The sequence below is a fragment of the uncultured Halomonas sp. genome (genome assembly GCF_947501415.1).
Lineage (GTDB): Bacteria > Pseudomonadota > Gammaproteobacteria > Pseudomonadales > Halomonadaceae > Halomonas.
This window is the reverse complement of sequence record NZ_CANMVL010000028.1, coordinates 1-55,008: the sequence shown is the minus strand read 5'-3', so window position 1 is coordinate 55,008 and position 55,008 is coordinate 1. Positions and strand designations below refer to the sequence as shown.

Genomic DNA, 55,008 nt, shown 5'->3' with positions numbered 1-55,008 from the left:
GCTCTACCGCCAGGGCCACGTGCTCGAAACCGTCACCGTTCCCCATCGCGGCCTCGACCCCACTGCGCTGGAAACGCTGAAGAGCGATAGCCGCGAATGGTCGGCCTGTCAGCGCATCCTCGAATCAAGCGAGGCCGCCACCTGGAACGACCAGCGCCGCTTCGTGCTGACCGGCATGGGGCGCGAACTGCTCTTCGACATGTTCGGAGAGGGCGCCGCCGACTGCGCCTGAATCCCGCCTGCCCCAGAAGGCCCGCCGACGCTCGATTGCGTCGGCGGGCCTTCTTGGTTATGTTGGCAGCTCTTGTCGGGGCGCCCCTCTCACCGTCATGCGGTATCAAGGGGCTGAGATCGGTATGGCCGAACCCGTTGAACCTGATCAGGTTGATGCCTGCGGAGGGAACAAGTTCGTGCCCCCAGCCCGTCCCTACCCTGCATCCAGCCTGATCTCCACACTGCCAACTGCCGGATGCACGCCTCATGAACGCCACCCCACAACGCCGCTTCGCCATCGCCGGCGCCGGCCTGCTCGGCCGCCTGACAGCCTGGCACCTGCTGCGCGACGGCCATGCCGTCAGCCTCTACGATGCAGGTGACCTTGACACGCCGCCCGCCGCAGCCTGGACCGCCGCCGGCATGGTCGCTCCCCTGGCCGAAACGGTTGTCAGCGAGCGCAGTGTCTATGAGATGGGGCAGATGGCTCTCGATCGCTGGCCCGGATGGCTGGCCGAACTCCAGGCGTCGGAGCTATGGCACCAGCACGGCAGCCTGGTGGTTGCCCACCCCCAGGATGGCAACGAGCTGATCCAGTTCCGCCGTGACCTTGCCGACACCCTGGGAGAAGGCGCCCTCTATCAGGAGCTGGATGGCAGCGGCATACATCATCTGGAACCCGATCTGACTCGCTTCCGCCACGGCCTGTTTCTTGCCGACGAAGCACACCTGGATAACCGCGAGCTGCTCACACGGCTGCTGGGGGCGATACGCGAGCTTGGCGGTGAGTGCCATGCCCATACCCCGGTGAAAGTGCATCCCGGCGAAGTGACCACCCCAACGGGAACGCACCACTTCGACCTGGTGATCGACTGCCGTGGCCATGGCGCCAAGACCAATCACCCCACCCTGCGCGGCGTGCGCGGCGAAACACTGCATGTAACGACCAACGAGATCACACTGACGCGGCCGGTGCGCCTGATGCATCCGCGCTACCAGCTCTATGTGGTCCCCAAGCCCAATGGACGCTTCGTCATCGGCGCCACCTCCATCGAGAGCGAAGATCGCTCACCGATATCGCTGCAATCCTCCCTGGAGCTTTCCAGCGCCCTCTATACTCTGTCACCGGCCTTCGCCGAGGCACGCATCCTTGAGCAGGGTGTCAACCTGCGCCCCGCCTTTCGCAACAACCTGCCCCAGGTTACCCTAAGCGATGGATTGATTAGCGCTAATGGACTGTTTCGCCACGGTTATCTGCTTGCCCCAGCCGTGGTTGAGCATCTATTGAGCGAGATTCGTGGCCACGGTGACAACCCCTTCGCCGACCTACTGGACGGCTCCGCCCCCAGGAGACCCTGTCGTGAAAGCGAGTGACCCCATGCATGAGATCACCCTGAGCCTCAACGGCGAGCCCGCCCGGCTTCCCGAAGGCACCCCCCTGACCCAGGCCCTGGAAGCGTGGGGGTATGGAGAGCGTCGCGTGGCCGTAGCCATCAACGATGCCTTCGCACCGCGCTCCACCTGGCCCGAGCGCACCCTCGGCGAGGGTGACCGTATCGATATCGTGGCCCCGGTAGGAGGCGGCTAATGCACACCCAATCACCCCATGACGATGCGCTGGTGCTCTATGAAGAGCGCTTCAACAGCCGTTTCCTGCTTGGCACCGCCCTCTACCCGTCGCCCCAGGTGATGCAGGACGCCATCGAGGCCGCCGACTGCGCGATGCTGACCCTGGGGCTGCGTCGCCAGAATCCCGGCGGCGGTAACGCCGATGGCGACGGCGATGCCTTCTGGCAGATTCTGCGTGAAAGCGGCTGCCACCTGCTGCCCAACACTGCCGGCTGTCGCTCTGCCCGGGAAGCCATCACGCTCGCCGAGATGTCCCGGGAACTGTTCGACACACCCTGGATCAAGGTCGAGGTCATCGGCGACGACTACAACCTTCAGCCCGACCCCTTCGGTCTGCTGGAAGCCGCTCGGGAGCTGGTCGAGCAGGGCTTCAAGGTGCTGCCCTACTGCACCGACGATCTGGTGCTATGCCAGCGCCTCCAGGAGGCAGGCTGCCAGGCCCTGATGCCCTGGGGCGCACCGATCGGGACCGGGCGTGGCCTGATGAACCGTTACGCCCTGCGCACCCTGCGCGAGCGCATCGACGTGCCACTGATCATCGATGCCGGCCTCGGGGCTCCTTCCCAGGCCGCCGAAGCCATGGAAATGGGCTTTGATGGTGTGCTGCTCAACACCGCCGTGGCCAAGGCACGCCGCCCGGCACAGATGTCGGCCGCCTTCGCCCGCGCCATCGAGGCGGGTCGCGAGGCCTATCTCGCCGGCCTGATGGAGCGTCGCCAGACCGCCAGCCCCAGCACGCCGACCCTGGGCCAGCCCTTCTGGCACGCCACACCCTGATACGGCCGCCGGCGAGCGTCATCACGCTCGTCGGTTTGACAGCAGCAGACTATCGAACCTAACTGAATGGGCGGCCCGGCGGGCCGCCGGTCGTTCCTGCCTTCGATCGCCACAGGCTGGCGATGAGGGCAGAACCCGACGGCATACCCCGCATACGAGGCTGCCACTCTGCTCACCAAAACAAGGGACACTACAATGAGCACTCGTTTTCTGACGCCCCCTGCGCCCAGAGCCCTGACCATCGCCCTCCTCTCGGCGAGCCTGCTGGCATCACCCGCCGCCTTCTCCCAACAAGCCATCCTCGAGGGTGAACGCTTCCATCCTCAGGAGAGTCGCGACGGCATGGTGGCCACCAGCCACTTTCTTGCCTCCGAGGTAGCCCGAGATGTGCTCGCGGATGGCGGCAACGCCGTGGACGCGGCGGTAGTCGCCGGCTTTGCCCTGGCGGTCACCCAGCCGCGCTCCGGCAATATCGGGGGAGGCGGCTTCATGCTGATCTCCGATGAGGAGAACGATGAGGTCATCGCCATCGACTATCGCGAGACCGCACCGTCGGCGGCCTTCGAGATCATGTTCCAGGACGAGAGTGGCGAGGCAGTCACCGAGCGTTCACGCTTCACACACCTGGCAGCAGGCGTGCCTGGCACCGTGGCCGGCCTGGCCCTGGCGCTGGAGAAGTACGGCACTCTGAGCCTTGCCGAGGCGCTGGAGCCGGCCATACGCCTGGCGGAGGATGGCTTTACCGTCCCCCCGCGCTTCGTCAAGGGGCTGCAGGATACCCGTGGCCGCTTCGAGGCCTGGGATGCCAGCATGGCCAAGTTCTTCAAGGAAGACGGCAGCGCCTATCAGGTCGGCGACCTATTCCAGCAGCCCGACCTCGCCGCCACCCTCAAACGTATCGCCGAGGAGGGGGCGCGGGAGTTCTATGAAGGCGAAACCGCTCGCCTGATCGTCGCCGAAATGGAACGCAACGACGGCCTGATCACGCAAGAAGATCTGGCCGGGTACCAGCCGGTGATCCGCGAACCCAGTCACGGCACCTACCGAGGGCACGATATCTACGCCATGAGCCCGCCCTCCTCCGGCGGCGCCCATATCGTGCAGATGCTCAACATCCTGGAGGAGTACCCCATCGGTGAAATGGGCTTCGGCTCGGCCGAGAGCATGCACTTGATGGCCGAGGCCATGAAACGTGCCTATGCCGATCGGTCCGAGTTCCTCGGTGACACCGATTTCGTGGATGTACCACTGGCCGGGCTCACCTCCAAGGAGTACGCCGCCGAGCTGCGCGACCAGATCGGTGAACAGGCCACCCCGAGCGCCGAGATTGCCCCCGGCAATCCGGTCGACTACGAATCCAACGAGACCACCCACTTCTCCATCGTGGATGACAATGGCCTGGCCGTTTCCAACACCTATACCATCAACTTCAGCTATGGCTCGGGCATCGTGGTCGACGGTGCCGGCTTTCTGCTCAATAACGAGATGGATGACTTCTCGGCCAAGCCCGGCGTCCCCAATGCGTACGGTCTGATCGGCGGTGAGGCCAACAAGGTGGAGCCCGGCAAGCGCATGCTCTCCTCGATGACCCCGACCATCGTCAAGCGTGATGGCAAGAACTACCTGGTCACCGGCAGCCCCGGGGGCTCGCGAATCATCACCACCACCCTGCAGGTGCTGATGAACGTGATCGACCACGGCATGAACATCCAGTCGGCGGTCAGCGCCCCGCGCATGCACCATCAGTGGCTGCCCGACGAAATCCGTACCGAGGCCGGCTTCAGTCCCGATACGCTGGAACTGCTCAGGGAGCGCGGTCACACCATCAGCCAGCAATCGGCCATGGGTGCCGCCCAGTCGATCCTGATCGAGGACGAGATGTATTACGGTGGGGCCGACCCTCGCCGCTCCACCTCTTCTGCCATCGGACTATAAGCCACACCACCCCCGGCCGTCGTGCCGGGGGTAACAACCTCTGTTGGCGTATCCCCATGCCAGGGGTCGTGCCTCACCCACGCACGACTGTGTGCGACCGACCACGAAAAAGCCGCCTGGCGCAGTGCGCCAGGCGGCTAATTCATTGAATCTTGTTGGTGGAGCCTAGCGGGATCGAACCGCTGACCTCAACACTGCCAGTGTTGCGCTCTCCCAGCTGAGCTAAGGCCCCACACCGTCTCGCCGTTGCGAGAACGGGGCATATAATACGGTGACATGAGGTTACCGTCAACTCTTTTTTCTGTTTGCCCACCATTTTGTATAGCAACCTAAGTAGTCTTTTCTCGCCGCCACCCTGTGTGGCAGGCTTGTCACCAACAGTTACCCTTACATCATGCGATGAGCCAGTTTGCTGCCGTCGAGTCGTTCAGGAGCGAATCAAATTGATCAAGGTACTCATTGCCGATGACCACCATCTGATAAGAACCAGCCTTGCCCATCTGCTGAATGCCGAAAAGGATCTGCGGGTCACCGGCGAGGCGGCCAGCGGCGAAGAAGCCATCGCCCAGGCCCGGCGCCTCAAGCCTGACGTGGTGCTGATGGATATTCGCATGCCAGGTATCGGGGGCCTCGAGGCCACGCGCAAGATCACCCGCGCCCTCCCGGACACTCGCGTACTGGTGCTCACCGCCTGGCTGGAGGACAGCTTCGCTCAACGGCTGCTGGACGCCGGGGCTCGAGGCCTTGTCAGCAAGGGCTCCCAACACGAGGAGATGGTCGGTGCCATCCGCGAGGTATTCCAGGGGCACCGTTATGTCAGCCCCGACGTGGCCCAGCGCCTGGTGCTGTCGCGGATTGACTCACCCGAGAATCCATTCGATGAGCTCTCCTCCCGAGAGATGCAGGTGGCGATGATGATCATCAATTGCCAGAAGGTCGCCGACATCTCGGACCGACTCTTTCTCAGCACCAAGACGGTAAACACCTACCGCTACCGCATCTTCGAGAAGTTGGGCGTCAAGTCTGACGTCGAGCTTACCCATCTGGGCCTGCGCCATGGATTGGTGGAAGGCTTCTCCACCATGCAGTAACCTCGCCAGATGACCTTTGACCATCGCCGCTTTCTGGCCAGCGTCAGCGAGGCCCCCGGCGTCTATCGCATGTTCGACCAGGGCGGCGAGACGCTCTATATTGGCAAGGCGCGCCGCCTCAAGGCTCGTCTCGCCAGCTATTTCCGTGGTGCACTGAACGCCAAGACCCAGGCACTGGTAGCGCGTATCGCCGATATCCAGGTCACGGTGACCAACAGCGAGACAGAGGCCCTGCTGCTCGAGCAGACACTTATCAAGGAGCTGCGGCCGCCCTATAACATCCTGCTGCGCGACGACAAGTCCTACCCCTTCATCTTTGTCACAGACCGCCACCCCTTTCCGGCGCTGGAGTACAAGCGGGTTCGCCAGCGCCGAGATGACGGGCGCTACCTCGGCCCCTACCCCAGCAGCCACGCGGTGCGCGACAGCCTCTCTCTGATGCAGAAGATATTCCGCATCCGCAACTGCGAGGACAGCGTCTTCGCCCACCGCTCGCGACCCTGCCTGCAGTACCAGATCGATCGCTGCAGCGCTCCCTGCGTGGGATACATCTCCGAGGCCGACTATCGCCGCGATCTGGAGCACGCCGTGCAGTGCCTGGAAGGCAAGAGCGAACAGGTTACCCGGGAGCTCACTACCGCGATGGAAGCCGCCAGCCGTGAGCTGGCCTTCGAGGAGGCGGCCCGCCTGCGCGACCAGATCCAGCAGCTGCGGCAACTGCAGCAACGCCAGTTTGTGGATACCGGTGATGGCGACGCCGACGCCTTCGCGCTGGCCAGCCGCCCCGGAGCGTTATGCATCTCGGTACTGGCCATCCGCCAGGGGAGGCTGCTGGGAGCGCGCCATCACGCTCCCGCCAATGGCCTCGACCTGTCGGAAGAGGCGCTGCTGGGCGACTTCATCAGCCAGTATTATCTGGGCCAGGCCCGGGAGATCCCTCGGGAGGTGATCACCAGTCACGCCGTTCCGGACGCCGAGCTGATCGCCCAGGCACTGGCCGAAAAGGCCGGCCGCCGAGTGCGGCTGACCGATCAGGTGCGCGGTCATCGCGCCCAGTGGAAGGAGCTGGCTCTCACCAACGCAGAACAGCAGCTGGCCGCCCAGCTGGCCAATCACAACCAGCTTGCGCAACGTTTCGATGCACTGCGCGACGCCCTGGGCATGGCAGCAGCGCCGGCACGGCTCGAGTGCTTCGATATCAGTCACAGTCATGGCGAGGCCACGGTCGCTTCCTGCGTGGTGTTTGACGAAAACGGTCCACGCAAGTCGGACTATCGTCGCTTCAATATCGAAGGGGTGGCGGCGGGCGATGACTACGGGGCCATGCAGCAGGCGCTCACCCGTCGTTTTCGTCGCCTGAAAGAGGGCGAAGGGCAGACGCCGGACGTGCTCGTCGTGGATGGCGGCAAGGGGCAGCTCAACATGGCCCGCGAGGTACTGGCGTCCCTGGGAGTCACCGGCGTGGCGCTTCTCGGCGTGGCCAAGGGCACCACCCGCAAGGCGGGCCTGGAAACGTTATTCCTGGAAACCGTGGACAGGACGCTGAACCTGGAGCCCTCCTCCCCTGCCCTTCACCTGATTCAGCATATCCGCGATGAGTCGCACCGGTTCGCCATCACCGGTCACCGCACACGACGAGACAAGCAGCGCCGCACCTCGACCCTCGAAGGCATCCCCGGCGTGGGCCCCAAGCGCCGGCGCGAGCTGCTGCGCTTCTTCGGCGGACTGCAGGGGGTCAAGCAGGCGACTCGTGACGAGTTGGCCCGTGTGCCTGGCATCAGCGCCACCCTGGCCGAGACGATCCATCAAGCTCTGCATGGATGATGCTCGCCAAGGGGGATAGAATACGCCAACGCTTAACGCTCCTCTCACCGGCAAGGACAGCTTCGCGCGATGAACATTCCGAATATCCTTACCCTGGCCCGTATCGCTTTCATCCCGCTGCTGGTAGTGCTGTTCTATCTGCCACTCTCCTGGAGCATGCCCCTGGCGGCCGCGCTCTTCGCCCTGGCCTCGGTGACCGACTGGCTGGACGGCTATCTGGCCAGACGCTGGAACCAGGCCACACCGTTCGGCGCCTTCCTCGACCCGGTCGCCGACAAGCTGATGGTAGCGGTGGCACTGGCGCTGATGATCGAGCGCTATGACGCAGTCTGGCTTACCCTCCCTGCGCTGGTAATCATCGGACGCGAAATCGTGATCTCCGCGCTGCGAGAGTGGATGGCCGAGATGGGCAAGCGGGGCAGCGTGGCGGTGTCGTGGGTCGGCAAGCTGAAGACCACCCTGCAGATGGTGGCCATCTTTCTGCTGCTGGCCTTCGCCCCCGGCACGCCTGTTGCCATGCTCGCCGTGGCGACTCTCTATGCGGCGGCCGTGCTGACACTCTGGTCGATGGTTCTCTATCTGCGCGCGGCCTGGCCCCATCTCAGGCGTTCCATGTAAAAGAGGAAAGAGCAGAAAAGAGGGGAAGAGTAGAGGAGATAGGAAAAGGCTTGACTGTCACCGGCTTATCCGTATAATACGTTCTCGAGTCAGGCGGGAATAGCTCAGTGGTAGAGCATCGCCTTGCCAAGGCGAGGGTCGGGAGTTCGAATCTCCTTTCCCGCTCCATTCTTCGGAATGGCCCGACTCATGAGGCTGGATGGCAGAGTGGTCATGCAGCGGACTGCAACTCCGTGTACGCCGGTTCGATTCCGACTCCAGCCTCCACTCCCCTATTTCTTCTGTACTGCCCGACACCGTGCCGCCCGGATGGCGAAATTGGTAGACGCAAGGGACTTAAAATCCCTCGGTGGCGACACCGTGCCGGTTCGAGCCCGGCTCCGGGCACCAGGCAACCGCTGATGGGCTAGACAGATACCCTGCGGGGCAATCTTCGATGAACCTGCCGCCCCTGCGCGATCCCTTCTTTACCTATCGCTATCGTCGTCGGCTGCATGTCCTTCGTGTCGTGCTGGCGCTGACCGCATCCTTCTTGCTCACTCATTTTCTGACGATCCCTCACTCAGGATGGGCGCTGGTGAGCACCGTCATGGTAATGGGCAACCTGCCGCATATCGGTGGCGTACTCGACAAGGGCCGCCAACGGCTGCTCGGCACTCTTCTCGGCGCGGCCAGCGGACTGCTGTTGATTCTACTCCCCGGCGACCTGGCGCCGCTGATCCCTGCCGGTAGCGTGATCGCCATCGGTGTCGCCACCTGGTTCACCTTCGGCAACCGCCACGGCTACAGCGGCCTGATGTTCGCCATCAGTCTGCTGCTGGTGGCCGGTGACGGCAATCACGCACTCGATGTGGGCCTGTGGCGGGCCTTCAATGTGCTGCTTGGCACCCTGATCGGCATTACCACCACCATGCTGGTCCTGCCTCAGAAGGCCACCGACATGTTGCGCTTCATGCTGGCGGAGAACCTCGACCGCCTGGCGCGCCTGTTTCATGCCCACACCACCGCCACGGCCGCCCTGGATATCGACACCCATGCCCTGCTCAAGGCGACCAGTTCGGCACTGATCAAGCAGCGCGGCCTGGTCGATGCCATCCACCGTGAACGTCGACTGAGTCGAAACGAGCTGGATGACGTCATTTCCCTGCAGCGGCGCATGCTCTCGACCATCGAGCTGCTGCTCGAGACCCACTGGAATACGCGCGCCGGCCACGACCGCATCGAGGCGATGGAGGGGTTACGCGACGAACAGCACCGCCTCTCCAGGGAGCTCGGCACCCTGGCCTACCAGGTGCGTACCGGCCAGGCCATCGACGTCGAGATCAGCCAGTTCGACCTGCAGCGTCACGCCCCGCTGGCCACCACCGCGGTCAGCCCGGAGGGGCGCGCCCTGTTCAGTCCCAGTGGCTACCTTTGGTTAAATCGCGAGCTGGCCCGGCTGACCGAGGCGCTGGTCACACGCCTGGGCGGCCTGACCCGGCTGCCCAGCCGGCGCCTGCGCCGCGCCTCGGGTCGCAAGTGGGCTCGCCGCCATACCGCCACGTCCGACAAAGGAGCGCAAGATGCCCCACGGCAACCATGACGTGCTGATCATCGGCGGCGGTGTCGCCGGCCTGGTACTCGCCCTCGAGGTGGCCGACCGCCGCGCCGTCACACTGCTGCGCCCGGCCAGCGACGACCCGGGCGCCAGTCGCTGGGCCCAGGGCGGTATCGCGGCCGTACTCTCCCCCAGCGATGATATCGAGGCCCATGTTCAGGACACACTGGTGGCTGGGGATGGCCTGTGTGATGAGAGCGCAGTGCGTTTCACCGTGGAGCAGGGACCGGAGGCCATCGAGTGGCTGCTCAACCTCGGCGTGCCCTTTACACGCGACGCCAGCCCTGAGGCCGACTACCCCTACCACCTCACCCGCGAGGGCGGACACGGCGCGCGACGCATCATCCATGCGGCCGACGCCACCGGACGAGCGGTGATGGACACTCTCAAGGCTCATGTCGTGGCACATCCCCGGATCCAGATTCGCGATGACCTCACCGCCATCGGCCTGCTACAGGATGATGCCGGCCGGTGCCGTGGCGCACGCTGCCTGAACAGCGTCGGCCAGCGAATAGACCTGCCGGCCCACGACACCGTACTGGCCACCGGTGGCGCCAGCGGTCTCTATAGATACACCACCAGCCCCAAGCCCGCCAGCGGCGAGGGCATGCTGATGGCCGCCGAGCTCGGTGCCACGCTGATGAACCTGGAGTTCCAGCAATTCCACCCTACCTGTCTACATGACCCCGAAGGAGCGCCCTTCCTGATCAGCGAGGCGGTACGCGGCGAAGGCGGTAAGCTGCTCAATATTCACGGGGAGCGCTTCATGCCGGCGATCGACCCGCGCGCCGAGCTGGCTCCGAGAGACGTGGTGGCCCGCGCCATCGACAGCGAAATGCAGCGCACCGCCAGCGACCATGTCTTCCTGGATGTCCGCCACCTGGGTGAAGCGGCGATCCGCGAGCACTTCCCCACCATCCACCGCCACTGCGCCGAGCGTGGCATCGATATCGTGAACGCTCCGATCCCGGTGGTTCCGGCGGCCCACTACAGCTGTGGCGGTGTGGCAACCGACCGGCATGGTGCCAGCGATGTCGAGCACCTCCACGCGGTAGGCGAGGTCGCTTGCACAGGCCTGCACGGTGCCAACCGCATGGCCAGCAACTCACTGCTGGAGTGTCTGGTCTATGCACGCAGCTGCGCCGCCGCTCTACGTGATGCGCCGCGCGTTACACTCTCTCACTCCATCTGCAGCTCGGCCATCATCGAGGCCGCGCCACTCCCGGCACAGCTCGACGAATGGCGCGAAAGAATGCGCCTCCAGATGAGTGCCCGGGTGGCCATCGTGCGCCGCGACGCCGAGCTGCTCAAGGCAGCCGAAGCGCTGGCCGAGTTACAACAGGAGATCTCACCGGTCGTCCGGCAGGGCCAGCCAGGCATCGAGCTCTCGAGCCTGTGGCACGCACTACGCCTGGCACGCCTGACCGTGGCCAGCGCCCAGGGACGGCGTGAGTCCCGCGGCCTGCATTACAACCCGGACTGCCCACATCACGCCGACCACCATCCCCGCCCCTCTCGGCTACGGCTGGCCGAGCTCGACTGAACAGGCCTGTGGGGCAGAAGGACCGTTGGGCGCGAGTATATGGTGGCCCACACATTACTTCGAGAGTCGCCTCATCCATCTCACCATCGGGCCTGGGGTGGCCTAGTGACGGATCAGATAACGACGCAACTCTCGGTGATCAAACGACGAGCAGCTATCTGGCCATAGCCACAGCCGACGGCCATTCAGTCTAAGCCCGATCAGCCAGGGACCCAGATAGTCGCAATGCAGCCTGACCGGCTGCGGGACGGACGCCCCGGCTTCCTGCCATTGCCACTGCAGCTCCCCGCTGGGCAGCGCCTGTGCACTCAACTCCCCCTGGGGCTGGTGAAGCACGCACCCTACCGTGATGACGATCAGACAGAGGGCAACCGGCAACCACAACCACGGAGGCAGCACGCTGACGAGGAGGCCGACCACCCCGGCGGTCGGCAGAAGGTGCGCCAGAAGCGCCAGCCTAGACCGGCCGATGCGACACGCTGTCGGCGCTCTCGGCATGCTCGATGATCATCTGGACAATGCGCCGACGCACCGGCTCCTCAGGCAGTTCGCGACGCATCAACCACAGGAACAGGTCCTGATCCTCCTCGTCAATCAGGTCGCGGAATGCCGCCTGGTCGGCGGGCTCGAGGGCGTCATAGCGCTGTTCCAGGAAGGGTACCAGCAGCAGATCCAGCTCCCACATGCCGCGACGCGAGTGCCAATAGAGTCGCTTTCGCTGTGCCGCCTCGGGGCTTGATGGTTCGTTCAAGGTCGACCTCGACTTTGCCTTGGGGATGTCCTGACAGTATACCCGAGGCGATGCCTCGACACAGCTGACGTCGGTCATGGATCCCGGTCTCTACCCATGGTCGTAGTGCGTTGTTTTGTCTCGCTTTGCCGAGTATGCTTGAAAGAAAATAACAGCCGCGCCGCTAATGGAGATCCAAGATGACCAAGTCCGAGCTGATCGAACAGATCGCCATGCGTCAGCCCGAGCTGTCGCTCAAGGAAGTGGAATCGGCGGTTCGGCTGATTCTCGACGACATCACCGAGACGCTGGCATCCGGGGGCCGCGTCGAGATACGCGGCTTCGGCAGCTTCTCACTGCACTACCGCGAACCCCGGGTCGGGCGCAATCCCAAGACCGGCGAACCGGTCGCGCTGGACGGCAAGTTCGTGCCACACTTCAAACCCGGCAAGGAGCTACGCGAGCAGGTAGATGCCAGCCGCGAGCTGGGCTACTGAACTCGGCATTTCGCTCACCCGGCCCAACATTCCTACATCCATATGGGGACACTACGCATGCGTTGGCTCAAAGGCCTGATCCTGGCCATCATCCTGCTGGCGGTTCTACTGGTCGGCATCCTGTTCGCGGTCAACAACCGTGAGGCCCTGCCCCTCAACCTGATCTGGTTCGAGCTGCCTCCCGCCTCGCTGTCGGTATGGCTGCTGGCCTCACTGGCGGTGGGCGTGCTGCTCGGCATGCTGGCCATGAGCGGCGCCTACCTACGCCTGCGGGCCCTGCTGACTCGCGCCCAGCGCCATAACCAGCAGCAGCGCAAGGAGCTCGACAAGCTACGCGTCCAGGAGCTGAAGGAGAATCGGGGGCTGAAGGAAATCGCCTGAGATGCCCGATGCTCTGCTGCTGACCACCCTGTTGGCAGCCATCGCCATCGGCTGGTGGCTGGGACGCCGCGAACGCAGCAAGCCCATTGATCCCGCGCCTCCGCAAGGACTGGCACGGGATTATTTCGTCGGCCTCAACTACCTGCTCAACGACCAGCAGGACCGCGCCATCGAAACCTTCGTCGGGGCGCTGGAGGTCAACAGCGAGACCATCGACACCCATATCACCCTCGGCAACCTCTTTCGTAGCCGAGGTGAGGCCGATCGGGCGATGAAGATTCACCAGAATCTGCTTGCCCGCCCCAGCCTGACGGGCACCCAGAGTGAGCGTGTGCAGCTGGAACTGGCCCGTGACTTCCTCTCCCTCGGCCTGCTGGATCGCGCCGAGCGCCTCCTCAAGGGACTCCTGCGCGACTCTCAGGACGCCGAGCTGACACGCTCGGCACGCCGGCTGCTGGCCGACCTCTTCGAGCGCCAGGGCGAGTGGTCGGAAGCCTTCGCGGTCGTGACTCCCCAACTGCTCCGTGAGGACCAGGAGCTACGCCGCACCGCGGCGCACTGGCTCTGCCAGCAGGCCGAGGAGGAGCGCGGCAATGCCAGTCCGGTGCTGGCGCGTCGCCATCTCAAGCAGGCTCTGAGCATCGATTCTCAATGCGTCCGCGCCAACCTTCAGCTGGCCGCCCTGGAACACGATACGGGGCACTACCGCCAGGAAATCACCCTGCTGTCACGGATTCCCGAACAGGACCCTGCCTTTACTCCGTCTCTGCTGACACCCCTGGCCAACGCCTACCGCCTGCTAGATGACGAGGATGGACTGATCGAACATCTTCAACGGTTGCTCGAGAAGACCCCCTATACCAGCGTGATCATTCTGCTGGCCGAGACCATTCGCCATCGACGGGGTATCGAAGCTGCCATCGACCTTGTCAGCTTGCAGCTCAATCGTGAAACGAGCCTGGGTGCCCTCGATTACCTGATCGACCTCTATCGCCAGCACGGCCGTGGCACGGCACTGGAACAGCTGGCACTACTGCAACAGCACACCACGACCCTGCTCGCGAAGCTGCCCCGCCATCGCTGTCGACGCTGCGGCTTCAGCGGCGACCAGCTGCACTGGCAGTGCCCCCGCTGCCGCCACTGGGGGTCGATCCGGCCGATCACCGGAATCGAAGGTGAGTAGGAGCTCGCCTCAGGCGAGTTCGGCCTCGATGGCGGCGAGCGCCTCCATGGGCTCCGCCGCCAGGGTGACCGGACGTCCAACCACCAGGTGAGTGCTGCCCGCAGCCATGGCATCACGCGGCGTCATCACCCGCTTCTGGTCGCCGATCTGGGCGAAGCTTGGCCGAATCCCCGGCGTTACCTTGAGGAAGTCACCGCCGCACAGCGCGTTTAGACGGGCCGACTCCTGGGCCGAACAGACCACACCGTGCATTCCGCTCTCCTGGGCCAGCAGCGCCAGACGCTCGACCTGCTCGGCAGGGGGCACCGACACCCCCACCTCGACCAGATCCTCGGCCATCATGCTGGTCAGCACGGTCACCGCGATCAGCCGTGTGCTCAAGGCCTGGCGCTCCAGCCGCTCCCGAGCCGCCTCCATCATGCGGCGCCCGCCTGCGGCATGCACGTTGACCATCCACACCCCCTGCTCCGCCGCGGCCTCGACGGCACCGGCCACGGTGTTGGGAATATCGTGAAACTTGAGGTCGAGAAACACCTCGAAACCACGGCCATGCAGGGCCTCAAGCACGTCGGGACCGCTGCGCGTAAACAGCTCCTTGCCAACCTTGAGACGGCAGCGCGCCGGATCGAGGCGGTCCGCCATACAGAGGGCAGCATCCAGCGAGGGGTAATCGAGGGCGATGATCAGAGGGGAGTCGGTAGACACGTAACAGGCTCCTGGCAAGAGGAAATCGACGGCAGAGTATACCAGCCATATCGAACATGAATCGTGCGAGTTCACTGACGTGTATCCGACGATACTCTTCGGAAATGCAGGACAACACGTCAGGTTCAATGGCGCTCTGTACTACGTGCAACTGAGCAAAAGACCCCAGGGAATCCGTGCCTCCCACGGCTAGCCTTAAACAGGCATCGGCGGAGGTTGCGATGCCAACAAGGGAGAACTGCCATGAAATTCAGGTTTCACGCCCTGTTCGGGGCCTGTCTCGTCGCCCTCCTGCTGGGTCTCGCGCCGCTCGGCGCCGTGGCCCAGGAGGTAGAGCCGATCAATATCAACACGGCAAGCGCCGAGCTGTTGACCGAGCTACCGGGCATCGGGCCCAGCAAGGCCGCCGCCATCGTCGAGGATCGCGAAACCAACGGACCCTACGAGAGCGCCCAGGACCTGACACGAGTCAGCGGCATCGGTGATGGCACCGTAGCCAACCTGGAGGACCAGGTAACCTTCTGACCCCGCAACCCGAGCCCCATGGCTTCAGGGAACGATGGTCGGCCAACGGAAGGCCGCCCATCGCCTTCTTTGCCGACTCTACTTGCCGGCATCTTCCCGGCGTTTTACCGGCATCTTGTGGCCCCGCCATGTACCCCATAGTCGCTGTGGCCATTACCACCCAGGACTGCGTCAGAGACGCAGGCCCCCATCACATTCGATCACGCGGCCGCTAAAGTAGTCATTCTCGAAGATGAACAGCGCGCTCTGGGCAATATGATCCGGTTCACCGAGACGCTTGAGCGGGACGCCGGCAGTCAGCTTGTCAAGCATATCCTGGCGCATCGACGCGGTCATCTCGGTTTCGATGAAGCCCGGCGCCACGGCACCCACGCGGATACCATGACGCGCCAGTTCCTGGGCCCAGGTAGTGGTGAGCGCCACTACCCCTGCCTTGCACGCCGCATAGTTGCTCTGCCCCATGTTGCCGGCCCGGGAGATGCTTGAAATATTGACGATCACCCCCTCCTGACCGGCCTCGACCATCTGTGTCGCCGCCTCGCGTCCGCAGAGGAAGACGCCGGTCAGATTGACATCGACCACCGACTGCCACTGCTCCAGTGACATGCGCTTCTCGACTCTTCCCTCCCGAGCCTTGATCAGCAGAGCGTCACGCAGGATGCCCGCATTGTTGATCAGGCCGCTAACCGGACCCAGGGAGTCCGCGATATCGACAAAGGCCTGCTTGACCGAGGCTTCATCGGCCACATTGGTCACGAAGGCCCGCGCCTCGACACCGGACTGGTGAAGACTCGAGACGGCATCATCCAGGCTGGCGGCATCGGTATCCAGCAGGGCCAGGCGAGCACCACGGCTACCCAGTGTCGCTGCCATGGCGAGCCCCAGCCCACGGGCGCCACCGGTGATGGCGATCACGGCGTTCTCCAGTTGCATCATGCATCCTCTTCCAGTCAGTTGATCGAAGAGCACTGTACCAAAGCTGTGTGCAGTGCATCCCAGCTAATGTCATCTGTCCATTTCACCTGTCCGATGCATCCGTCCATTTCACCTATCCAGACTCTCGTCTCGAGCGGCCGATCGCCAGCGAGGGCGTTCAACGCTTGATTTCCAGGTTTGCGCCCCCATCTCTGCTTCATCTCCACCACGGGAGGCCACATGCCTTTTCTCCTCATCTTCACACTATTTGCCCTGCTCGACTTCGTGGTCCTGTTTTCGGTAGGCGGCCAGATCGGGCTGCTCGCCACTGTGCTGCTGGTCCTGGCAACCGGCTTTGTCGGCCTGCACCTCATTCGCCGCGAAGGTGCCGCCACCTTTGCCCGGGCTCGGGCTCGCCTCGAGCGCGGAGAGGTCCCCTCTGGCGAACTGCTGACGGGGGCCGCCCTGATCTTCGGTGGTGCCCTGCTGATGGCGCCGGGGTTCATTTCCGACGCCCTGGGCTTCATGTGCCTGATTCCCGATGCCCGCCGACTGATGGGCAAGCTGCTGGCGTGGCTGGGTATCCGCACCCAGGGATTTCATATGTACGGCGGGGGATTTTCCTCCTCGAGCAGCCACGCCTCGGCCGGTCATGCAGGTGGCCCTCGAGATGACTGGTCCCAGGCCGACGAGGGCCGCCACCGGCGCGGTGGCCAGGCCTCATCATCACAGGACGACGACGGTGCCATCGAGGGTGAATTCATCTCTCGTGATGAGCGCCGCCGCTGATCGGATAGGTGCGGCAAAAAAATTTATCGAAGGGCCTTGAAAGCCCAGTGACGAGCCCCACTTACTCGACAGCAACAGGTTTCGGCGCGGCATCCGCGCCATTTACACGGAAGGCGCCCGACGCCTCCCCTCGCTGCTCAGGTGGCGAGGTCACGATGCAAACCGCCGGGTTACCGGCATACAAACCATCAGGAGAACGTGAGCAATGAACATCCGTCCCTTGCACGATCGCGTCATCATTCGTCGCGTTGAGGAAGAACAGAAAACTGCTGGCGGCATCGTGCTCCCGGGCAGCGCCCAGGAAAAGCCGACTCGTGGCGAGGTACTCGCCGTCGGTAATGGCCGGATCCTCGACAACGGTGACGTCCGCGCACTCGACGTCAAGGTTGGCGACACCGTGATCTTCAAGGATGGCTTTGGCGTCGAGAAGCAGAAGATCGACGGCGAGGAAGTCCTGATCATGAGCGAGTCCGACATCCTGGCCGTGGTCGAAGGCTGAGTCTCGACCGCCACAACACTCGATACTGACTGACGTTCACGAACTCACAGGAAGCATACGAAAATGGCAGCGAAACAAGTCAAGTTCTCCAGCGATGCCCGCACCCGCATGGCCAAGGGTGTCGACACCCTGGCCAACGCCGTCAAGGCCACCCTCGGTCCGAAGGGCCGCAACGTGGTCCTCGAGAAGTCCTTCGGCGCGCCGACCGTCACCAAGGACGGTGTCTCCGTAGCCAAGGAGATCGAGCTCAAGGACAAGTTCGAGAACATGGGCGCACAGATGGTCAAGGAAGTCGCTTCCAAGACCTCCGATGTCGCCGGTGACGGCACCACCACCGCTACCGTTCTGGCCCAGTCCATCGTGACCGAGGGTCTGAAGGGCGTGATCGCCGGAATGAACCCGATGGATCTCAAGCGCGGCATCGACCAGGCCGTCGCCGCCGCCGTCAAGGAGATCGGTGAGCTGGCCGTGCCCTGCACCGACACCAACGCCATCGCTCAGGTTGGCACCATCTCCGCCAACGGCGACAAGCGCATCGGTGAGATCATCGCCGAGGCGATGGAGAAGGTCGGCAAGGAAGGCGTCATCACCGTCGACGAAGGCCGTGGCTTCGAGGACGAGCTGGATGTCGTGGAAGGCATGCAGTTCGACCGTGGCTACCTGTCGCCCTACTTCGTGACCAACCAGGACACCATGGCGGTCGAGCTGGAAGATCCGTTCATCCTGCTGGTGGACAAGAAGATCTCCAACATCCGCGAGCTGCTGCCGACTCTCGAGTCCGTGGCCAAGGCTGGCAAGCCGCTGGTGATCATCGCCGAGGACATCGAAGGCGAAGCGCTGGCTACCCTGGTGGTCAACACCATGCGTGGCATCGTCAAGGTCGCGGCCGCCAAGGCCCCGGGCTTCGGTGACCGTCGCAAGGCCATGCTGCAGGACATCGCCATCCTCACCGGTGGCACCGTGATCTCCGAGGAAGTGGGTCTGGACCTCGAGCAGGCTACCCTGGACCACCTGGGCACCGCCAAGCGCGTGACCATGTCCAAGGAGAACACCACCATCATCGATGGCGCCGGCCAGGATGGTGACATCGAGGCTCGCGTCAGCCAGATCCGCGCCCAGATCGAGGAGACCTCCTCCGACTACGATCGCGAGAAGCTCCAGGAGCGCGTCGCCAAGCTGGCCGGCGGTGTTGCCGTCATCCGCGTCGGTGCCGCCACCGAAGTGGAGATGAAGGAGAAGAAGGCACGCGTCGAAGACGCCCTGCACTCCACCCGCGCCGCCGTCGAGGAAGGCGTGGTGCCCGGGGGCGGTACCGCCCTGGTGCGCGTGCTGACCAAGGTCGCCGGCCTCAAGGGTGACAACGAGGACCAGACCCACGGTATCGCCATTGCCGTGCGTGCCATGGAGGCCCCGCTGCGCCAGATCGTCACCAACGCCGGCCAGGAGGCTTCCGTCATCCTGAACCGCGTCAAGGACGGCGAAGGCAATTTCGGCTACAACGCCCAGACCGGCGAGTTCGGCGACCTGTTCGAAATGGGCGTTCTGGACCCGGCCAAGGTCACCCGCTCTGCCCTGCAGTCCGCTGGCTCCGTGGCCGGCCTGATGATCACCACCGAGTGCATGATCGCCGACGATCCGGACGAGAAGGACGCTGCTCCGGACATGGGCGGCATGGGCGGCATGGGCGGCATGGGCGGCATGATGTAAGCCAGCCCTACCCTGCCCCAGGCACTGCCCTTCCGGGCAAGCCCTGAGACGGACCCCGCCGGTGAAAGCCGGCGGGGTCTTTTTGTTGTAAGCCGTGAGCAACAAGCTGCAAGAACCCCACGGGTTCGCGTCTTTCGCCCGAATCGTGCCCAGCTAGGAATGTTGATTTCCAGGGCTTACAGCTTTCCGCCCAATGCGTAAACTACGCGCTCCTCTCGCATCGAGCCGATTTATGCTGTCCAATATTCGTATCGTCCTCGTCCAGACCTTTCATCCCGGCAATATCGGCGCCGCCGCGCGAGCCATGAAGACCATGGGGCTGAGTGAGCTTGTGCTGGTCAACCCGCGCCGGTTTCCCGACCCCGAGGCTACCCGGCTCGCCGCCGGGGCCGAGGACCTGGTGGAGGATGCCAGGGTCGTCGGTTCACTGGCGGAGGCCGTCAGTGACTGCGTACAGGTGGTGGGAGCGAGTGCGCGACTGCGCAGCCTGCCGCTACCCCACTTCGACGAACCCGACGCCATGGCCTGCGAGCTGGTGGAGCATGCCGCCCACGACCCGGTGGCCCTGGTGTTTGGGCGCGAACGCTTCGGCCTCACCAACGACGAGATCGCCCTGTGCAGCCACCAGGTCAGCATCCCCGCCAATCCCGACTATGGCATCCTCAACCTCTCCCAAGCGGTACAGGTGCTCGCCTACGAGGCATTTACGGCCTGGCGGAGGCGCCCCGATAGCGGCTACCGTCCGACCCTGCCCGCCGAAGAGCGCCAGCCGAGTCGCGAACAGCTCGCGTATTTCCATGAACACCTGAGCCAGGTGATGCACCGCAGCGGTTTCATCACCCAGCCCCATGCCCATACCGAGGCTCACCTGCATACGCTGTTCGCCCGCGCCCAGCCCTCGCGACGCGAACTTTCACTGCTGCGTGGCCTGCTGGCTTCGTTCGAGCGCCACCTGCCCCAGAAATGATCACCATGAAGCACTGGCGCACAAGCAAAACGGCGACCCGAAGGTCGCCGTCGAAGATCACTCGCTACCAGTAAGATGCCTAGAGTGTAATGGCAGCCAGCCAGCCGAAGCCGATCAGCGGGATATTGTAGTGGACGAAGGTCGGCACCACGCTATCCCAGATATGGTCATGCTGGCGGTCCACATTAAGACCCGAGGTCGGCCCCAGCGTGGAGTCGGAAGCCGGTGAGCCGGCATCGCCCAGCGCCGCCGCTGTCCCCACCAGCGCCACGGTAGCCAGGGGCGAGAAGCCGAACTGCACCGCCAGCGGCACGAAGATGGCGGCGATGATCGGGATCGTGGAGAACGATGAGCCGATCCCCAGGGTGATAAACAGCCCCACCAGCAGCATCAGCAGCGCGGCCAGACCGCGATTGTCACCGATCACCTCGACGCTGGAGTGCACCAGGGTCTCGATATGCCCGGTAGCGGTCATGACCGAGGCAAATCCCGATGCCGAAATCATGATAAAGCCGATCAGCGCCATCATGCGCATGCCGCTGGTAAAGAGATCATCGGCCTCACGCCACTTGAAGATCCCGCCCACCGAGAGCAGCGCGAAACCCACCAGCCCGCCGAGGATCATCGAGCCGGTCCAGAGCTGGATGCCCAGGGCCGCCACGATGGCCACCACCGACATCACCAACCCCATGGCATGCGGCTCATGATGAGCCTCGGGATGATGATGCGGCACATTGGTGGTCGCCACGTCCGCATCGGCATAGTCACGTGGACGGCGATAGCTGAGGAATACCGCAACCAGCAGGCCCAGGGCCATGCCCCCCACCGGCACGCCCATGGCCAGAGGCACCATGCCGCGACTTATCTCGAGTCCCAACGCCTCACCGGCCTGGTTGATGTTGGCCAGCAGGATATCATTGAGGAAGATCGCCCCGAAGCCCACCGGCAGCAGCATATAGGGCGCCGTGAGTCCGAAGGTCAGCGCACAGGCCACGGCGCGGCGATCAAGACGAAGCTGGTTCATTACCTTGAGCAGCGGCGGAATCAGGATCGGAATAAAGGCGATATGCACCGGAATCAGGTTCTGGGAGGAGATGGCCACCAGCAGTACCGACCCGAGCAGCAGGTACTTGACCACCGCCTGGCGGTTTGCCGTGGCCTCCTGCCCGAGCAGGGAGATAAGCCGCCTGGCCAGCAGGTCGGGCAGGCCCGAGCGTGAGATCGCGACGGCAAAGGCACCCAGGGTGGCGTAGGCCAGGGCCACCTTGGCGCCTCCCCCTACACCATCGTTGAAGGCGCCCAGGGTTTCCTCGACGGAGAGCCCCCCGATCAGGCCGCCCACCAGCGCCCCGACCACCAGCGCAAAGACGACCGAGACGCGTGCCAGTGACAGTCCGACCATCACCAGCACCGCAATGATTACCGCATTCATGGCTGAGTTTCCCGAAGAAGGAGTTGGATTGAGACGAAACGGCGCAGAATTTTATCAGAAGCCGGTAGGCACTGCCGTTACTCGATCCGATCTTCTCCTCTATTTTTCAACGTCGGCTTGCAACCACTCGGCGACCACCCCGGCACGCCGGCGCGGATGCGTCGAGAGAAGTCATGATCATCATGGGCCGCCAGGGCCCGTTCGGAAATATCACCGCGACGCTCGAGCTCGATCAAGGAGTGGCCAGGCAACAGGCCACCATGATCGTGGACATAGCCGGGCAAACGACCAGTCAGCAGCAGCCGATGATCCAGCGGCAACGCCTCGACGATACGGCGTATCAAGGCATACACCAGGGTGCTGCAGTTGGCGGTAACGGTGTGATAGAAGCGCGGCTCGCGCGCCAGCTGGTTGGCCTGCTCCACCAGGGCAAGCAACAGCTCGCGGCGCTCGCGTCGCCCGAGCAGCACCCGATAGAGGGTCACCGTCTCCCCCCGCACATTGCTGCGCAGGCGTATCGCATCACGCTCATCGGCGGCGATGATCGCAAGCTCATACTGCTTGAAGAAGCCACCGACCTCCGAGAAGGCCTCATGGCGCTCGCGGCGCACCTCGACCGAGAAGGTCACGAAATCGTCGACAATGCCCCGGCCATTGTCGAAGCCGAAGGAGAGCAGCACATGGGCGATGCCCGGCCTCCCCCAGCTGGAAACGAACAGGTCCAGGGTCGCCAGGCGCTGAAGGTCATACTCCCGCTGCTGCCAGGCCAAAGATGCCGCGTCGTGGCGGTACCAATCGAAGCAACGCACATGATCAAGCACCAGCCGTTGGCCGAGCTGGCGGCCCGTGGCCAGGAAGCGTACATCATCCGCCCACTCCAGATCGCTCTCCGGCACCAGACGCCACCACCAGCACAGCAGGGCGAGCATGCTGAGCCCCATGCCCAGCACTGCCCCGAGGCGGCTCCCCTGCCATAGCCAACTCAACCACAATCCACCCAGCAGTAGCCACGCCAAGGCGGCAGTCCGTCGCCAGCGTGCGGCTGCCGGAAAGCGGTGCAGCAGCGCCAGACTGCCCCATGATGACAACACCAGCAGCACCAGACTCAATGCGAGATTGTTCAACAGCGACATGCGAGCTCCCTTCGACCTGCCGCCAGGCTACCACGCCCCATCTCCACCCAGCTCAACGCCCTATGCCTGCATCAAGCAGGCGTCAGCCACTCGCCGAAGGCCTCCGTGGCAGGCCCCGGCTCTCCCCGGGTAACATCGCGGTAAAGATGCTGGAGTCGTGCAGTCAGCGAGCCTTTCGCGATTGGCTTATCGACGGCCGGCGCCCCGGCTCGGGCACCGATATGGCGACCATCCAGTTCGCGCAGCGGCAGGATCTCCGCCGCGGTACCGGTCACGAAGGCTTCATCGGCGATATACAGCTCGTCGCGGGTGATTCGCCGCTCCTGAACCTCGATGCCCAGCACCTCTCGGGCCAGGCAAATCACGCTATCCCGGGTGATCCCCTGCAGACAGGAGGTCACCTCCGGGGTATGCAGCACACCATCTCGCAACAGAAAGACGTTGGCCGCCGAGGCCTCGGCGACATAGCCCTCGGGGTCGAGCATGATCGTCTCATCGAAGCCGGCCTTCACGGCGGTATTGAGTGCCAGCATCGAGTTGACGTAGTGGCCATTGGTCTTGGCCCGGCACATGCTGATATTGACGTGGTGGCGCGCCCAGGAGGAGGTCAATGCGCGCAGCCCGATTGAGGCCGCCTGAGGCGAGATATAGTCCCCCAGGTTCCAGACGGGAATCATCACATGGGTAGTGAGCCCCTGGGCCCGCAGCCCCAACCCCTCGGCCCCGAGGTAGACCGTTGGCTTGAGATAGGCATTGGCCAGCTCATTACGCTCCAGACACTGCCGCTGGGCCTCGATCAAGGTATCGGCATCATAAGATAACGGTATATCCAGGGCATGGGCACTATCCAGCAGCCGGCGGGTATGCTCCACCACACGAAACAGATGGGTCCCCCTGGGACCTGCATACGCGCGCACCCCCTCGAAGCACCCCATGCCGTAGTGCAGGCTATGGGTCAGCAGATGGGTGCGGGCGTCACGCCAGGCCAGCCATTCAGCGTCATGCCAGAGCCAGCCATCACGATCGTAGAGCGGTGTCATTGTCATGCCATTCCTTGTCGGTAGCGATCAAAGTCGGCGCTCTGCCATCCAGTCGGAGCGCCAGCCGTCAATCAGCTCACGCTGATGGGGTTGCAGCTCCTGATAGGCCCAGGCGGCAATCTCCTCGGCCTGGGGGTCAGGTACCGAGATGTGGCTATCGGCCAGGGCCTGGATGGCTGCATGGCCGCATAGCGGCACATAACCCTCGGAGTAGCCACCTTCATGGACTAGCACCAACCGCCCATGGCCGAGGCGCTCGGCCAGTTGCCTGAGTGAGGTCGTCATACGGGCAAAGGCAGTGCTGTTGAGCAGCATCTTGCCGAGGGGATCCTTGGCGCAGGCGTCGTAGCCACAGGCCACCACGATCAGTTCCGGCGCGAAGGCTTCGATGGCGGGTAGTACCAGCGACTCCATGGCATAGTCATAGGTACCGAGCCCCGAGCCGGGCGGCAACGGCAGATTGAGACAGGCCCCCAGGCCGGCTCCCTCCCCCTGCTCCTCGAAGGTGCCGGTATCAAGCGGGTAGTTGCCCGCCTGGTGAATGGAGACCGTCAACACTTCTGGGTCTGCGTAAAACGCCGCCTGCTGGCCATTGCCATGGTGCACATCCCAGTCGAGGATCGCCACGCGCCCCACCTGGCCCAGAGCTCGCGCGCGCATCACCGCCACCGGGATATTGCCCAGCAGACAGAAACCCCGCCCACGGTCGGCTTCGGCGTGATGCCCAGGGGGACGACACAGGGCATAGGCCTGGTCGAGCTCACCGGTGGCGACGGCCTCGACCGCCGCGATGGCCAGTCCCGCCGACTGTCGCGCGGCGGTCAGGCTGCCCGGCGTATAAGGGGCACAGTCACCCGCATCGCCGCCACGCTCGGCGTCGCCGGCCTCCAGCGCATCCAGGTAGTGGTCGGTGTGGAAGTATCCCAGGTCCTCCCGGGTCGCCGGGGCCGGCTTGCGCACCGCCAGCTCATCGATCAGCCCCGAGACCTCGAGCAGGTTCTTGAGGCGCCGCTTGCTCTCCGGGCTTTCCGAGGCCGGCTGCGGCTGAAGAAACTCACCGGGGGCCGAGAACACCCCGATCGCCCCCGGATCGTGCCAGAAGCAGCGCTCGTGCCAGAAGAAACCACAGCGTGGCGAAGTCATGTACGCTCCTCCTGGTAACCCCTCGGCTCTATGGCCGAGGCCAGTCTCTTCAACACCGGCCAAGACCCCATGGTCGCCACCTCCTTGGCGATAGTCAGCGCCATCTCACGTCTCCGGTATCGCCGCGGTAACCATGATCTCCACCTTGAACTCGGGCAGAGCCAACTTTGCCTCCGTGGCGGCTCGGGCGGGCGGCCGGCCCGGCACGACCCAGGCATCCCAGGCCTCATTCATGGCGGCGAACTCGTTCATGTCAGTGACCCAGACCAGGGCGCTGAGCAGATGCTCCTTGCTGGTTCCCGCGGCGGCCAGCTGGCGGTCGATCTTGGCCAGCACCTGCTCCGTCTGACCACGCATGTCGGCGCCAGTATCGTCGGGCACCTGGCCAGCCAGATAGACGGTGCCATTGTGAACCGTGGCCTGACTCATGCGGTTATTGCTGTCGTGATAGGTAATGCTCATGACAGGTTCTCTTGTGGGAGTGATGAAATGACGTTCGCCTCAAGGCATCTAGCCTAGCAACGATGGTATCCAGGTTGAGAGTGAAGGAAAGCTGACCAGCAGCAGGATCACCGCGATAAAGGCCACATAGAATGGCAGCGAGGCGATGATCGCCCGCTCGAAAGGCACATTGGCGATACGTGCCGCCGTCATCAATGTCATGCCCACCGGCGGAGTGACGTTGGAGATATTGAGCACCACGATCATCAGGATCGCGAAGTGCAGCGGGTCCACACCGAGCTGAACCATCGCCGGCACCAACACCGGGGCCACGACCACCAGCGCCGGCAGCACATCCATGACGGTGCCGATCAAAATAAGCAGGGCACACACCAGCAGTAGTTGCAGAAAGGTCGAGTCGCTGAAGGTGGTGATCAGGCCTGCCGCGTCCCTGGCGATACCGGAGCGGGTAACGAACCAGCCGAGTACCGCCGAGGTCGCCAGCAGAAAGAACACCACGCCCGAGAAGCGCACCGTCACCAGCAGCGCATACCAGATCTTCTGCCAGGTCAGGCTTCGGTAGAAGACCACGCCGATGGCAATGGCATAGACCGCGGCAAAGCCCGAGGCCTCGGTGATGGTGGTCAGCCCCGAGAGAATGCCACCGAGGATGATCAAAGGCACGATCATCGCTGGCAGCGCGACCAGAAAGGCCATCCCGGCCACCTTGAGTGGCGTCGGCGCCTGCTTGGGATACCCCCGCCTCCAGGCCAGAAAGAAGCTGACGGCAAGCAGGGCAATGGCCATCAGCAGGCCGGGGATAATTCCTCCCGCGAACAGATCGATGACCGAGATATCGCGCAACAGGGTGGCATAGACCACCATCACCACGCTGGGCGGGATGATCGGCCCGATGATCGATGAGCAGGCCGTGACCGCGGCCGCATACTCGGCGTCATAGCCCTGCGCTTTCATCTCCGGGATCATGATCTTGCCAATCGCGACGGTATCTGTGATCGCCGCCCCGGTGAGGCCGGCAAAGAACACCGACACCGACACATTGACGTGTGACAGGGCCCCGCGGACCTGACCGAACAGGGCATTGTTGAAGGCGATCAGCTTCTGGGTCAGCCCGCCCTGGTTCATCAGTTCGGCGGTGAAGATGAAATAGGGCACGGCGATCAGCAGGAAGCCGGACACGCCGGCAAACATGCGGTCGGCGATGATACCGAGCATGCGCTCGCCGCCCATGGCAAAGCCGCCGGCCAGCCCCGACATGGCCATCACCACGGCGACCGGCGCGCCGATCAGCAAGAGCACAACGAAAGCGATGATCGCGGGCATCATGAGCGTTTCTCCCCATCGGCGGTGTCGATAAGCCCATCGATCACACTGTCGTCATCGATGAAGTGTTCCAGCAGGTCGAAGCCCTGCACCAGATGCAGCAGGACGATGACCCCGCTGATCGGAATCACGATGGCGGTGAACTTGGCCGATATCTGTATCTGGTCGGAGACCATGTAGACCTGAGAGGCCCCCTGGAAGAACCCCCAGCCATACCAGACCAGCATCAGGCCAAACAGCGCGATGACACCCAGGCACAGGCCTGCCGCCACCTTCAGCAGCAGTCGCGGCAGGCTGCGCACCAGTAGTGTCATCGCCACATGCTCGCCATAGCGCAACGAGATGGTCATGGAGAGAAAGCCGATCCAGGGCAGGAAGAGTCTGGCCAGGGAGTAGGTCCAGCTCAGGGTGCTGCCGGTGGCCAGCTTGTAGAGAAAGGCCGTGAATGAGATGCCCAGCATGATGAGCACGCAAGCCACACAGGCCACGATCGCCACCAGATTCACCGCATCACTGATCCGGCGCAAAGGCTGAAGGAGGGTCATCGGCATACCTCGAGGTGATCGACGGCCAGCCCGCGGGCCGACCGTCCCACGACACAGGCACCAGTCGCCTGTCGATTCACTGGCCCCGGGATCACCGGGGCCGTTCACTCAATCGCGATGGTAACTGGCCATGTAACTGGCCATGTAACTGGCCATGTAACTGGCCACGTTATTGACCATAATTGGCCATATCGCTCTCGACGACCTCCTCGCCGACCCGCTTGACCTCGGCCAGGAAGGCGTCGACCTTCTCCTCCTCGATACCGAAGTCGTTGACGATCCACTCCTTCCAGGCCGGCGTGGCGATCTCAGCCATGCGGGCCCGCTCTTCCGGGGGCATGATGTAGCACTCCTTGAAGCGCTCGCAGGACTCCACCCAGCTGGCCGTGGCCAGGGCACCGGACATGCCGTGGCCGATGGCAATCGCCTCGCGGGCGGAGGTGACGATGGCCTCCTGCTGCTCCTCGGTCAGGCTCTGGAACCACTCCTCGCTGACCAGCCAGGCGGCACTGTTATAGACATGACCGGTGAGCGTGGTGTAGTCCGTCACTTCATTGAAGTTGAAGGTGGTATTGAGCACCGGGGCGTTGAACTGACCGTCGGCCAGGCCGGTCTCCAGGGCGGTGATTACCTCGCCCCAGGGCAGCGGCGTGGCCGAGGCACCCAGCGACTTCATGATCGCCACGTGACCGGGGTTCTCCTCGGTGCGGATATTGAGCCCCTCGAGATCCTCCACGGTCTTGATCAGACGCTCGTTGTTGGTGAAGGCAACGAAGCCGCCCCCGTCATCGAAGGTGCCCAGGTAGCGCATATTGGTCTCTTCGACGGTGCCGGACATGAAGTCGGCGAACCAGTCGCCATCGAAGAAGGCCCAGGCCTGACGCCAGTTGTCGAAGATGAAGGGCGCGGTCATCAGCTGGTAGTCATCATAGAAGGATGACATGGCACCAGTGGTGATGATGGTGGACTGCAAGGTGCGCCCACCCTGCACCTCGGAAGCCGTCTCCACCTCGGAGCCCAGCTGACTGTTGCCGAAGATCGATACCGTGATCTCCCCGTCGGTGCGTGTCTCCACCAGGTTCTTGAACTGAATCAGCGCCGGGTAGACCTCGTTGTTGCTCATGTTTTCGGGAAGGATGGTGGCGATGGCCATCTCCTCGGCCTGGGCCTGGACGGCCGCCATGGCCAGGGGCAGCGCCGCCAGGGCGGCCAGACGCGGGAACTTCTTGCTATGCATGGGCTTGCCTCTCGGTATTGTCGTTATCGGATGCGGCAAAGGCAGCGTCAGAAACGCTTGCCTGCTCACTATCCTAGAACGCCAGCCTCGATGCTGCTTGCACCTGCTGCCGGTTCCTTTCAACGCCGATGTTGTTCGCAACCATCCTGAAACCACCATCCAGCGTTGAAGCCGGCGTCTGACCAGGCCCCGATGCCCTCTTATAGTGTGTAAAGGAACCTCTGCCGGACAGGGAGTCGCGCCTTATGCCGCTTGTGCTGATCATCCTGCTGCCGCTGACGGGCGCTTGCCTGCCCGCCCTGCTGCAGGGACGATCATCACGCCTGCTGGCCTCGGTCTCCGCCCTCCCTGCCCTGTTCTGCCTGCTGCTGCTGCTCAGCTGGCTTCCCCATGTGATGCAGGGCGGTGAGGCCGTGGTGCAGCGGCTCTCCTGGCTGCCCTCCCTGGGCCTCGACGCAAGTTTTCGACTCGACGGCCTGGGGCTGCTGTTTGCCCTGCTGATCACCGGCGTCGGCTGCCTGATCCTGCTCTATGCCCGCTACTATTTCGAAGGCAGCAAGACCACGGCACGCTTCTTTACCCTGATTCTGCTGTTCATGGCGGCCATGTTGGGCATCGTGCTTAGCGAGAATCTGCTATTTATGCTGGTGTTCTGGGAGCTGACCAGCCTGAGCTCCTTCCTGCTGATCGGCTACCACACCAATGATCATGCGGCTCGCCTGGGAGCTCGCATGTCGCTGGTGATCACCGGCGGTGGCGGCCTGGCACTGCTCGCCGGCATCGTGCTGCTCGGCCAGGTCGCCGGCAGCTATGAACTCTCCATCATCCTCGAGGCCGGCAGCCGCATTCGCGCAAGCGAGCACTACTGGCTGATGCTTAATCTGATCCTGCTCGGCGCCTTCACCAAGTCGGCCCAGTTCCCCTTTCACCTCTGGCTGCCCCATGCCATGACGGCGCCCACCCCGGTCTCCGCCTATCTGCACAGCGCCACCATGGTCAAGGCGGGGCTGTTTCTGCTCGCGCGCCTGCACCCAGCACTGGCCGATACCACGCTATGGTTCTACCTGGTGACCCTGACCGGCATGCTGACGCTGATGGTGGGTGCCTTCGTGGCCATGTTCATGCACGACATGAAGGGACTGCTGGCCTACTCCACGGTCTCCCACCTGGGGTTGATCATGTTGTTGCTGGGGCTGGGAACGCCCATGGCACTGGCGGCGGCCCTCTTCCATCTGGTGTGCCACGCGCTGTTCAAGGCCCCCCTGTTCATGATGGCGGGCTACGTGGACCACGCCACCGGCTCCCGCGACATGCGCCATATCAACGGCATGTGGCGTTTCATGCCGGTGCTGATGGTACTGTCGGGCGTCGCCTCCGCCGCCATGGCCGGCCTGCCCCTGATGAGTGGCTATCTGAGCAAGAAGATGCTGTTCAACGAAAGCCTGCGGGTCGTCACTCCGGAGTGGGCGGCGGTAGTGATTCCCGCCTGGGTGGCCCTGGCCGGCCTCTTCTCGGTGGCCTACTCGATCCGCATCTTCCATAACGTCTTCTTCAATGGTCGGCCGGTCGACCTGCCGATCTGGCCACCCGTCCCACCCCGGCTGGCGGCCCTCTCGCCCATCATGTTGCCGGTCCTGGCCTCCCTGCTGGTGGGATTGGCCCCCGCACCGATCTATATGACACTGATCCACTCTGCCTTCGCGGCCACCCAGCAGGTAGCCGTTGCCCCCTATGACTTCACGGCCCTGGGCGGGCGTCTGCCCATGCTCATGAGCCTCTTTGCCCTGGCCGGCGGTGCGCTCTTCTACCACTGGCGCACGCCGCTTTTTCGCCTGCATGCCCGCCTGCCGATGGTGGATGCCAAGGAGATATTCGACTGGTTCATGCGTCGCGCCACGGCTCTGGCTCAGCAGCGTGTCTTCCAGCTGGAGAATGGCTCCCTGCAGCGGTACCTGGCCTTTATCATGGCTACCCTCGTGGTGCTGGTCGGCCTGCAGCTGCGCGATGTCCCCCGCTGGCACGCCGGCGTGGCGCTTGCCCCCCTCGACCCGCTCACCCTGCTGGCCGCGATCCTGCTCTGCCTGACATCACTGGGGGTGGTGGTCTATCACCATCACCGGCTCCCGGCCCTGCTGCTGCTCGGCGTTACCGGACTGTTCGTCACCGTGACCTTCGCCCGCTTCTCGGCACCGGACCTCGCCCTGACCCAGCTGATGGTGGAAGTGATGGCGGTGGTGATCATGATGCTGGCACTCTCCTTCCTGCCCCAGACCTCTCCACGCGGCTCGACCCGACTGCGCATGGGCCGCGATCTGACCATCGCCGGATTGATGGGCCTGGGCGTGGCCGCCTTCAGTTTCGCCATCCTGACCCGCCCCCAGCAGACGATCTCCGACTTCTTCCTGGCCAACAGCGTGCCGGGGGGCGGCGGCAGCAACGTGGTCAATGTCATCCTGGTGGACTTCCGCGGCTTCGATACTTTGGGCGAGATCACCGTACTTGGCATCGCCGCCGTGGCGGTCTTCGCCTTCACTCGCGACCTGCATCTCAAGGAGCGTGTGGTCGACACCAACCCCACCCACTGGGTGGCCGAGCCCTATCCGATCATGCTCGGCGCCGTGGCCCGGCTGGTGCTGCCCGTTGCCCTGCTGGTCTCGGCCTATATCTTCCTGCGTGGCCACAACCAACCCGGCGGCGGCTTTATCGCCGGGCTGATCACCGCGGTGGCGCTGACCCTGCAGTACATGGCCGGTGGGCTGGTCTGGGCCCAGGCACGCATGCCGACCGCCTTTCGGCCGATGATCGGTGCCGGGGTGCTGATCGCCTCCTTTACGGGCCTGGGCAGCTGGCTGTTCGGCTTCCCCTTCCTCACCTCGGCCCACGGTCACCTGCATCTGCCGCTGATTGGCGAGTTCGAGCTGGCCACCGCCATGCTCTTCGATCTCGGTGTCTACGCCACCGTGGTCGGGGCCACGCTGCTGATTCTGGCCAACCTCGGCAAGCTGATGACGGTGGCCGGCCCCGGCAAGGAGATCGGCTGATGGAGCTCCTCTATGCCATCACCCTTGGCGTGCTGACCAGCTGCGGCACCTATCTGCTGCTGCGGGCACGCACCTTCACCGTCATTCTGGGGCTGACCCTGCTCTCCCACGCCGTCAACCTCTACCTGTTCGCCTCGGGTCGATTGGTGGCCGGGGCCCCGGCCATCATCGGCATCGCGGACACCATGGCGGACCCACTGCCCCAGGCGCTGGTTTTGACCGCCATCGTCATCGGCTTCGCCATGACCGCCTTCGTGGTGGTGCTGGCGCTCAAGGCCGCGGTGGAGCTGCGCAACGACCATGTCGACGGTGAGAATCCCGACGAGGACCGGACATGAACCACGTTCTGATCCTGCCCATCCTGCTGCCGCTGCTGACCGGCGCGGGCCAGCTGCTGTTCTACCGGGCCCCCTTCGCCGTGCAGCGCCTGCTCGGGTTTGCCAGCACCACCTGGCTGGTACTGCTGGGTCTCTGGGCGATCGTCACGGCCGGTGCCGGCGACTATCTGATCTACCAGGCCGGCAACTGGCCAGCCCCCTTCGGCATCGTACTGGTCCTCGACCGCCTCGCCGCCATCATGCTGGCCCTCACCGCCGTGCTCGGACTCTGCTGCCTGCTCTACGCCAGCGGTGGCACCGACCGGCGCGGCGCCCACTTCCATGCCCTCTTCCAGTTCCAGCTGGCGGGGCTCAACGGCGCCTTCCTGACCGGCGACCTGTTCAACCTCTTCGTGTTCTTCGAGATCCTGCTGATTGCCTCCTACGCCCTGCTGCTGCATGGCGGCGGCCGCGCCCGCAGCCGCGCGGGCCTGCACTATGTGATCATCAATCTCGCGGGGTCGGCGCTGTTTCTGATCGCTCTGGGCACCCTCTACGGTCTGGTCGGCACCCTCAACATGGCCGACCTGGCACAAAGAGTCGCCGCGGCCCCGGCCGAGGATGCGCCGCTGCTGGCGGCGGCCAGCCTGATTCTGCTGGTGGTGTTCGGCATCAAGGCGGCGATCCTGCCGCTGCTGTTCTGGCTGCCCCGCGCCTACTCGGCGGCCAGCGCACCGGTGGCGGCCCTCTTCGCCATCATGACCAAGGTGGGTGTCTACGCGATCCTGCGGGTCTTCCTCCTGGTCTTCGCGCTGGGGGAGTCGCCGGTCAACGAGACCGCCTGGGACTGGCTGTGGCCCCTGGCCCTGCTGACCCTGGCACTCGGCGGCATCGGTGTGCTGGGTTCCGAGAGCCTGCGCACCCTGACCGCCTATCTGGTGATCCTCTCGGTGGGCACCCTGCTCGCGACCATCAGCCTGGCCACCCCCGCCGCCCTGGGCGCTGCCCTCTTCTACCTGGTGCACAGCACCCTGATGGCCGCCATCTTCTTCCTGCTCGCCGACCTGCTGGGCCAGCAGCGCAAGGAGGGCTATGACCGCTTCTCCGCGGTGGGCCCCATCGGACACCGCTGGGTACTGGGGAGTCTGTTCTTTATCGCCGGCATCGCCATGGCGGGATTGCCGCCGTTTTCGGGGTTCGTCAGCAAGGTATGGATTCTGCAGGCCAGCGGCGCCCAACCCGGGGGGCTATGGCTTTGGGGGATACTGCTGGCGTCGGCCCTCTTGGTGATCATCGCCATCAGCCGCACCGGCAGCAGCTGGTTCTGGCGTCCCGGCGAGATGGCGACCCCCTATCCACTCAGGCGCGGCCTGCTGACCCTGGTCTACAGCATGGTCGGCCTCAACGCCTTGCTGGCGGCCTTCGGTGACCCGGTGATGGCTTACCTTGCGCTCACCGCCGAACAGCTGTTCGCCCCACAGGGCTATATCAGCGCGGTGCTGCCCGAGGCCACCGCGCCCACCTGGGAGGTCGCCCCATGATGCCCTTGATCCGCGCGCGGCGATTCTGGCTGCCACACCCGCTGTTCTCGCTGTTTTTGGCGCTGCTCTGGCTGCTGATGGTCAATGACGTCAGCATGGCCAACGCACTGCTGGGACTGGCCCTGGGCGTGGCCATCCCGATGGTGACCCACGGCTTCTGGGCCGAGGAGGCGAGGATCCGGCGGCCATTGCCGCTGCTGCGCTACCTGCTGGTGCTGCTGCTGGACATCCTGCGCTCCAACCTGGTAGTGGCGCTACGCATCCTGCGCCCCGCCCGGCATCTCAAGCCGGCCTTCTTCATCTACCCGCTTACCCTGGACGATGACTTCGCCATCACCATCCTGGCCAGCACCATCTCGCTGACTCCCGGTACCGTCTCGCTCCACCATGACGCCGAGGCCAACACCTTGCTGGTGCACGCCCTGCATCTGGAAAACGAGACCGAGGCCATTGAAGAGATACACCGTCGCTACGAGCGCCCGCTTCAGGAGATCTTTCGATGATTGCCCTGGTGATTCCCATCGCGATGACGCTATTCGCCGTCGCCGCGCTACTCAATCTCTATCGCCTGGCCGCAGGCCCGGATATCGTCGACCGCATCCTGGCGCTGGACACCCTGATGATCAACAGCATCGCCTTGATCGTGCTGGCCGATATCCAGATGGGGCTCGGGGTGTTGTTCGAGCTGGCCCTGCTGATCGCGCTGATGGGCTTCGTCGGCACCGTGGCCATGAGCAAGTACCTGCTGCGGGGAGACGTCATCGAATGAACAGCCTCGACATGTCCTGGATCATGCAGCTGGTCATCGCCCTCTTCCTGCTGGTGGGCGCGGTGGTGGCGCTGATCGGCTCCTGGGGGCTGGCCAAGCTCCCCGACTTCTACACTCGCCTGCATGGCCCCACCAAGGCCAGCACCCTGGGCGTCGGTTGCACGCTGATCGGCTCGCTGCTCTTCTTTAGCCACCAGCAGGATGGCGTCTCGGTGCAGGAGGCCCTGGTGACCATATTTTTGTTCGCCACCGCCCCGGTCAGCGCCCATATGATGGGCAAGGCGGCGCTGCGTCGGCGCCTGCGAGGCGTGGCGGGCACCCGCAATATGCCCAAGGAGTAGCCCACCGGCGGGCCAACTTACCGTCAAACCCTGATAGGGTGAACGATGACAGGCATCAGCGACTGGAGACCGATATGCCCCGCTTCCCCGACCATCTGACCGGAGACGGCCCCCACAACCCCTTCCCCGGCGTGCGCGTGCTGGAGCGCCGCCTGGGGCGCGAAATCCCCCATCAGTTGGGCTCCAACGAGGGGCTCGACATGCCCCACCGCGCCCTGCGCGAGCGCTTCGGCGATGCCCTGGCGGAACATGTCTATAGCTACGGCGATGCCGAGGCAATGGGCATCCGTCGGCGCCTGACCGACCAGAAGGGGATTGCGCTGGAGGCGATGCTGGTGGACGCCGGGGCCGACAGCCTGCTCGCCCTGACGCTGCGTGCCGTTACCTCACCCGGCGATACGGTCGTCGCCACCCGAGGCACCTACCCCACCTTCGCCTACTTCGCCCGGGGCCACGGCTGTCGCGTGGAGGAAGTCGCCTACGACGAGGCGCCGGGACGACTCGCCCCCGACTTGGACGCCCTGGCGCGGACGGCCAGGGAGACCCGCGCACGGCTGGTCTATCTGGCCAACCCGGACAACCCCGGCGGCCACCTGCATGCCGACGATGATGTGCTGGCCCTGCGCCGCTCTCTGCCCGACGACTGCTGGCTGCTGCTCGACGAGGCCTATCACGACTTCCGTGAGGATGCCGACGGCGATTTCGGCCGTCGGGTGCTGCCCGGGGTGGTGCGCCTGCGCACCCTCTCAAAGGCTCATGGCCTCGCCGGGTTACGCGTCGGCTACGCCATCGCCGAGCCGAAGACCCTGGCGGTGATGATGAAGGTCCGCATCCACTATGCGGTGTCGACACTCAGCCAGGCCGCCGCCGAAACGGTGCTGGACGCGCCTGACGAGGTCGCAGTCCACGTGGAGGCGGTGAGGGAGCGTCGTGAGCGCCTGGCAGCCCACCTGCGCGAACTGGGCGCCGATGTGCTGCCCAGCGCCACCAACTTCGTCGGCGTACGCATGCCGACCGCGGAGCTCGCCGGCGAGGTGCACAGGGCGCTGCTCGACGAGGGCAAGCTGATCGCCCGCCCCGCCGACCCGGCACTGGGCCACGTGCTGCGCATCACCGCCGTGGAGGATGCTCTGGTACCCGGCCGGCTGGCGACCCTGGAGCGCGCCCTGCAGCGCTAGCCAAAACCGGCTCCAGGCGACATAGTTGCGTCCTTTAGCCTGCAAACCAGCCCACTCAATGGACCCGCCGATGGACACCCTACGCCGCCACTCCCTGATGATCCTCGTGCTCGGCAGCCTGGTGGTCACCCTGGCCATGGGTCTTCGCCATGGCTTTGGCCTCTTCCTCGAGCCGATGAGCGCGGAGCTGGGCTGGGGGCGCGGCGTCTTTGCCTTCGCCCTGGCCATCCAGAACCTCCTTTGGGGCCTCGCCCAACCCTTCGCCGGTGCCGTGGCGGATCGCTACGGCGCCGCACGCGTCGTGGTGCTGGGCGGCGCGCTTTACGCGCTGGGACTACTGTTTATGGGGCTCTCCGAAACGGCGCTGGGCATGACACTCTCGGCCGGGGTGCTGATCGGGCTGGGGCTCTCCGGCACCACCTTCTCGGTGGTACTCGGCGCGGTGGGGCGCGCCGTGGCACCGGAGAAGCGCAGCATGGCCATGGGTATCGTCAGCGCCGCAGGCTCCTTCGGCCAGTTTGCCATGTTGCCCGGCACACTGGGGCTGCTGGAGTGGCTCGGCTGGTCCGCAGCGCTACTGGCCATGGCCGCCATCGGTGCCCTGCTGCTGCCGTTGGGAGCCCTGCTGCGTGACCGCCCCTCACCTGCCGCGGCAGGCGACCTGCCACTACGCGAGGCCCTCGACGAAGCGCTCGGTCACCGTGGCTTCTGGCTTCTCTGCCTGGGCTTTTTCGTCTGCGGTTTCCAGGTGGTCTTTATCGGCGTGCATCTGCCCGGCTATCTCTACGACAATGGCATCGCCGTCCAGGTGGGCAGCACCGTGCTGGCGCTGATCGGCCTGTTCAACATCTTCGGTACCTATGTCACCGGCTGGCTGGGCGGACGGTACTCTAAATCGCGTTTACTCAGCTGGCTCTACCTGTGCCGGGCCGGGGTTATCACGCTCTTCCTGATGGTGCCGCTGAGCCCGGCCAGTGCCTACGCCTTTGGCATTGCCATGGGGCTGCTGTGGCTCTCCACGGTACCCTTGACCAACGGCATCGTCGCCTCGGTGTTCGGTGTACAGCACCTCTCCATGCTAGGTGGCATCGTCTTCCTGTTTCACCAGCTCGGCTCCTTCATGGGCGTCTGGCTGGGTGGCCTCCTCTACGACCTGCAGGGCGACTACGACGTGGTCTGGAAGCTGGCCATCCTGCTTGGGGTCGCTGCCGCCGCGCTGCACTGGTGGATCAACGAGGCACCGGTGCAGCGTGACGCCCGTCAGAGAGCCGGGGCATGAATCGCCGTCTGGCATGGCGACTGGCGGCGTCGGCTATTGCCGCCGCTGCCCTTGCCCTGGTGTGGTGGGGCTGGCATCAGCTGGATGGCTCCCTGCTGCTGCTTGGCAGCAGGCTGTGCTAATGCTCTTTGCTAACCAATAAGGTGTTCTTCCCGGTCAGTTCGGATCGCCTCGGGTTAGTGCTCTGGATGCGGCAACGTGCAAAGCTTCATGTCACATTGAAACGCTTCATAAAAATAGCCGTTGGGCACGACGTTAGTCGTGCCCAACGAAATGGCGCCACCGCCTTATTGCAATCAATTGTCGATGACGCGGATAGCGCTTAGAAGAAGCCCATCGGATTGATGTCGTAGCTGACCAGCAGGTTCTTGGTCTGCTGGTAGTGCTCGAGGGCCACCTTGTGGGTCTCGCGACCGACACCGGACTTCTTGTAGCCGCCGAAGGCCGCATGCGCCGGATACTGGTGGTAGCAGTTGGTCCATACGCGACCGGCCTGGATGCCACGCCCCATGCGGAAGGCCACATTGATGTCGCGACTCCAGACGCCGGCACCGAGCCCGAACTCGGTATCGTTGGCGATCGCCAGCGCCTCCTCCTCGTCCTTGAAGGTGGTCACCGCCACCACCGGCCCGAAGATCTCTTCCTGGAAGACGCGCATCTTGTTGTGGCCCTTGAGCAGCGTCGGCTCGATATAGAAGCCCTTGTCATAGGCAGGATCGAAGCTCGCCTTGTCACCGCCAGTGAGCACCTCCGCCCCCTCTTCCCGGGCGATATCCATGTAGGACATGATCTTGTCGAACTGCTCCTGGGAGGCCTGGGCCCCCACCTGGACATCGGTATCCAGCGGGTTGCCGCGCTTGATCTGCCCGACCTTCTCCATCACCTTGGCCATGAAGGCGTCGTACATGGACTCCTGGATCAGGGCTCGGGAGGGGCAGGTGCACACCTCACCCTGGTTGAAGAAGGCCAGCACCAGCCCCTCGGCGGCCTTGTCGATGAACGCCGGTTCGGCATTCATGATGTCGGCGAAATAGATGTTCGGCGACTTGCCACCCAGCTCCACGGTGGAGGGAATGATGTTCTCCGCGGCACACTTGAGGATATGCGCGCCTACCGGGGTCGAGCCGGTGAAGGCGATCTTGGCGATTCGCTTGCTGGTGGCAAGCGCCTGGCCCGCCTCGGCACCATAGCCATTGACGATATTGACCACGCCCGGGGGCAGCAGGTCACCGATCACCTCCATCAGCTTGAGAATCGAGGCGGGCGTCTGCTCGGCGGGCTTGAGCACCACGCAGTTGCCCGCGGCAAGGGCCGGCGCCAGCTTCCAGACGGCCATCAGCAGCGGGAAGTTCCAGGGAATGATCTGCCCCACCACGCCCAGCGGCTCATGGAAGTGATAGGCCACGGTATTGGCGTCGATATCGGCGGCAGTGCCCTCCTGGGCACGAATGCAGCCGGCGAAGTAGCGGAAGTGATCGACGGCCAGCGGCAGGTCGGCGTTGAGGGTCTCGCGGACCGCCTTGCCGTTGTCCCAGGTCTCGGCGACCGCCAACATCTCGATATTCTGCTCGATGCGATCGGCGATCTTGAGCAGTATATTGGAACGCTCCGCGGCGGCGGTCTTGCCCCAGGCCGGTGCCGCGGCATGCGCGGCATCCAGCGCCTTGTCGATATCCTCCGCGTCAGAGCGGGGAATCTCGCAGAACACCTCGCCGTTGACCGGGCTGACGTTGTCGAAGTACTGCCCCTTGACCGGCGGAACGAACTCGCCACCGATATAGTTGCCGTAGCGCGACTCGAAGGCGACGACCGCACCGGACTGGCTCGGATTGGTATAAATCATGGTAAACTCCTTGATGATAATTGTTAAGCAGGCCGGCTCATCCCTACCGGCCCATCGCGACTTAGGCGAGATGATGAACGTCTTGCAAGCCGTACACTGGTGTAGCGATGCCTTCCATACGAGCCTTGAGCTGCAAGGCCAGATACTGGGAATAGTGTCGAGACTGATGCAGGTTGCCGCCATGGAACCATAGCGCTTCCTGCTGCGTCGGCTTCCACATATTCCGTAGCTCGCCTTCCCAGGGGCCAGGATCCTTGGTGGTATCGGAGCCCATTCCCCAACACTTTCCCACCTTGTCGGCCACCTCCTGCGAAATGATGCGAGCCGCCCAGCCATTCATGGAGCCGTAGCCAGTGGCATAGATGATCAGGTCGGCGGGCAACTCAGTTCCATCGGTGAGGGTTACTGAGCGCGGATTGATGTGCTCAATACTCACGCCGCTACGCAACTTGATCTCACCGTCGGCGATCAAGTCGCATGCCCCCACGTCGATGTAATAGCCTGAGGCCCGCCGCAGATACTTGAGAAACAGTCCAGAATCATCATCGCCGAAATCAAGCATAAATCCGGCATCTTCCAGTCTCTTGTAGAACTCGGCATCGCGCTCTCGGATCTGGTTGAAGAGAGGACGCTGAAAGTCGGGTAGCAGCTTGTAGGGAATGGAAGCAAAGATCAGGTCGGCCTTGTCATGAGTGATCCCTTGGCTGACGGCCTCTTCGGAATAGAGTGGCCCAAGGGCAATCTCCATAAGAGAGTCAGATTTCACGACATGGGTGGAGGAGCGCTGCAGCATGGTGACATCCGCATCGTTTTCCCACAGCGCCGCGCATATATCGTGAGCCGAGTTGTTAGCCCCCACGACAACCACCTTCTTTCCGCGGTAAGCATCAGGTCCCGGATGCTGGCTCGAGTGTTGCTGTTCCCCCTCGAAGGTTTCGGCACCGGGAAATTGCGGCACGTTGGGCATGCCCGACATCCCAGTTGCCAGGACCAGTTGCTTGGGGCGAAGCGTGACACGTTCTCCATCTCGATTGACGTTTACCGTCCACTCGCCGCTAGCCTCATCATAACTGGCGCTCTCGCACACGGTAGAGCTCCAGTAATTGAGCTCCATGACCTTGGTATACATCTCCAGCCAGTCGCCGATCTTGTCCTTGGGCGCAAAGACTGGCCAGTTGTCGGGAAAGGGAATATAGGGCATGTGGTCGTACCACACAGGGTCGTGCAGACACAGCGACTTGTAACGATTACGCCAGGCATCACCGGGACGAGGGTGCTTGTCGAGCACGATCGTAGGCACGTTCATCTGGCGCAGGCGAGCCGCCAGCCCAATGCCCCCCTGACCACCGCCGACGACAACGCAGTAAGGTTGCTCTCTGTAGCCAAGCGTCTCTTCTTCGCGCTCTCGAGCCTCAAGCCAGGTTTCACGAGTCTTGCTGGCACCATGCTGGGCTCCCATGGGGCGACGCAGACCACTCGGTTCAGGGTAATCCTTCAACTCCTTCATGGTGGTCAACAAAGTCCAACACTGACCATTCTTCAATCGCACCAGGCCCTTGCCTCGCGCCACCGCGGTTTCGAAAGTGAACCATGCTTCGGTGACACCGTCGGATTCAGTGGCTTCGCCGTCAATCTGCCAGTTCGTAGGACGAATCTGATCGAGTGTGGCATTGAGCATGGACTGAATGGCGTCCTTGCCTTCCAGCGTCTTGAGATTCCAGGTAAAGGCGACCAGGTCGCGCCAGTAGCACTCCTCGCCGAACAGGGTCAGAACGCTTGCGATATCCCGCTGTTCAAGCGCGTTCTCGAAATCAGCGAGCCAAAGCTGCACTTCCTGGGTAGGCGTGTGTGTCGTCATCGTTGTTCTCCGTCTTGTTCGTAGGTGACACGCCCATTCCACAGCATGAAGTGTGCCAATCCCGGCCGCCCAACCGAAAACACCGCTAAATAACTGATAATAATAGAAATACTGTTACAAGAAACAGCGTGAAGTGATGAACGAAATGGATACGGATGAAACACCTGTCACGTAACGAGAGAAAGGGCACGTTACACCTGTAATGCTCGACGAAGGGTGGAGGTGCAACCGATTGACTCCCTGCGCGGTCGGCTTAGGCTGAACGGGTGACTGCCACACAACAACAAGAGCCGCTGGAATTACAGCGGGGGTATGGAGAGGCAGCAATGCAACTACGTAACGAACAACGCCAGCATATTCATACTTTGACCCGGCTCGCCGAGGATCAGATGAGTGGTCTGGACACATACCGAGATGTGATCCGGCGCTCCTGGGAGCGTTGTATGGGCGAGTATCATCTCGACCCAACTCGCCCACGCTCGGTGCGCGTCTTGACCCAGCAAGCATTAAAGGAGCATCGCGAGCCGGTAGACGAGCTTTTGCAGGTCGCTCGTGCCGGTGTCGATCAGCTCTTCGCACAGGTGGCCCCATTGGGCTATGTGCTGCTGCTTGCCGACCAGCGTGGCATTACCGTGGACTTCCGCGGTCAACGAGACCAGGAGGCGGACCTGCGCCGAGCCGGCCTACATCTCGGGCTCGACTGGGGTGAACGTCATGCGGGCACCTGTGCCGTAGGCACATGCCTACATGAGGCGCGCGCCATTACCTGTCATCAGAATGAACATTTTGATGCTACGCATATCGATCTAACCTGCACAGCAGCGCCAATAACCGACCCCCAGGGGAATGTCATCGCGGTGCTGGATATATCAGCCCTTCGCTCGCCACGCGCATCGGAAAGTCAGAATTTCTGTCTGCCCATGGTCAGCCTCTACGCACGGATGATCGAAGATGCCTACTTCCTGCATCGCTACCGTGACAGCCTAATTCTGCGTTTTGATACCACCCGCGCTTTCGTTCATCTCAACGGCAAGGGGTTAATTGCGATCGAGGAGGACGGCAGCATCATCGCCGCCAATGGCGAAGGGCGCGGACTGATCGAAGCGCATCTGCAACGCTGGCCACCATGGTCAGTGGACCTTCTACCTAATGCCAACCAACTGTTCGACTGTGAAGTCAGTGACTTGCTGAGTATCCCTTATTCAAGTGAGGATCAGATCCGCGCATTTCGTGTACGCGCCAGCGAGGCGATCTGCTTCATTACAGTGATGGAACCCCGTGGGCCACGGGCTTATCAGCGCCCCACTCCCTCCACTCCCACACCGGTTCCGGCGTTGGACCGTCTCGCCTCAGACGATCCTGCCATGCACCGTCTTATCAAGCTGGCACGCCGCCTACGCAACGAGATGGTGAACGTGTTGATCACCGGAGAAACGGGGACCGGCAAGGAAGTCCTGGCCCGAGCCTTGCACGACAGCGGCTCGCGCGCCGAAGGGCCTTTCGTGGCGGTCAACTGCGCAGCGATACCGGAGTCGTTGATCGAAAGTGAGCTGTTTGGCTACTTGCCCGGGGCCTTTACCGGCGGGCGTAGCAAGGGCATGCGCGGGCTGATTCAACAGGCCGACGGTGGCACGCTGTTTCTGGATGAGATCGGTGACATGCCGCTGACACTGCAGACCCGTCTGTTGCGCGTGCTGGCCGAGAGTGAAGTAATGCCGTTGGGCGCCGAGAAGGCTGTACGCGTCGATATTCGAGTCATCACTGCCACCCACCGTGACATGCATGAGTTGATCGCCCACGGTCAATTCCGCGAGGACCTGTACTATCGCCTGAACGGCGCACAGCTGCGTCTTCCAGCACTCCGCGAGCGAGCCGACAAGCATTTCATTATCCGGAGTATCTACGGATCATTGGTGGCCGAACGTCAGTGCGACGTGCGTCTTCGCGCCGACGCGATGAGTGCCCTGCTGGCCTACGTCTGGCCAGGCAATATCCGACAGCTGAAGAATGCGCTGAGCTTTGCTCTGGCCACGGCAGAGGGTGAGGAGATCACCGTTCACGACCTACCCGAAGAATGCCGGGGTAGAGTGGCGAGCACTCCTCAGGTCATCGAGTCGCCCCCACAGTCTGATGCCTGCGAGAGTGGCCAAGCCTTGCACGCCTTATTACAGGAGACCGGCTGGAATATCAGCGATGTGGCGCGCCGCCTGGGTGTCTCGCGCCCTACCGTATATCGACGCATGCGCCGGCATGCACTGGTGCCACCCAACCGGCGCAGTATCGAGGAAACGACTGACATGAAGGATGTCAGACAAATATGACCTGGCCCCGAGATACAAGGCCTGAAGCTCCACCTTTTTCAGGCCCCAAAATACTCCCAGGCCGCATAACCGGCCTCGGCGAATCTCGAGTGGCATCAAAAGCGCAGGCCCCAATCTGAGTAATTAAAGCCACTGGCTATATTGAAACAGCTGTCCTCGCCCCCATTTCACTCAGGCATTATGAACCACCCTGCCGAGCTCGCCGATGTCGTAGCCGCCCAGCGCCTCGGCACGCTCGACGAAGCGCGGCTCCTGCGCGAACGTCAGCAGCCGCTGAATCGGCGGTTCGAAATAGCTGCGCCGGCGCATCGCCAGGTCAAAGTGCTCCCGATGCAGCGGCAGAAAGGTCAGCCCCTGGCGCCTTGCCGCCGCTTCCACTCCGAGTCCCGCATCCGCCTCACCCTGGCGTACCGCCAGGGCGAGATCATCCTCCGAGAGAGAGGGGTGCTCGGTAAACTGCAGTCGCGAGGCATCCACGCCGGCCCGGTCCAGTAACCAGGTCAGCAGGCGCCCTGCCCCGGCGTCGGGCTGGCGATGGGCGACCCGCACCTCCGGCCGAGCCAGGTCGGTCAGACGCCGAACGCCCTGAGGATTACCTGGCGCCAGCAATAATCCCTGACGCCGGCTCGCCCAGCGCACCATCACCAGATCGCGCATGCCCCCCATCCCGAGTGCCTCGGGACGGTTGTAGTCCCCGCTTGCCGCATCCAGCAGATGCAGCCCGGCAAGCATCACCCGCCCCTCCATCAGGCGCCGGACCCCATCCCCGCTGCCCTGACACAGTAGCGCCAGCTGGGAGCCGCTCTCCCGCACCGCCCACTCCAGCAGCGGGTCCTGGCTACCGGCCAGCACCACGGGCACCGGCCGTGCCGAGGATTGATCGCCCTCCAGATGGTTCATCAGCCATAGGTCGATGCTGTGGCGAGGAAACAGCAACTTGCCCGTCACCCGCACACAGGGGATGGCTTGTTGGCGTACCAGGTCATAGACCTTGCGCTCCTTGAGGCGCAGGTAGTCCGCCACCTCGGCAGTGGTCAGGTAGGTCTGCATGCCCGTTCTCCACTTGAGCTGCATATTACTGCTTTGGAATGTTCTATTTACACTACTGCATGCATCTTGATACTGGAACGCACAAGATGCCAGTCAACCAACGGAGACCTGCATGTCCAGCGACGCCAGCGCCCTGACCACCGCTCTCAGCCTGATCCTCGGCTTCGACCCCACGCTGATGGAGATCGTGGCCCTGTCATTGAGGGTATCGCTGGTTGCCGTGCTGCTGGCCGCCGTGATCGGGCTGCCGCTTGGCGCCGCCCTGGCACTATGGCGCTTTCCAGGCCGTGGCGCCCTGGTGGTGGCGCTGAATGCCCTGATGGGCCTGCCGCCGGTCGTGGCGGGTCTCTGCGTCTATCTTTTGCTATCCCGTGCCGGGCCCCTCGGGGAGTTGGGGCTGTTGTTCACGCCAGGCGCCATGGTGGTGGCTCAGGTCATTCTGGTATTGCCGATCATCGCCGCCCTGGCCCGCCAGCAGGTGGAGGAGTTGCACCAGGAGTATCACGAACAGCTCACCTCCCTGGGGCTGTCGCGGCTACGCATGATCCCTACCCTGCTGTGGGATGCCCGCCTGGGCCTGGTCACGGTGATCCTGGCCGGTTTCGGGCGCGCCAGTGCCGAGGTGGGCGCGGTGATGATCGTGGGGGGCAATATCGATGGCGTGACCCGGGTAATGACCACCGCCATCGTGCTGGAGACCAGCAAGGGCAACCTGGCGCTGGCGCTGGGCCTGGGCATCGTGCTGCTGGGGCTGGTGGCACTGGTCAATGCGGCAGCCTATATGGTCGGCGAAACGGCCAGGAGACGACTGGGATGAACGATCTGACGGCACGCTTTGTGATCGAGCCCCCCGCTCAGAGCCTGAAAGGCGTGAGCTTCACTCATCGCGGTCAGCGCCTTCTCGGCCCCGTGGACCTTCGCCTGACCGGGTGCAAGCGCACCTTGGTGATGGGGCCCAACGGCGCCGGCAAGAGCCTGTTGATGCGTCTGGCCCACGGCCTGTTGCCCGCCACCCAGGGTCAGCTACGTTGGGAGGGGCGCGTCCCGCGCCAGGCCATGGTCTTTCAGCGCCCGGTACTGCTGAAACGCTCGGCCCTGGCCAATCTGGTCTATGCCCTGGCGGTCAACGGCACCCCGCGCCGCCAGCGCAAGGCGCGCGCCCGCGAGGCACTGGCGCGCTTTGGCCTATGTCACCTGGAACGGCGGCCGGCCCGCGTGCTCTCCGGCGGCGAGCAGCAGCGCCTGGCCCTGGCCCGCGCCTGGCTGCTCGACCCCGAGGTGCTGTTTCTCGACGAACCCACCTCCGCTCTCGACCCCGCCGCCATCCTGGCAGTGGAGAGCGCCGTGCAGGAATTCCACGCTCGGGGTGTCCGCATTCTGATGAGCAGCCATGACCTTCATCAGGCTCGTCGCCTGGCCGATGAGGTGCTGTTTCTCAACGCGGGGCGTCTGATCGAACACACCGAGGCCGTCACCTTCTTCACGGCTCCCGCCTCAAACGAGGCGAGGGCCTTTATCCGTGGAGAGCTGGTGCTCTAGCCGGCCTCTCCGCACCAACCGACAACCGCCATCGTCAACAAGCCACAACAACGACTCTCAGCAGCAAAACTCATCAGCAACACAAGGAAGCGACCATGCAATACAAGGCACGCATTGCTCTGACCGCCATCGGCCTGATGGGCCTCTCGCTGGCCGCCCAGGCCCAGGACGGAGAGAAGTACATCACCCTGGCCTCGACCACCTCGACGGAGAACTCAGGGCTTTTCGACGCCATTATCCCGCAGTTCACCGAGAAGACCGGTATCGAGGTCCGTGTCGTCGCCGTGGGCACCGGTCAGGCCTTCGAGATAGCGCGGCGCGGTGACGCCGACAGCCTGCTGGTGCACGACACCGCCGGTGAGAAGCAGTTTGTCGAAGAGGGCTACGGCACCGAGCGGGCCGACGTGATGTACAACGACTTCGTGCTGATCGGGCCCGAAGGCGACCCGGCCGGTATCGCCGACGCCGAGACCGTGGCCGAGGCGATGCAGCTGATCGCCGATGCCGAGGCGCCCTTTGCCTCTCGCGGCGACGACAGCGGCACCAACCGCGCCGAGCTTCGTCTGTGGGACGCCGCCGGGGTCGAGCCGGGTGGCGACTGGTATCGCGAACTGGGCAGCGGCATGGGCCCGACGCTCAATACCGCCGCCGGCATGGATGCCTATGTGATGAGCGACCGTGCCACCTGGGTCGCCTTCGAAAACCCCCAGAACCTCGAGTTGCTGTTTGCCGGTGATGAAGCACTCTTCAATCAGTACGGCAGCCTCCTGATTTCAAAGGAGCGCCACCCCCACCTCAAGCACGACCTGGCCGAGCAGTGGCATGAGTGGCTACTCTCCGAGGAGGGGCAGAGCGCGATCGGCGATTTCGACGTCAACGGCCAGCAGCTGTTCTTCCCCAACGCCAACCAGTAACTAGACAATCACATGGGTTATCCGGACCTATGTGATTATTGACAGCGCAGCAGGGGTGCAGAGGTGAGAGGAGCTGATCATCTACCGATGCTGCGCTGTCTTGAATCGGTCCATCGCCGGCGGCGATACGACTCTGTGCAGCGATCACCCCAGCATAAGGGCGGGTTGGGTCAGTGAGCTGGATAGGACATTCGTCGAACAGGCCATCAGTTGCACTTTACGTTAACGTAAACCTGTCCTAGTCTTGAGCCATACGGTGTTATCACCCGATATGGCCCGTTGTGCGCGTCTCCCTACCCCAGCGCTAGACGCCACAACTCAGACAAGAACGGGAGTTCCCCCATGCACACGCCCTTCAAGCCCCTCGACTTCGGCCTCGACGAAGAACTCAACATGCTGCGCGAACAGGTCAACGCCTTCGCGCGCGACGAGATCGCCCCGCGTGCCGCCGAGATCGACGAGAAGAACGAGTTCCCCAACGACCTCTGGCAGAAGTTCGGCGACATGGGGCTGCTTGGCATCACCGTCTCTGACGAGGATGGCGGCACCGGCATGGGCTATCTGGCCCACTGCATCGCCATGGAGGAGATCTCCCGGGCCAGTGCATCGGTTGGCCTCTCCTACGGCGCTCACTCCAACCTGTGCGTCAACCAGCTCAAGATCAATGCCAACGCGGAGCAGAAGGCCAAGTACCTGCCCAAGCTGATGAGTGGCGAACATATCGGCGCACTGGCCATGTCCGAGCCGGGTGCCGGTTCCGACGTGGTCTCCATGAAGCTGCGTGCCCGCCAGGATGGCGACAAGTACATCCTCAACGGCAACAAGATGTGGATCACCAACGGTCCCGACGCCGACGTGCTGGTGGTATACGCCAAGACCGATCCGGACGCCGGCTCCAAGGGCATCACCGCCTTTATCATCGAGAAGGACATGCCCGGCTTCTCCACCGCCCAAAAGCTCGACAAGCTCGGCATGCGCGGCTCCAACACCTGCGAGCTGGTGTTCCAGGACTGCGAAGTACCGGCAGAGAACGTGCTCGGCGAGGTCGGCAAGGGCGTACGCGTGCTGATGAGCGGCCTGGACTACGAGCGCACCGTGCTCGCCGCCGGCCCCATCGGCATCATGCAGGCCGCCATGGATATCGTGGTGCCCTATATCCATGAGCGTAAGCAGTTCGGCCAGTCCATCGGTGAATTCCAGCTGGTACAGGGCAAGGTGGCGGACATGTACACCACCCTCAACGCCTGCCGTGCCTATCTCTACGCCGTGGCGGCTGGCTGCGACCGTGGCCAGACCTCCCGCAAGGACGCTGCCGGCGTCATCCTTTACTGCGCAGAGAAGGCCACCCAGGTGGCACTGGATGCCATCCAGCTGCTGGGCGGTAACGGCTACATCAACGAATACCCCACCGGCCGCCTGCTGCGCGACGCCAAGCTCTACGAGATCGGTGCCGGCACCAGCGAGATCCGCCGCATGCTGATCGGCCGCGAGCTGTTCAACGAATCTGCCTAACCACCGCCGACTCCATGTAGGAGCCCGATTTATCGGGCGATTCGCTGACAGGCCGTCTGTCGGCGCCAATCGCCCGGGAAACCCGGGCTCCTACAAAGGACCTATCCGGCCCAGGTCATCGAATACAAGGATTCGCTATGAGCATCCTGCAAACCCAGATCAATCCGCGCAGCGAAGGCTTTCAGGCCAACGAAACGGCGATGCGTGATGAGGTGATGAAGTTGCGTGAGCTCACCGCCGCCATCGCCCAGGGCGGCGGCGAGAAGGCCCGCGCCCGTCACGAGAGCCGCGGCAAGCTGTTCGTGCGCGATCGTATCGACCACCTGGTCGACGAGGGCTCTCCCTTTCTCGAGTTCTCGGCGCTGGCCGCCCACGAGGTCTACGACTCCGCGGTGCCCGCCGCCGGCGTGGTCACCGGCATTGGCCGCGTCTCCGGCGTGGAGTGCGTGATCGTCGCCAACGACGCCACCGTCAAGGGCGGCACCTACTTCCCGCTCACCGTGAAGAAGCATCTGCGCGCCCAGGAGATCGCCCGCAAGCATCGCCTGCCCTGCATCTACCTGGTCGACTCCGGCGGCGCCTTCCTGCCCCGCCAGGACGAGGTCTTCCCGGATCGCGACCACTTCGGCCGCATCTTCTACAACCAGGCGACTCTGTCCGCCGAAGGCATCCCGCAGATCGCCGTGGTAATGGGCTCCTGCACCGCCGGCGGCGCCTATGTGCCGGCCATGGCCGATGAATCGATCATCGTGCGCGAACAGGGCACCATCTTCCTCGGCGGTCCGCCGCTGGTGAAGGCCGCGACCGGCGAGAGCATCAGCGCCGAGGACCTGGGCGGCGCCGATGTGCACGCCAAGAAGAGTGGCGTGGCCGACCACTACGCCGAGAACGATGCCCACGCCCTGCAGCTGGCCCGAGCCAGCGTGTCACGCCTCAACTGGCAGAAACGCGGCCAGCTGAAGATGCAGGAGCCCAAGGCCCCGCGCCTCGACCCCAGCGAGCTCTACGGCATCGTCGGCACCGATCTCAAGAAGCCCTACGACGTGCGTGAGGTGATCGCGCGCATCGTCGACGACTCCGACTTCGATGAGTTCAAGCGCTACTACGGCGACACCTTGGTCACCGGCTTCGCGCATATTCACGGCCATCCGGTGGGCATCGTCGCCAACAACGGCGTTCTCTTCTCGGAGTCCGCGGTCAAGGGCGCCCACTTCATCGAGCTGTGTGCCCAGCGCAAGATTCCGCTGATCTTCCTGCAGAACATCACCGGCTTCATGGTCGGCTCGAAGTACGAGCATGAGGGTATCGCCAAGCACGGCGCCAAGCTGGTCACCGCGGTGGCCTGCGCCAAGGTGCCCAAGTTCACCGTGCTGATCGGCGGCAGCTTCGGCGCCGGCAACTACGGCATGTGCGGCCGCGCCTACGACCCCAACCTGCTGTTCATGTGGCCGAATGCGCGAATTTCCGTGATGGGCGGCGAGCAGGCCGCCGGCGTGCTGGCTCAGGTCAAGCGCGAGCAGATCGAACGCGAAGGCAAGCAGTGGTCTCCGGAAGAGGAAGAGGCGTTCAAGCAGCCCACCCGCGAGCAGTACGAGCACCAGGGCCACCCCTACTACGCCAGCGCACGGCTGTGGGACGACGGTGTCATCGACCCGGCCCAGACCCGCGATGTGCTCGGCCTGTCGCTCGCCGCCGCCATGAATGCCGAGGTCGAAGAGACCAAGTTCGGCGTGTTCCGGATGTGATCTCCCTTGCCACGCAAGGGAGGTGGTAGGAGCGCGATGTGTCGCGCGAACCGCCGCTCTGCGGCCAACCTGGACGCCTTCGGCGTCATTCGCCCGACAAGTCGAGCTCCTACACCCAACGCAGAGACGATTGCTATGTCAGCTACCCCCTCCTACTCAAAACTGGACGTCGATCAGCGCGGTGTCGCCTGGCTGACGCTGGAACGCCCCGAGATCCACAACGCCTTCGATGACAGCCTGATTGCCGAGCTCAACGCCCATCTGGAGCGTCTCCACGAGGCCGCCAGCAAGGGTGAGGTACGCGTGGTGGTGCTGGGCTCCGCGAGCAAGAGCTTCTCCGCCGGGGCCGACCTGGGCTGGATGAAGCGCATGGTCGAGTACGACGTCGAGGGCAACCTCGCCGACTCGCGCAAGCTCTCGGCGTTGATGCACGGCCTCGACACCCTGCCCTGCCCCACGCTCTGCCGCATGCAGGGCGCCGCCTTCGGTGGCGCCGTGGGCCTGGCCGCCTGCTGTGACCTGGTCGTCGCCTCCGAGAAGGTCAAGTTCTGTCTCTCCGAGGTCAAGATCGGCTTGTCACCGGCGGTGATCAGCCCCTATGTACAGCGCGCCATCGGCCCTCGCCAGATGCGCCGCTATGCGTTGACCGCCGAGGTCATCGATGCCCCCACTGCCCTGGCACTCGGCCTGGCCCATCGCATCGCCCCCCATGACGAACTCGATGAGGCCGTGGAGGCAATGCTCGAAATACTGCTGGCCGGCTCGCCCCAGGCCCAGCGCGCCACCAAGGCGCTGCTCGCCGATGTGGCCCGCGAGCCCGACAGCGATGCCACCCGTGAACATACCTGCCGGGTGATCAGCGAGCTGCGCGTCAGCGAAGAGGGTCAGGAAGGCCTTGCCAGCTTCTTCGAGAAGCGTCGCCCCGCCTGGACGCAACCCTCTACTTCCGAAGAACCTGTTTCCAGAGAACAGAACCCCCATGCCGCGGAGCCCCGCTCATGACCACTGAAATGAAGAAATTCGATACGGTACTGATCGCCAACCGCGGCGAGATCGCCTGCCGGGTGATGCGCACCGCGCGCGCCATGGGGCTGCGCACCGTCGCCGTCTACTCCGATGCCGATGCCAATGCCCGCCATGTGCGCGAGGCTGACGAGGCCGTTCGCCTGGGGCCGGCTGCCGCTCGCGACAGCTACCTGAAGGTGGAAGCGGTAATCGAGGCCGCCAAGCGCACCGGCGCCGGCGCCATCCACCCCGGCTACGGCTTCCTCTCCGAGAACGGCCCCTTCGTGGACGCCCTCGACAAGGCCGGCATCACCTTCGTCGGCCCGCCCGCCTCCGCCATCGCCGCCATGGGCGACAAGTCTGCCGCCAAGGCGCGCATGCATGACGCCGGTGTACCGCTGGTGCCGGGCTACCACGGCGACGACCAGGACGACGCCCTGCTCAAGGCCGAGGCCGACAAGATCGGCTATCCGGTGCTGCTCAAGGCCAGTGCCGGCGGCGGCGGCAAGGGCATGCGGGTGGTCGAGTCCAGCGACGGTTTCCAGGCCGCCCTGGACGGCTGCCGCCGCGAATCCCAGGCCGCCTTCGGCGACCAGCGCATGCTGATCGAGAAGTACCTGACCCAGCCGCGCCACGTCGAGGTGCAGGTGTTCTGCGACAGCCACGGCAACGGCGTCTACCTGTTCGAGCGCGACTGCTCCGTGCAGCGCCGCCACCAGAAGGTACTCGAGGAGGCACCCGCGCCGGGCATGAGCGCCGAACTTCGCCGCGAGATGGGCGAGGCCGCCGTGCGCGCCGCCAAGGAGATCGGCTACGTGGGCGCCGGCACCGTGGAGTTCCTGCTCGACTCTTCACAAGGTCAGGACGGCGCTTTCTATTTCATGGAGATGAACACCCGCCTGCAGGTGGAGCACCCGGTCACCGAGATGATCACCGGCCAGGACCTGGTCGAGTGGCAGCTGCGCGTGGCCATGGGCGAGACGCTGCCGCTGGCCCAGGACGAGCTGACGATCAGCGGCCATAGCTTCGAGGCACGCCTCTACGCCGAGGACCCGGAGCAGGACTTCCTACCCGCCACCGGCACCCTGACCCGCTTCGCCCTGGACCTCGAGGGCGCGGGACTGGATGCCGACAAGGTGCGCCTGGACAGCGGCGTGGAGAGCGGCGATGCCGTCTCCATGCACTACGACCCCATGCTCGCCAAGCTGATCGTGCACGGCGGCGACCGCGACCAGGCACTCGCCACCCTCAACCGCGCGCTGGCCGCACTGGACGTGCAAGGGGTGGTGACCAACCGCGCCTTCCTGCAGCGCCTGGCCACCCACCCGGCCTTCAAGAGCTGCGATCTCGATACACGCTTTATCGAGAAGCACGAGGAGAGCCTGTTCGCCCCGCGTGAGATCACCACCGAAGCCTACGCCTCGGCGGCCCTGATCGGCCTCAAGCAGCTCTCCCGGGAGTGCGAGAGTGACTCCCCCTGGGATCGTCATGACGGCTTCCGCCTTAACGCGCCTAACACCATCCGCATCGCCCTGTGTGCCACCGGCCACGACCTCAGCCGCGCCCAGGCACCGGATGCCGAGGAGGTGGTGGTGGTCGAGGGCCGTCGCGAGGCCGCCTCCGGCCCCTGGCAGCTGGTGATCGGCGAGCGCACGCTGACCGCACGCATCCAGCACCTGGAAGGCGACGCCGTGGCGGTCACCCTGGATGGGCACCGTCGACGTCTGCAGGCCCGCCTGGCCGACAACGGCGTGGTGGTGATGGCCGACAGCAGCGGTGAGACCCGCCTGTTCTGGCGTCGCATCGATGCCATCGACCATGGCCAGCACGAGACGGAATCCACCCTCACCGCCCCCATGCATGGCACCGTAGTGGCGCTGCTGGTGGAGCCGGGCCAGAGGGTCGAGAAAGGCATGCCGCTGATGGTGATGGAAGCGATGAAGATGGAGCACACCATGGCCGCCCCCGCCGACGGCCATGTGGAGAGCTTCCACTTCGCCGCCGGCGACACCGTCGGCCAGGGCGACGTGCTGCTCGAGTTCGCACCGGAGGAGTAACCCATGGCATTTCCCAAGCAGGTACGCCTGGTCGAAGTCGGACCCCGCGATGGACTGCAGAACGAGTCGACGCCGATCGCGACCGACACCAAGCTCGAACTGATCGACCGCCTGGGCGCGGCCGGCATCCGCTATATCGAGGCGGCCAGCTTCGTCTCCCCCAAGTGGGTGCCACAGATGGCCGACCATCGCGAAGTGATGACCGGCCTAAAGCGACGCGATTGCGTCACCTACGCGGCGCTCACCCCCAACCTCAAGGGGCTGGAAGCGGCACTCGAGTGTGGCGTCGAGGAGGTTGCCGTATTCGGCGCCGCCTCCGAGGCCTTCTCCCAGAAGAACATCAACTGCTCGGTAGCCGAGTCTCTGGCCCGCTTCGAGCCGGTGCTCGAGCGCGCACGTGAAGCCGGAGTGCGGGTCCGCGGCTATGTCTCCTGTGTTCTGGGCTGCCCCTACGAGGGCGAGATCGCCCCCGCCAAGGTCGCCGAAGTAAGCAAGGCACTGTATGACATGGGCTGCTACGAGGTCTCGCTTGGCGACACCATCGGCACCGGCACCCCGCTCACCGCCAAGCGCATGCTCGAGGCGGTCAGCCGCGACGTGCCCATGGAGAAGCTCGCCGCCCACTTCCACGACACCTATGGTCAGGCGATCGCCAATCTCTACGCCGTGCTCGAGGAAGGCATCGCTGTGGTGGATAGCTCCGTGGCCGGCCTGGGCGGTTGCCCCTACGCCAAGGGCGCCTCGGGCAATGTGGCAAGCGAGGACGTGGTCTACCTGCTCAATGGCCTCGGCATCGAGACCGGCATCGACCTCGACGCCCTCGCCGCTACCGGCACCTGGATCACCCAGACCATCGGCCGCCCCAACCGCTCCAAGGTGGGTGTAGCGCTCGCCGCCAAGTAACTGCCGCGCCAGAACGAGAAAGCCCCTGAGCCAGAATATCGGTTCAGGGGCTTTCTATTGTAGCGATCAGTTACTTTTGCTGGAGTTTAACGCCTTGGTTTTGCGGCGAGCCGGAGCGCTAGCCCAGGCGCGCCCATCAACAGCCGCTGGCTTAATGCTTGAATGCGCATTGATATGCGCATAGACTGAAGTCATGCATTAAACAGACACTTGGAGGCTCCGATGACCGAACTCTACAACGCAGCCGCACCCAAAAAAGCAGCTAACCTCTCAATTAATAGCGATTTGCTGCGTAAGACTCGGGAACTGAACATTAACTTGTCCGCTACCCTGGAGCGAGCCCTGAAAGAAGAGCTTTCCAAACGCGAGGCAGCCCAATGGGTCGAAGAAAATCGCGCTGCGATAAAAAGTTACAATGATTTCGTCGAACAAAACGGATGCTTCGGCGACGAATTCAGGGAGTTTTGATGGCACAGTTTGATGTGTATCTCAACCCAAACAAAGCCAGCAAAGCTCACTATCCTTACCTCGTCGATATTCAAAGCAGCCTGCTGAGCGAACTAGCAACTCGAATCGTCATTCCATTGGGAAAACGGACCGCCTTTGGTAGCGAAGCCATGCAAGGCCTCACACCGGAAGTCAGCTTTTTCGACCAGGAACTTCTGTTGTTAACCCCACAAGTTTCTTCAGTTCCAAAAAAGCATCTCAAAAATCCGGTTGGTTCTCTATCGCATTTCAGAGACCAGATTATTGGGGCTCTGGATCTGGCCATCACTGGCATTTAACGCTTTTGTTTAACAACACCCCGACAGTGGCACCCGGTGCCGGCCCAAGGGCGGAACGAATCACAGCGGCTTGTTAGGCCGGCGACGCACCGACTGAAACCATAACAACCACAACCCAAATTCCAAGCACTGTAGTGGTCAAGTGTTTTTGGCCACCGAATTTTGAGCATTCCAGTAGTTCTTTTCTGCTACATTCGGCGGCAGTCCATCGTTATGCCTGTGCGGCCTTAGGCTGCTGTAGTAACCGATCATATAGTCAGTGACAGATTGCTTCGCCGACCCAAAATTGGGGTAGCCAATCTCTGGCATCCATTCCGTTTTCAGACTCCTGAAGAAGCGCTCTGTCGGGGCATTGTCCCAGCAATTCCCACGGCGACTGAGACTCTGTGTCATCCGGTAGCGCCAGAGTGTCTGTCGGAATACCAGGCTGGTGTACTGGCAATCCTGATCCGAATGAAACAAAATGTCCGGTGGCTCTCCACGCGATTCGTAGTGAACCGTACCGGCTTTCTCGGAGACCCGTTGGTTTGAGTCAGGCCACCTTCTTGGCTTGACTCTGTTGCTCATAGT

General features: G+C 63.6%; 54 protein-coding genes, 4 tRNA genes and 1 riboswitch (1 of these 59 only partly in view). Of the genes, 41 read left to right on the top strand and 17 right to left on the bottom strand.

The genetic code is table 11. The features are described from left to right. The 5 genes from Q0894_RS14440 to ggt form a co-directional block, all read left to right on the top strand. Positions 1-232: the 3' portion of a hypothetical protein gene (locus Q0894_RS14440; protein WP_299236607.1), read on the top strand. Its footprint begins 74 nt before the window's first position; the window shows 232 of its 306 coding nt (coding positions 75-306); the start codon falls outside the window, past its left edge; the stop codon is at positions 230-232. A gap of 66 nt (positions 233-298) precedes the next feature. Continuing rightward, positions 299-419, top strand: a riboswitch (TPP riboswitch). A 61-nt stretch (positions 420-480) separates the two neighbouring features. Continuing rightward, positions 481-1,587 carry a glycine oxidase ThiO gene (thiO, locus tag Q0894_RS14435; protein WP_299236605.1) on the top strand — a complete coding sequence of 369 codons (1,107 nt, stop codon included), beginning with the start codon at positions 481-483 and terminating at the stop codon, positions 1,585-1,587. Beyond that, positions 1,574-1,801, top strand: coding sequence for a sulfur carrier protein ThiS (gene thiS / locus Q0894_RS14430; protein WP_202597161.1), 228 nt, complete (start codon positions 1,574-1,576; stop codon positions 1,799-1,801). The genes thiO and thiS overlap by 14 nt, the downstream gene beginning before the upstream one ends. Then, the gene (locus Q0894_RS14425) at positions 1,801-2,619 is read left to right on the top strand and encodes a thiazole synthase (RefSeq protein ID WP_161422612.1); all 819 of its coding nucleotides are present in this window, start codon (positions 1,801-1,803) and stop codon (positions 2,617-2,619) included. Before thiS ends, Q0894_RS14425 begins: the two co-directional genes overlap by 1 nt. Positions 2,620-2,814: 195 nt before the next feature. After that, entirely contained in the window at positions 2,815-4,554 is a 1,740-nt protein-coding gene (gene ggt, locus Q0894_RS14420) for a gamma-glutamyltransferase (RefSeq protein ID WP_299236599.1), read from the top strand. 156 nt (positions 4,555-4,710) lie between these two features. On the opposite strand, the gene Q0894_RS14415 is transcribed toward ggt, so the two are convergent. Beyond that, a tRNA-Ala gene (locus Q0894_RS14415) sits at positions 4,711-4,786 on the bottom strand. Positions 4,787-4,997: 211 nt separating this feature from the next. Here Q0894_RS14415 and Q0894_RS14410 point away from each other — a divergent pair. From Q0894_RS14410 to nadB, 8 genes are all read left to right on the top strand, one after another. Next, positions 4,998-5,645 (top strand): response regulator, encoded by a 648-nt coding sequence (locus tag Q0894_RS14410; protein ID WP_195687239.1) that lies wholly within the window; start codon positions 4,998-5,000, stop codon positions 5,643-5,645. 9 nt (positions 5,646-5,654) lie between these two features. After that, positions 5,655-7,469, top strand: a complete 1,815-nt coding sequence (gene uvrC, locus Q0894_RS14405; protein ID WP_299236596.1) for an excinuclease ABC subunit UvrC — start codon at positions 5,655-5,657, stop codon at positions 7,467-7,469. Between the two features lie 69 nt (positions 7,470-7,538). Then, the gene (gene pgsA / locus Q0894_RS14400) at positions 7,539-8,087 is read left to right on the top strand and encodes a CDP-diacylglycerol--glycerol-3-phosphate 3-phosphatidyltransferase (protein WP_299236594.1); all 549 of its coding nucleotides are present in this window, start codon (positions 7,539-7,541) and stop codon (positions 8,085-8,087) included. A gap of 93 nt (positions 8,088-8,180) precedes the next feature. Continuing rightward, a tRNA-Gly gene (locus tag Q0894_RS14395) sits at positions 8,181-8,255 on the top strand. A 25-nt stretch (positions 8,256-8,280) separates the two neighbouring features. Beyond that, positions 8,281-8,354 (top strand) — tRNA-Cys (locus tag Q0894_RS14390). Positions 8,355-8,390: 36 nt separating this feature from the next. Continuing rightward, positions 8,391-8,477, top strand: a tRNA-Leu gene (locus Q0894_RS14385). A 46-nt stretch (positions 8,478-8,523) separates the two neighbouring features. Continuing rightward, positions 8,524-9,669 (top strand): FUSC family protein, encoded by a 1,146-nt coding sequence (locus tag Q0894_RS14380; protein WP_299236592.1) that lies wholly within the window; start codon positions 8,524-8,526, stop codon positions 9,667-9,669. Beyond that, positions 9,650-11,227, top strand: a complete 1,578-nt coding sequence (gene nadB / locus Q0894_RS14375; protein WP_299236590.1) for an L-aspartate oxidase — start codon at positions 9,650-9,652, stop codon at positions 11,225-11,227. The genes Q0894_RS14380 and nadB overlap by 20 nt, the downstream gene beginning before the upstream one ends. Positions 11,228-11,329: 102 nt before the next feature. Here nadB and Q0894_RS15790 read toward each other — a convergent pair whose 3' ends face one another. Together Q0894_RS15790 and Q0894_RS14365 are read right to left on the bottom strand one after the other, a co-directional pair. Further along, the gene (locus tag Q0894_RS15790) at positions 11,330-11,725 is read right to left on the bottom strand and encodes a protein YgfX (RefSeq protein ID WP_366131030.1); all 396 of its coding nucleotides are present in this window, start codon (positions 11,723-11,725) and stop codon (positions 11,330-11,332) included. After that, on the bottom strand, positions 11,685-11,978 hold the full coding sequence (locus Q0894_RS14365) for a succinate dehydrogenase assembly factor 2 (RefSeq protein ID WP_299236587.1): 294 nt from the start codon (positions 11,976-11,978) through the stop codon (positions 11,685-11,687). Before Q0894_RS14365 ends, Q0894_RS15790 begins: the two co-directional genes overlap by 41 nt. Positions 11,979-12,157: 179 nt before the next feature. On the opposite strand from Q0894_RS14365, the gene Q0894_RS14360 reads away from it, so the two are divergent. Genes Q0894_RS14360 through lapB form a run of 3 tightly spaced genes read left to right on the top strand, consistent with a single transcriptional unit; the run spans position 12,158 to position 14,018 of the window. Continuing rightward, positions 12,158-12,454 (top strand): integration host factor subunit beta, encoded by a 297-nt coding sequence (locus tag Q0894_RS14360; RefSeq protein ID WP_195687245.1) that lies wholly within the window; start codon positions 12,158-12,160, stop codon positions 12,452-12,454. A 57-nt stretch (positions 12,455-12,511) separates the two neighbouring features. After that, on the top strand, positions 12,512-12,835 hold the full coding sequence (locus Q0894_RS14355) for a LapA family protein (RefSeq protein WP_299236583.1): 324 nt from the start codon (positions 12,512-12,514) through the stop codon (positions 12,833-12,835). Between the two features lies 1 nt (position 12,836). Then, positions 12,837-14,018 (top strand): lipopolysaccharide assembly protein LapB, encoded by a 1,182-nt coding sequence (gene lapB, locus Q0894_RS14350; RefSeq protein WP_299236581.1) that lies wholly within the window; start codon positions 12,837-12,839, stop codon positions 14,016-14,018. A gap of 9 nt (positions 14,019-14,027) precedes the next feature. On the opposite strand, the gene pyrF is transcribed toward lapB, so the two are convergent. Further along, positions 14,028-14,723 (bottom strand): orotidine-5'-phosphate decarboxylase, encoded by a 696-nt coding sequence (gene pyrF, locus Q0894_RS14345; RefSeq protein WP_299236579.1) that lies wholly within the window; start codon positions 14,721-14,723, stop codon positions 14,028-14,030. A gap of 243 nt (positions 14,724-14,966) precedes the next feature. Between pyrF and Q0894_RS14340 the strand changes: the two genes are divergently transcribed. After that, positions 14,967-15,248, top strand: a complete 282-nt coding sequence (locus tag Q0894_RS14340; RefSeq protein ID WP_299236577.1) for a ComEA family DNA-binding protein — start codon at positions 14,967-14,969, stop codon at positions 15,246-15,248. 171 nt (positions 15,249-15,419) lie between these two features. Here the strand turns inward: Q0894_RS14340 and Q0894_RS14335 are convergent, their stop codons facing one another. Further along, positions 15,420-16,181, bottom strand: coding sequence for an SDR family oxidoreductase (locus tag Q0894_RS14335; RefSeq protein ID WP_299236649.1), 762 nt, complete (start codon positions 16,179-16,181; stop codon positions 15,420-15,422). Positions 16,182-16,403: 222 nt separating this feature from the next. Between Q0894_RS14335 and Q0894_RS14330 the strand changes: the two genes are divergently transcribed. The 4 genes from Q0894_RS14330 to Q0894_RS14315 all read left to right on the top strand — a co-directional run bounded on the left by Q0894_RS14330 (position 16,404) and on the right by Q0894_RS14315 (position 20,125). After that, a complete protein-coding gene (locus Q0894_RS14330) occupies positions 16,404-16,952 on the top strand; it encodes an FxsA family protein (protein WP_299236575.1) in 549 nt (182 codons plus the stop codon). Positions 16,953-17,157: 205 nt separating this feature from the next. Beyond that, a complete protein-coding gene (locus tag Q0894_RS14325; RefSeq protein ID WP_161432894.1) occupies positions 17,158-17,451 on the top strand; it encodes a co-chaperone GroES in 294 nt (97 codons plus the stop codon). 63 nt (positions 17,452-17,514) lie between these two features. After that, a complete protein-coding gene (gene groL, locus Q0894_RS14320) occupies positions 17,515-19,158 on the top strand; it encodes a chaperonin GroEL (RefSeq protein ID WP_299236572.1) in 1,644 nt (547 codons plus the stop codon). 232 nt (positions 19,159-19,390) lie between these two features. Continuing rightward, positions 19,391-20,125 (top strand): RNA methyltransferase, encoded by a 735-nt coding sequence (locus Q0894_RS14315; RefSeq protein WP_299236570.1) that lies wholly within the window; start codon positions 19,391-19,393, stop codon positions 20,123-20,125. A 79-nt stretch (positions 20,126-20,204) separates the two neighbouring features. On the opposite strand, the gene Q0894_RS14310 is transcribed toward Q0894_RS14315, so the two are convergent. From Q0894_RS14310 to dctP, 8 genes are all read right to left on the bottom strand, one after another. Continuing rightward, entirely contained in the window at positions 20,205-21,557 is a 1,353-nt protein-coding gene (locus Q0894_RS14310; protein WP_299236568.1) for a Na+/H+ antiporter family protein, read from the bottom strand. 77 nt (positions 21,558-21,634) lie between these two features. Next, entirely contained in the window at positions 21,635-22,690 is a 1,056-nt protein-coding gene (locus Q0894_RS14305; RefSeq protein ID WP_299236566.1) for a DUF4105 domain-containing protein, read from the bottom strand. A gap of 71 nt (positions 22,691-22,761) precedes the next feature. Continuing rightward, positions 22,762-23,730, bottom strand: coding sequence for a branched-chain amino acid transaminase (locus tag Q0894_RS14300; protein ID WP_299236647.1), 969 nt, complete (start codon positions 23,728-23,730; stop codon positions 22,762-22,764). Positions 23,731-23,757: 27 nt separating this feature from the next. Then, positions 23,758-24,873 (bottom strand): class II histone deacetylase, encoded by a 1,116-nt coding sequence (locus tag Q0894_RS14295; RefSeq protein WP_299236564.1) that lies wholly within the window; start codon positions 24,871-24,873, stop codon positions 23,758-23,760. Between the two features lie 105 nt (positions 24,874-24,978). Further along, the gene (locus Q0894_RS14290; RefSeq protein ID WP_299236562.1) at positions 24,979-25,335 is read right to left on the bottom strand and encodes a RidA family protein; all 357 of its coding nucleotides are present in this window, start codon (positions 25,333-25,335) and stop codon (positions 24,979-24,981) included. A 48-nt stretch (positions 25,336-25,383) separates the two neighbouring features. Continuing rightward, a complete protein-coding gene (locus Q0894_RS14285) occupies positions 25,384-26,661 on the bottom strand; it encodes a TRAP transporter large permease (protein WP_299236560.1) in 1,278 nt (425 codons plus the stop codon). Continuing rightward, complete coding sequence (locus Q0894_RS14280) at positions 26,658-27,203, bottom strand: TRAP transporter small permease subunit (protein WP_299236557.1); 546 nt, start codon at positions 27,201-27,203, stop codon at positions 26,658-26,660. The genes Q0894_RS14285 and Q0894_RS14280 overlap by 4 nt, the downstream gene beginning before the upstream one ends. Positions 27,204-27,372: 169 nt before the next feature. Beyond that, positions 27,373-28,440, bottom strand: coding sequence for a TRAP transporter substrate-binding protein DctP (gene dctP, locus Q0894_RS14275; protein WP_299236555.1), 1,068 nt, complete (start codon positions 28,438-28,440; stop codon positions 27,373-27,375). A gap of 245 nt (positions 28,441-28,685) precedes the next feature. Here dctP and Q0894_RS14270 point away from each other — a divergent pair, with 245 nt between their 5' ends. The 9 genes from Q0894_RS14270 to Q0894_RS14230 all read left to right on the top strand — a co-directional run bounded on the left by Q0894_RS14270 (position 28,686) and on the right by Q0894_RS14230 (position 37,028). Beyond that, the gene (locus Q0894_RS14270) at positions 28,686-31,481 is read left to right on the top strand and encodes a monovalent cation/H+ antiporter subunit A (RefSeq protein WP_299236553.1); all 2,796 of its coding nucleotides are present in this window, start codon (positions 28,686-28,688) and stop codon (positions 31,479-31,481) included. After that, the gene (locus Q0894_RS14265; protein WP_132041237.1) at positions 31,481-31,819 is read left to right on the top strand and encodes a Na+/H+ antiporter subunit C; all 339 of its coding nucleotides are present in this window, start codon (positions 31,481-31,483) and stop codon (positions 31,817-31,819) included. Before Q0894_RS14270 ends, Q0894_RS14265 begins: the two co-directional genes overlap by 1 nt. Further along, positions 31,816-33,339: a monovalent cation/H+ antiporter subunit D gene (locus Q0894_RS14260; RefSeq protein WP_299236550.1), complete on the top strand. Its 1,524-nt coding sequence runs from the start codon at positions 31,816-31,818 to the stop codon at positions 33,337-33,339. Before Q0894_RS14265 ends, Q0894_RS14260 begins: the two co-directional genes overlap by 4 nt. Next, entirely contained in the window at positions 33,336-33,842 is a 507-nt protein-coding gene (locus tag Q0894_RS14255; protein ID WP_299236548.1) for a Na+/H+ antiporter subunit E, read from the top strand. The genes Q0894_RS14260 and Q0894_RS14255 overlap by 4 nt, the downstream gene beginning before the upstream one ends. Further along, positions 33,839-34,108, top strand: coding sequence for a K+/H+ antiporter subunit F (locus tag Q0894_RS14250; RefSeq protein WP_299236546.1), 270 nt, complete (start codon positions 33,839-33,841; stop codon positions 34,106-34,108). The genes Q0894_RS14255 and Q0894_RS14250 overlap by 4 nt, the downstream gene beginning before the upstream one ends. Then, the gene (locus Q0894_RS14245) at positions 34,105-34,449 is read left to right on the top strand and encodes a Na+/H+ antiporter subunit G (protein ID WP_240721638.1); all 345 of its coding nucleotides are present in this window, start codon (positions 34,105-34,107) and stop codon (positions 34,447-34,449) included. The genes Q0894_RS14250 and Q0894_RS14245 overlap by 4 nt, the downstream gene beginning before the upstream one ends. Before the next feature lie 74 nt (positions 34,450-34,523). Next, positions 34,524-35,627, top strand: a complete 1,104-nt coding sequence (locus Q0894_RS14240) for an aminotransferase class I/II-fold pyridoxal phosphate-dependent enzyme (protein WP_299236543.1) — start codon at positions 34,524-34,526, stop codon at positions 35,625-35,627. Positions 35,628-35,697: 70 nt separating this feature from the next. Then, positions 35,698-36,906: an MFS transporter gene (locus Q0894_RS14235; protein WP_299236541.1), complete on the top strand. Its 1,209-nt coding sequence runs from the start codon at positions 35,698-35,700 to the stop codon at positions 36,904-36,906. Continuing rightward, complete coding sequence (locus Q0894_RS14230; protein ID WP_299236539.1) at positions 36,903-37,028, top strand: hypothetical protein; 126 nt, start codon at positions 36,903-36,905, stop codon at positions 37,026-37,028. The genes Q0894_RS14235 and Q0894_RS14230 overlap by 4 nt, the downstream gene beginning before the upstream one ends. Before the next feature lie 200 nt (positions 37,029-37,228). Here the strand turns inward: Q0894_RS14230 and Q0894_RS14225 are convergent, their stop codons facing one another. Together Q0894_RS14225 and Q0894_RS14220 are read right to left on the bottom strand one after the other, a co-directional pair. Then, a complete protein-coding gene (locus Q0894_RS14225) occupies positions 37,229-38,749 on the bottom strand; it encodes an aldehyde dehydrogenase family protein (protein ID WP_299236537.1) in 1,521 nt (506 codons plus the stop codon). Between the two features lie 61 nt (positions 38,750-38,810). Continuing rightward, positions 38,811-40,607: an NAD(P)/FAD-dependent oxidoreductase gene (locus Q0894_RS14220; protein ID WP_299236535.1), complete on the bottom strand. Its 1,797-nt coding sequence runs from the start codon at positions 40,605-40,607 to the stop codon at positions 38,811-38,813. Between the two features lie 326 nt (positions 40,608-40,933). Here Q0894_RS14220 and Q0894_RS14215 point away from each other — a divergent pair, with 326 nt between their 5' ends. Next, entirely contained in the window at positions 40,934-42,928 is a 1,995-nt protein-coding gene (locus Q0894_RS14215) for a sigma-54-dependent Fis family transcriptional regulator (protein WP_299236533.1), read from the top strand. Positions 42,929-43,099: 171 nt separating this feature from the next. On the opposite strand, the gene Q0894_RS14210 is transcribed toward Q0894_RS14215, so the two are convergent. Then, the gene (locus Q0894_RS14210; RefSeq protein WP_299236531.1) at positions 43,100-43,978 is read right to left on the bottom strand and encodes a helix-turn-helix transcriptional regulator; all 879 of its coding nucleotides are present in this window, start codon (positions 43,976-43,978) and stop codon (positions 43,100-43,102) included. Positions 43,979-44,090: 112 nt separating this feature from the next. Here Q0894_RS14210 and Q0894_RS14205 point away from each other — a divergent pair, with 112 nt between their 5' ends. The 10 genes from Q0894_RS14205 (at position 44,091) to Q0894_RS14160 (ending at position 54,438) form a co-directional block, all read left to right on the top strand. Then, positions 44,091-44,795, top strand: coding sequence for an ABC transporter permease (locus Q0894_RS14205; RefSeq protein WP_299236530.1), 705 nt, complete (start codon positions 44,091-44,093; stop codon positions 44,793-44,795). Then, on the top strand, positions 44,792-45,517 hold the full coding sequence (locus tag Q0894_RS14200; RefSeq protein ID WP_299236528.1) for an ATP-binding cassette domain-containing protein: 726 nt from the start codon (positions 44,792-44,794) through the stop codon (positions 45,515-45,517). Before Q0894_RS14205 ends, Q0894_RS14200 begins: the two co-directional genes overlap by 4 nt. Positions 45,518-45,654: 137 nt before the next feature. Further along, entirely contained in the window at positions 45,655-46,431 is a 777-nt protein-coding gene (locus tag Q0894_RS14195; protein WP_299236645.1) for a substrate-binding domain-containing protein, read from the top strand. A 342-nt stretch (positions 46,432-46,773) separates the two neighbouring features. Continuing rightward, a complete protein-coding gene (locus Q0894_RS14190) occupies positions 46,774-47,943 on the top strand; it encodes an isovaleryl-CoA dehydrogenase (protein ID WP_195688157.1) in 1,170 nt (389 codons plus the stop codon). 137 nt (positions 47,944-48,080) lie between these two features. Beyond that, positions 48,081-49,688, top strand: a complete 1,608-nt coding sequence (locus Q0894_RS14185) for a carboxyl transferase domain-containing protein (RefSeq protein WP_299236523.1) — start codon at positions 48,081-48,083, stop codon at positions 49,686-49,688. Positions 49,689-49,823: 135 nt separating this feature from the next. Beyond that, positions 49,824-50,690 carry an enoyl-CoA hydratase-related protein gene (locus Q0894_RS14180; protein ID WP_299236520.1) on the top strand — a complete coding sequence of 289 codons (867 nt, stop codon included), beginning with the start codon at positions 49,824-49,826 and terminating at the stop codon, positions 50,688-50,690. Then, positions 50,687-52,750 (top strand): acetyl/propionyl/methylcrotonyl-CoA carboxylase subunit alpha, encoded by a 2,064-nt coding sequence (locus Q0894_RS14175; protein WP_299236518.1) that lies wholly within the window; start codon positions 50,687-50,689, stop codon positions 52,748-52,750. Before Q0894_RS14180 ends, Q0894_RS14175 begins: the two co-directional genes overlap by 4 nt. 3 nt (positions 52,751-52,753) lie before the next feature. Next, a complete protein-coding gene (locus Q0894_RS14170) occupies positions 52,754-53,653 on the top strand; it encodes a hydroxymethylglutaryl-CoA lyase (protein WP_299236516.1) in 900 nt (299 codons plus the stop codon). A 222-nt stretch (positions 53,654-53,875) separates the two neighbouring features. Beyond that, on the top strand, positions 53,876-54,121 hold the full coding sequence (locus tag Q0894_RS14165) for a type II toxin-antitoxin system CcdA family antitoxin (protein WP_299236514.1): 246 nt from the start codon (positions 53,876-53,878) through the stop codon (positions 54,119-54,121). Beyond that, positions 54,121-54,438 (top strand): CcdB family protein, encoded by a 318-nt coding sequence (locus tag Q0894_RS14160; RefSeq protein ID WP_299236513.1) that lies wholly within the window; start codon positions 54,121-54,123, stop codon positions 54,436-54,438. Before Q0894_RS14165 ends, Q0894_RS14160 begins: the two co-directional genes overlap by 1 nt. Before the next feature lie 138 nt (positions 54,439-54,576). On the opposite strand, the gene Q0894_RS14155 is transcribed toward Q0894_RS14160, so the two are convergent. Beyond that, the coding region (locus tag Q0894_RS14155; protein ID WP_299236511.1) for an integrase core domain-containing protein at positions 54,577-55,008 on the bottom strand (432 nt) is incomplete at its 5' end.

What these genes read in the sequence shown, in the direction of transcription:
- Q0894_RS15790 (WP_366131030.1), bottom strand. Translation starts at nt 11,725, where the DNA reads ATGCCGAGAGCGCCGACAGCGTGTCGCATCGGCCGGTCTAGGCTGGCG.
- Q0894_RS14190 (WP_195688157.1), top strand. Translation starts at nt 46,774, where the DNA reads ATGCACACGCCCTTCAAGCCCCTCGACTTCGGCCTCGACGAAGAACTC.
- Q0894_RS14175 (WP_299236518.1), top strand. Translation starts at nt 50,687, where the DNA reads ATGACCACTGAAATGAAGAAATTCGATACGGTACTGATCGCCAACCGC.
- Q0894_RS14315 (WP_299236570.1), top strand. Translation starts at nt 19,391, where the DNA reads ATGCTGTCCAATATTCGTATCGTCCTCGTCCAGACCTTTCATCCCGGC.
- Q0894_RS14165 (WP_299236514.1), top strand. Translation starts at nt 53,876, where the DNA reads ATGACCGAACTCTACAACGCAGCCGCACCCAAAAAAGCAGCTAACCTC.
- pgsA (WP_299236594.1), top strand. Translation starts at nt 7,539, where the DNA reads ATGAACATTCCGAATATCCTTACCCTGGCCCGTATCGCTTTCATCCCG.
- uvrC (WP_299236596.1), top strand. Translation starts at nt 5,655, where the DNA reads ATGACCTTTGACCATCGCCGCTTTCTGGCCAGCGTCAGCGAGGCCCCC.
- groL (WP_299236572.1), top strand. Translation starts at nt 17,515, where the DNA reads ATGGCAGCGAAACAAGTCAAGTTCTCCAGCGATGCCCGCACCCGCATG.
- Q0894_RS14425 (WP_161422612.1), top strand. Translation starts at nt 1,801, where the DNA reads ATGCACACCCAATCACCCCATGACGATGCGCTGGTGCTCTATGAAGAG.
- dctP (WP_299236555.1), bottom strand. Translation starts at nt 28,440, where the DNA reads ATGCATAGCAAGAAGTTCCCGCGTCTGGCCGCCCTGGCGGCGCTGCCC.
- Q0894_RS14205 (WP_299236530.1), top strand. Translation starts at nt 44,091, where the DNA reads ATGTCCAGCGACGCCAGCGCCCTGACCACCGCTCTCAGCCTGATCCTC.
- Q0894_RS14230 (WP_299236539.1), top strand. Translation starts at nt 36,903, where the DNA reads ATGAATCGCCGTCTGGCATGGCGACTGGCGGCGTCGGCTATTGCCGCC.
- Q0894_RS14290 (WP_299236562.1), bottom strand. Translation starts at nt 25,335, where the DNA reads ATGAGCATTACCTATCACGACAGCAATAACCGCATGAGTCAGGCCACG.
- Q0894_RS14285 (WP_299236560.1), bottom strand. Translation starts at nt 26,661, where the DNA reads ATGATGCCCGCGATCATCGCTTTCGTTGTGCTCTTGCTGATCGGCGCG.
- Q0894_RS14270 (WP_299236553.1), top strand. Translation starts at nt 28,686, where the DNA reads ATGCCGCTTGTGCTGATCATCCTGCTGCCGCTGACGGGCGCTTGCCTG.
- Q0894_RS14260 (WP_299236550.1), top strand. Translation starts at nt 31,816, where the DNA reads ATGAACCACGTTCTGATCCTGCCCATCCTGCTGCCGCTGCTGACCGGC.
- Q0894_RS14330 (WP_299236575.1), top strand. Translation starts at nt 16,404, where the DNA reads ATGCCTTTTCTCCTCATCTTCACACTATTTGCCCTGCTCGACTTCGTG.
- Q0894_RS14180 (WP_299236520.1), top strand. Translation starts at nt 49,824, where the DNA reads ATGTCAGCTACCCCCTCCTACTCAAAACTGGACGTCGATCAGCGCGGT.
- Q0894_RS14210 (WP_299236531.1), bottom strand. Translation starts at nt 43,978, where the DNA reads ATGCAGACCTACCTGACCACTGCCGAGGTGGCGGACTACCTGCGCCTC.
- Q0894_RS14160 (WP_299236513.1), top strand. Translation starts at nt 54,121, where the DNA reads ATGGCACAGTTTGATGTGTATCTCAACCCAAACAAAGCCAGCAAAGCT.
- Q0894_RS14170 (WP_299236516.1), top strand. Translation starts at nt 52,754, where the DNA reads ATGGCATTTCCCAAGCAGGTACGCCTGGTCGAAGTCGGACCCCGCGAT.
- Q0894_RS14235 (WP_299236541.1), top strand. Translation starts at nt 35,698, where the DNA reads ATGGACACCCTACGCCGCCACTCCCTGATGATCCTCGTGCTCGGCAGC.
- Q0894_RS14340 (WP_299236577.1), top strand. Translation starts at nt 14,967, where the DNA reads ATGAAATTCAGGTTTCACGCCCTGTTCGGGGCCTGTCTCGTCGCCCTC.
- Q0894_RS14295 (WP_299236564.1), bottom strand. Translation starts at nt 24,873, where the DNA reads ATGACTTCGCCACGCTGTGGTTTCTTCTGGCACGAGCGCTGCTTCTGG.
- Q0894_RS14185 (WP_299236523.1), top strand. Translation starts at nt 48,081, where the DNA reads ATGAGCATCCTGCAAACCCAGATCAATCCGCGCAGCGAAGGCTTTCAG.
- Q0894_RS14265 (WP_132041237.1), top strand. Translation starts at nt 31,481, where the DNA reads ATGGAGCTCCTCTATGCCATCACCCTTGGCGTGCTGACCAGCTGCGGC.
- Q0894_RS14200 (WP_299236528.1), top strand. Translation starts at nt 44,792, where the DNA reads ATGAACGATCTGACGGCACGCTTTGTGATCGAGCCCCCCGCTCAGAGC.
- Q0894_RS14195 (WP_299236645.1), top strand. Translation starts at nt 45,655, where the DNA reads ATGGGCCTCTCGCTGGCCGCCCAGGCCCAGGACGGAGAGAAGTACATC.
- Q0894_RS14360 (WP_195687245.1), top strand. Translation starts at nt 12,158, where the DNA reads ATGACCAAGTCCGAGCTGATCGAACAGATCGCCATGCGTCAGCCCGAG.
- Q0894_RS14335 (WP_299236649.1), bottom strand. Translation starts at nt 16,181, where the DNA reads ATGCAACTGGAGAACGCCGTGATCGCCATCACCGGTGGCGCCCGTGGG.
- Q0894_RS14300 (WP_299236647.1), bottom strand. Translation starts at nt 23,730, where the DNA reads ATGACACCGCTCTACGATCGTGATGGCTGGCTCTGGCATGACGCTGAA.
- Q0894_RS14325 (WP_161432894.1), top strand. Translation starts at nt 17,158, where the DNA reads ATGAACATCCGTCCCTTGCACGATCGCGTCATCATTCGTCGCGTTGAG.
- Q0894_RS14245 (WP_240721638.1), top strand. Translation starts at nt 34,105, where the DNA reads ATGAACAGCCTCGACATGTCCTGGATCATGCAGCTGGTCATCGCCCTC.
- Q0894_RS14280 (WP_299236557.1), bottom strand. Translation starts at nt 27,203, where the DNA reads ATGACCCTCCTTCAGCCTTTGCGCCGGATCAGTGATGCGGTGAATCTG.
- Q0894_RS14380 (WP_299236592.1), top strand. Translation starts at nt 8,524, where the DNA reads ATGAACCTGCCGCCCCTGCGCGATCCCTTCTTTACCTATCGCTATCGT.
- Q0894_RS14355 (WP_299236583.1), top strand. Translation starts at nt 12,512, where the DNA reads ATGCGTTGGCTCAAAGGCCTGATCCTGGCCATCATCCTGCTGGCGGTT.
- Q0894_RS14220 (WP_299236535.1), bottom strand. Translation starts at nt 40,607, where the DNA reads ATGACGACACACACGCCTACCCAGGAAGTGCAGCTTTGGCTCGCTGAT.
- lapB (WP_299236581.1), top strand. Translation starts at nt 12,837, where the DNA reads ATGCCCGATGCTCTGCTGCTGACCACCCTGTTGGCAGCCATCGCCATC.
- Q0894_RS14305 (WP_299236566.1), bottom strand. Translation starts at nt 22,690, where the DNA reads ATGTCGCTGTTGAACAATCTCGCATTGAGTCTGGTGCTGCTGGTGTTG.
- Q0894_RS14255 (WP_299236548.1), top strand. Translation starts at nt 33,336, where the DNA reads ATGATGCCCTTGATCCGCGCGCGGCGATTCTGGCTGCCACACCCGCTG.
- Q0894_RS14310 (WP_299236568.1), bottom strand. Translation starts at nt 21,557, where the DNA reads ATGAATGCGGTAATCATTGCGGTGCTGGTGATGGTCGGACTGTCACTG.
- ggt (WP_299236599.1), top strand. Translation starts at nt 2,815, where the DNA reads ATGAGCACTCGTTTTCTGACGCCCCCTGCGCCCAGAGCCCTGACCATC.
- thiO (WP_299236605.1), top strand. Translation starts at nt 481, where the DNA reads ATGAACGCCACCCCACAACGCCGCTTCGCCATCGCCGGCGCCGGCCTG.
- nadB (WP_299236590.1), top strand. Translation starts at nt 9,650, where the DNA reads ATGCCCCACGGCAACCATGACGTGCTGATCATCGGCGGCGGTGTCGCC.
- Q0894_RS14250 (WP_299236546.1), top strand. Translation starts at nt 33,839, where the DNA reads ATGATTGCCCTGGTGATTCCCATCGCGATGACGCTATTCGCCGTCGCC.
- Q0894_RS14215 (WP_299236533.1), top strand. Translation starts at nt 40,934, where the DNA reads ATGCAACTACGTAACGAACAACGCCAGCATATTCATACTTTGACCCGG.
- Q0894_RS14225 (WP_299236537.1), bottom strand. Translation starts at nt 38,749, where the DNA reads ATGATTTATACCAATCCGAGCCAGTCCGGTGCGGTCGTCGCCTTCGAG.
- Q0894_RS14240 (WP_299236543.1), top strand. Translation starts at nt 34,524, where the DNA reads ATGCCCCGCTTCCCCGACCATCTGACCGGAGACGGCCCCCACAACCCC.